Source organism: Flavobacterium mesophilum, assembly GCF_039581405.1.
In the GTDB taxonomy this organism is placed as follows: Bacteria; Bacteroidota; Bacteroidia; order Flavobacteriales; family Flavobacteriaceae; genus Flavobacterium.
Genome location: NZ_JBCPXZ010000003.1, coordinates 807,398 through 865,068, shown reverse-complemented (window position 1 = coordinate 865,068; position 57,671 = coordinate 807,398). Strand labels below are relative to the sequence as shown.

Sequence of the window (57,671 nt, the reverse complement as noted above, 5' to 3'; positions counted from 1 at the left end):
GGTCTTGGTTTAGCAGGTATACTTACCCCTTTTGTTGAACTTCCAATTTGGGCAAAAACCATTAATATGATTATCGACCTATTGATCATGGTGGCAATACTTTGCTGGGAAGCTGTGTACGAAAAGAAATATGACAAAATCAAAATTGTTCTGTTGTTAGGTTTACCTTCTACAGTATTCTTTATCATTAAAGCATATTCTGGTTTTTATGATTTTGTAGTTTCCAGTCCTTTTCCCTTGGCTCTAATTTCCATACTTAGCTACTTTCCTTCGTATGCATTATACGGTGCTTTTCGCGGAAAAATATTATATGGAAAAAAAATAAGCATCTTGGGATATTTGATTGGGCTGATCGCTCTTATAAACATTGATGCATTATATCAAAAACTGGTTTCAATTGTATTAATTGATGAGTTGGGCAGCTCTATTTATTCTTACGGAACTAGTATTATAATGGTTTTTATACCACTATCTTTTTTCTATTTCATATTTCTGTTAGATGCGGGATTTTCTTTCAAGAATTTTACAAAAATGCCGCCTGCTTCTTTTTTGACAAGAAATAAATTCACTTTACACTTCGTAATTTTATTTACTTTTTTGATTTCGCTCCATTTGAATTTCACAGAAAACTTTTCAGTGAGTTGGTTTACAAATATAGACGCTAGCATTTTAGATGTTTTGGGTGCTCTAAATAGTTTTATTCATGTCATTTTCCAAATTGTATTTGTCTATTTATTGTTTTCACAATTGCTGCTTTTACAATTGACCGCATTACGAAGAAGACCATTATGGATTTATCTCTTTAGTTTTGTTCCAGTAATTAATCTATTTACTTTGGTATTTTATTTCCGAAAAAGAACTCCTTTAACCAATAATGAGTTTTTAGAAATAGAATATACTGATGAACAAAACAGATCCTATCTTCAATTATTTATTTTGATATTAGTAAGCACATATGGCATTTACAAGTTTATCGGACTTGGTCTAGATCGTGAAAACTTGATTTATATAATTTCAGGATTTATAGTGTTATATATTCTAATATTATATTTCAGAATTGGCGTTTGGATTGCTTTAGCTTTATTAGGTTTAGCGACAATATTCTGTTTATATCGAGATTTGACTACTGGCCTCTATTATGCTTGTGTTTTTTCTTATGGCGCTATGGGCTTGTACAATCTTCACATTTCCATATTTTGGAAAGCCGAAGAATGGGACGAAATTCAAGAAACAATAATACCTGAAAATATTCAACAAGCCTAAAAAAGAAAAGAGTCGCAAATTGCGACTCTTTTCTTTTTTATAAATTATGATTTCTAAGTTTCCTTAACGGTAATAATTTTAACCGGACAAGCTTTTGCCGCCAATTCACAGCTTTCTACAATGGCATGATTTGGAGACTTTAAAGTAAAAAAGCCTTTTGCGTTCTGCGAATGAAGTAAAACCGATTTTCCGTCTTTTTTAGACATTTGAAAATGAACCGGATCCATTTCAACACAGTAATTACAGCCAATGCATTTGTCTCTTTGTAAAGTAATGATCACCATTATGCCTCAACAATTTTATATAGTTTGTCCGACATTCTGATTCTAAAAGGCAGTTTGAAAGTACAATCGTCTCCTTTGGTTGCTTTTTCTACCGTAAGATCGTTCACGAACATTTCGTCAATAATCATTTCTTGAGCTCCTGTACTTGGTCCAGTTACCAAAATTTTATCTCCGACTTTAATATCGTAAGCTTCTATTTTAAATTGACCAACTTCGGCTTTTGGAAAATAATGCGTTCCTTTTCCAACATAAACCTTCTTTTGAGTTGCAGCAGATCCAGGAATATCGCTCCACTCTCCTAATTCTTGCCCCAAATAATATCCTGACCAAAAACCACGATTGTAAACCGTATTTAAAGCTTCCATCCAAACTGCGGTTTTTTCTTTTGAAAAAGTTCCATCATAATAAGCATCAATTGCTTCACGGTAGGTTTTGATAACTGTTGCCACATATTCCGGCGCACGTCCGCGTCCTTCGATTTTTAAAACCTGAATTCCAGAATCAATTACCTGATCTAAAAAGTCGATTGTGCATAAATCTTTTGGCGACATCATGTACTCGTTATCCAATTCGATTTCGAAACCGGTTTCCTGATCGATAACGGTATATTTTTTTCGGCAATTTTGTTTGCAAGCACCACGATTTGCAGAGGAATTATGCGAATGCAGACTCAAATAACATTTTCCCGAAACCGCCATACACAAAGCTCCGTGGCCAAAAATTTCGATTTCTACTAAATTTCCGTTTGGACCTTTGATCTGTTCTTTTTCAATTTGCTCCGTGATTTTCTTTACTTGACGCAAACTCAACTCGCGACTTAAAACCATCGTATCGGCAAATAAACTGTAAAATTTAATGGTTTCGATATTAGTCACATTCAATTGAGTAGAAATATGAACTTCCATTCCGATTGATCTTGCCATAGCAATTACAGCTTGGTCTGATGCAATTACGGCGGTGACATTAGCTTCTTTCGCTTTATTCAACAATGCTTTTACGACCGATAGATCGTGATCGTAAATAATCGTGTTTAATGTCAAATAGCTTCGAACGTTTTTGGCTACACAGCGATTAGCGATTTCTTTTAAATCTTCGATTGTAAAATTCACTGTTGATCTTGCACGCATGTTGAGTTGTTCAACACCAAAATATACAGAATCACATCCATTATCTAAAGCTGCCTGAAGCGACTCAAAGTTCCCAGCGGGAGCCATTAGTTCTATTTTATTTGTAAGTGTCATTTTTGATTTATTATTCCGATGGCATGTTTTTCGAATTTAGCCATCTAACAATCGACAAAAATAATGTGGTATAGATTAGATTTCTATGATTTATATCATAGTCTATATTTTAAAAATTATTTGTAGTAGCATTAATAAAATAGCCCACGGTTGATACCGTGGGCTATGTACTATAAAAGAATGCGACATTGTAAATTAGCGTTTAAAAACCGCTAATTTAAAATTTTATACAATTTATCTGACAATCTAATTCTAAATGGAACTTCAAAAGTAACCTTATCACCAATTTTAGCAGATTGCGTTTCTGCGCCATCAACGATGAATTTATCTAAGACCATTTCCTGATCTCCTGTAGTTGGGCCAGAAATAAGGATTTTATCGCCAACGTTTAATTCTTGATTTTCAATGGTAAATTGTGCAACTTGCGCTTTTACGTAATAATGTTCCGCTTTACCAAGAAGTACTTTTTTTACTTTTATTTTCTGACGGATATCAGCTTGCTTTTGTGCAGTTGCCAAAGCCCTTTCTGGCAAATCTCCTGAATGTTTGAATTTTAGGTTTTCAGATTTTCCTTTTCTGAAGACTTTGTTTCCAACTTGTTTTCCAGTTCTCAAACGAACTTGGTCAACTAAAGGCATATGGATGATTTCTAAACATTCTGTAGAACAACAGTTTTCCATTGCTGCTTTACATTCATCACATTGAATGAATAATAAATGACAACCATCATTTTCACAGTTGGTGTGATTATCGCAAGGCTTTCCACATTGGTGACATTGCGAGATGATATCATCTGTGATTCTTTCGCCCAAACGATTATCGAATACGAAGTTTTTACCAATGAATTTGCTTTCTAAGCCTTCCTCTTTCAATTGTTTCGCATAGTTGATGATTCCACCTTCTAATTGATATACATTTTTGAAACCTTGGTGTTTGAAATAAGCACTCGCTTTTTCGCAACGAATTCCTCCAGTACAATACATTACTAGATTTTTATCGTCTTTATGATCTTTAAGTTGTTCGTTGATAATTGGCAAACTTTCTCTAAAAGTTTCAACGTCTGGAGTAATTGCTCCTTTAAAATGTCCTACTTCACTTTCGTAGTGATTTCTAAAATCAACCACAATTGTGTTTGGATCATCAAGGATTTCATTGAATTCTTTGGCCTTCAAGTGAACACCAATATTGGTAACATCAAAAGTTTCATCATTTAAACCGTCAGCAACGATTTTGTGACGTACTTTGATAGTCAATTTTAAAAAGGAATGATCGTCTTGTTCTACGGCAACATTCAATCGTATGCCTTTCATGAAATCGTAAGCTTCAAGAGTTTCTCTAAAAGCTTCAAAATTTTCGGCAGGAACACTCATTTGAGCATTTATTCCTTCATTGGCAACATAAATTCGGCCTAATGCATCAAGGGCATTCCAGGCTACGAATAAATCATTACGAAATTTTTGTGGATCTTGAATTTTGGCGTACGCATAGAAAGACAACGTTAGTCGTTGTTGTCCTGCATCATCGATCATGATAGCTCTTTCTTCTGCGCTCAAAGTGTTGTACAGTTGCATGCTATAAACAGTTTTAAGTGAGAAATTATATTTTATTAGATTTTCTTTAAAATCTGCGGCAAATTTAGAGTTTATTTTGAGATTAAAAATGATCGTAGCCTAATTATCTGATTTTTTTAACATCAAACTAATTATTTTCGATAGCACGAGTTACCAAATCATCCACAGAAACAGAGCGACTTATATGCCCCACGAAAGTTTCAAGATCTTCCGCACGAAGACTATCCCGAACGTCAGAACGAGCTTCGGCAACTTTCAAAACAATATTTCGCTCACGCAAATCCAAAAAGAGATTTTTCAAAAAACGAGCTCCCGAAATATCAATTCGAGGAGAAGAATTTAAATCTAGTATTACTGTTTTCAAGGAATTTGATTCGCTATAGATTTTTTCCCAAATCTGCTCTTTGATATATTCAACATTAAAATAAAATATTGAAGATTCTACTCTCACAATCAATACACCCTCAATCTTTTCATTATCAGGATGTCTCTTCAGATCTGTATAATGTCGAGTTCCCGGAACTCTTCCTAAAAAAGCTACATTAGGTTTTGATGCTGCTTTTAATAATAACAATAAAGTCACAAGAGTTGCCAACATAACTCCAGCAAGAATTCCCCAAATAAGAACTCCAGCAAGTGCAATCATAACAACGCCAAATTCTTGTTTGTTTATTTTGTAGAGATGTTTCATTTCTTTTAAATCAAACAAACCACGGATGGCAACCAGAACAATAGATGCTAAAATGACCGTTGGCAAATTTTGAAGATGCCCCGTTAAAAAGAGAAGACAGCAAGCAATTGTTGCAGAAGCAAACACAAGAGATAGTGGTGTTTTAGCGCCTGCAGCATCATTCACCGCAGATTGCGACAAACCTCCTGCAACAGGATAACCTTGCCCTAACGCAACTGCGGCATTAGCAACACCGAGGGCCAGAAGTTCCTGACGTGGATTTATAACGTATCCGTTTTTTTGTGCCAATGTTCGGCCCGCAGAAACGCTTTCGATATAAGACAATAAAAAACAAGCCATTGACAAAGGCAAAACGCCCTCCACATCCCTAATTCGAAGAGAGGGCAGATGAAACTCAGGAAGTCCAGTCGGGATAATTCCGACCGTTTTAAATCCAGCATCTTTTAATGATGTTGTTAAAATGAGAATGATCGACACCACAACAATCATAATGGCGAGGGGAAATTGTGGAGCCAATTTTTCACCAATAATTAGTATGACAATAGCGATAATTCCAAAAATAAAAACAGTGGTATTTAAATCTGGAATTTGATGAAAAAGCATGATAATTCTTTCGATGAAATTATCGCCACCTCCTTTTACGCCAAACAATTTAGGCAATTGAGTCAAACCAATTGTTATTGCCGCTCCCGCTTTAAATCCGACCAAAACAGTTTCACTAATAAAATTAATAATACCACTTAATCGAAGCAAATAGGCAATTATAGCCATTCCAGCAAAAACCAATGCGGTAAGCGAAGCTATTTCTGCCCACCGTTGTACATCACCGTTTGCCATGCTGGAAATCGTCGTGCCAATTAATAATGAAATTGCCGATGTCGGACCTATAGCCAATTGTCTGCTTGTTCCAAAAAAAGAATAAAAAATGCCACCAATTAAATAACCGTAAATTCCATATTGCGGAGGCAGCCCCGCAAGTGTTGCGTAAGCAAGAGACACAGGAATTCCATAAGCCGCAAGTGTAATTCCGGCAACAAAATCTTTTTTTAGATTTTTGCTTTTATAATTCCTAATCCAATCTACAGCAGGTAAAAGCTTAGTAGTCATAATGAAATGATTAAATCTTAGCTAAAACAACAAAGCGTCAGTCCTTCTCTGCCAATAATGCTTTTTTAACTTCGTTTAATTCTGCTATTTTTTCTGGACCAACTTTTGGATATTCTAAATCCATTTCATCCAAAGCATGAATAATTGCCGATGCTATCGCTATTCGAGCATAATATTTATTGTCAGCTGGAATCACATACCAAGGCGATTTTTTGGTTGAAGTATTTTTGATCAATTCCTCGTAAGCAAACATATAATCATCCCAATATCCTCTTTCTTTGGCATCAGCAGCACTGAATTTCCAGTTTTTATCAGGATTATCAACTCGTTCTATAAACCTTCTTTTTTGTTCTTCTTTAGAAACATTCAGAAAAAATTTGATTACGATGGTTCCGTTTCTGTTCAAGTATTTTTCAAAGTTTCGAATATCTTCAAAACGATTTTCCCAAATATTTTCGGTTATTAATTTTTCTGGGATTTTTTGGCCTCTTAAAATTTGTTCATGAACGCGAACCACTAATACTTCTTCGTAATATGAACGGTTAAAAATCCCTATTCGGCCTCTTTCTGGCAAATGCTTTTGACAACGCCATAAATAATCATGATCCAGCTCTTCAGAACTTGGTCCTTTAAAAGATGAAACTTGACAACCTTGCGGATTTATTCCAGACATAACATGTTTGATCGCCCCATCTTTTCCGGCAGCATCCATTGCCTGAAAAATAACAAGAACCGACCATTTATCTTGAGCATAAAGAATGTCTTGCATGGCAGCAAGCGCTTTTACGCCCATTTGGAGCGTTTCCTTTATCACCGATTTCGGTTCGTCACCAAAATAAGAAGTGGGTTTATCTTTTAATGTAAAATTTTTATCATCTCCCACGCAATATTGTTCTGAAAACTTCTTGGCGCGATGCAGCAATTCTTTTTTAGTAATTGCTTTCAAATTATTCGGATCTGAGTCCAAATTTTTCATTTTGCTTTTCTTCTTTTTTGACATAATTACAAAATTTTTGAAGTTTTCTATTTTGACTTTGATTTGTTTATTCTTACAAAAATGCAGATCATCGGATTTTTTCAGCTTTTTATCGGATTTTTTAACCACTGAAAACCAGCCTACTATAAAATTAGAAAAAATTATAAAATGAAAACAATATTTAATTTTTTAATTAAAAAAATGTTAACTTAGCTTAGGATTTATTTGGTTTTAAGTTATTTAAGTTATTAATAGAATTTAATAAAATTTTTAAAATGAACAAAATTTACTCCCCAGCAATTTTCTTACTTTTTTTATTGTGTTCCTGCAAAAAAGAAGCCCCACCTCAACCCAAGCCTTTAGAAATTTCAGTAACCACCGTTTTACAGCAGGATGTTAAAATTGAATCTGAATACACGGGACAAACTTTTGGTCAATCAGACATTCAAATTAATCCTCGAGTCGATGGCATTATTGAAAGTGTCAACTTTAAGGAAGGTAGCTTTGTTACAAAAGGACAACTATTATATACCATTGATCCTTTGCCGTATAAAGCTAAATTGAATCAAGCCGAAGGAAGTGCCGCCGAATCACAGGCGCTTTTATCAAAAACCAAATCAGATCTGGACATGATTACGCCATTGGCTAAAATGAACGCGGTCAGCCAAAGAGAATTAGTTTCTGCCAAATCAGCTTATACCGCTTCGATTGCTCAAATCAAAGCATCGGATGCGGCTGTACAAAATGCAAAAATTGAATTAGGATATTGCCGAATTGTCGCTCCAATTTCTGGATTAATAGGAATCTCGAAAGTAAGAGTTGGTGATTATGTTCGTCCAGGCGCTGTTTCAATTTTAAACACCATATCTGATTTAGGAGATGTGAGAGTTCGTTTTACCATGAGCGAGCAGGAATTTCTTCGTTTATACAGAGAATTCAACAAACCAAATTCTACTTTAAAAGGTTCTGGAGCATCAGTTTCTTTAAAACTATCAGATGGCTCAACTTATCCTCAAACAGGAAAAGTAAGCTTTACCGATAGACAAATAGATCCTGCAACTGGTGCAATAACATTTGAAGCCGCTTTTGCAAATCCAGACAAATTACTTCGTCCGGGACAGTACGCAAAAATTGCTTTGCTTACTGACATTCGTAAAGATGCTATTGTAATTCCGCAACGCGCTGTTATAGAAGTGCAAGGAATTTATCAAGTATATGTTTTGGGCAACGACAATAAAGTCCAAATGCAAATTGTGAAACCTGGTCCCGCCATTAAAAACGGATATATCATCGAAGAAGGTTTAAAACCTGGTGATAAGATAGCCATGGGAGGTACTTCATTATTGAAAAACGGAAGCGTTATTACACCAAAAATTGTTCAATGGCAATTAGGTGACACTGAATCTGCAGCTATTAAATAATAATCTACATACATAGTATTATGGGAGAATTTTTCGTCCGAAGACCGATCGTTGCTATTGTAATCAGTATTATTATAGTAATACTTGGATTACTGGCTTTACAAAAAACGCCTATTTCACAATATCCGGATATTAATCCTCCTGTTGTAAAAATCACAACATCTTTTACAGGAGCAAATGCCCTGAATGTTGAACAAGCAGTTGCAACTCCAATTGAACAAAAAGTGAATGGAGTTGAAAATATGCTTTACATGAAATCAATCAACACTTCTGATGGTGCATGTACTATTGAGGTAACTTTTGATGTTGGAACCAATTTGGATAATGCCAACATGCTTACGCAAAATAGACAAAACCAATCAGCGCCTTTTATGCCTTCAAGTGTAAAACAACAAGGTGTGGTTGTAAAAAAATCGCTGTCATTCCCGATGATGTTATTTACCGTGACATCTACAAATCCGAAATATGACGCCAAATTCTTGAACAACTATGCGAGTATTAACATTGTTGATCAATTGGCTCGTATTAAAGGAGTTGGTGAAGTTACCCTTTTTGGAGGTAGTGACTATTCCATGCGTATTTGGCTAAAAGCCGATATGATGAGCAAACTTGGCGTTACAGTTGATGATGTCAAAAATGCATTGAATGCGCAAAACATGATTAGTCCGGGAGGGAAATTTGGGGCAGAACCTGCACCAGCAAATACCGAATTCACTTATGGGGTAACTCTTCAAGATCGTTTAGTTACTGAAAAAGAATTTGGAGAAATTGTAGTTCGAAGCAAACAAGATGGAGCTCAAGTTTTATTGACTGATATTGCTAGAATTGAGCTTGGAACAGAAAACTACAGTTCAACCGCACGTCGAAACAGTTCGCCAAGTGCTGTTGTTGCTTTATATCAAATGCCAGGAAGTAATGCCCTTGATGTAGCTGAAACCGCAAAAAGCACAATGAAGCAATTGTCTGAAAAATTCCCAAATGACATTGTTTATCAAGAATCTTTAGATACAACTTTAGCCATTACTGCCGGAGTTGACGATATCGTTCATACTCTTTTTGAGGCAATTATTTTGGTTATTTTGGTGGTTTTCATTTTCCTTCAAAACTGGCGTGCTACCTTAATTCCTTTAATTACTGTTCCAGTTTCCCTTATAGGAACAATTGCCGTATTCCCGATGTTAGGATTCTCTATCAATACGCTTTCACTACTAGGATTAGTATTAGCAATTGGTATTGTAGTCGATGATGCGATTGTGGTTGTTGAGGCCGTTATTCATCATATTGAACATGGAAAAACTCCAAAAGAAGCCACCGTTCAAGCGATGCGTGAAGTATCTGGGCCTGTTATAGCAATTGCCTTGATTTTATGCGCGGTATTTATCCCTGTTGCGATGACGCCTGGAATCACTGGCCGTTTTTACCAACAGTTTGCCATAACCATTGCCGTCTCGGTCGCCTTCTCGGCTTTTAGTGCTTTATCTTTAAGTCCTGCACTCTGTGCTATGCTTTTGAAACCGACAAAACCTCTTGATGAGCAAACCGGCTGGTTGGCAAAATTCTTCTCAGGATTTAATAGAATCTTTGAAAAAGTGACTGGAAAATACATAAATGGAGCTACATTTTTTGCAAAAAAAGCTTTACGTATAGTTGTTTTGCTGGCAGTCATATTGGCCGCTACGGCATTCTTAGGAAAGAAAATTCCGTTAGGATTTATTCCTGAAGAAGATCAAGGATATGTTTTGGTCAATATTGCATTGCCACCGGCATCATCTTTACAACGTACCGATGAAATTTCTAAAAAAGTAGATAGCTTCTTGAAAGAAGAAAAATCCATTTTATCTTATACAACGATAAACGGATTCAGTATGCTTACGAATTCTTATCAACCAAACAATGCATTTATTTTCATCTCATTAAAACCTTGGGAAGATCGAGAAGAAACCGCGAAGCAATTTGTAGATCGATTCAACAAAAAACTTGCGACACAAATTACGACGGCCACAGCTTTTTCATTTGGACCACCTGCGATTCAAGGTTTGGGAGCGTCTGCTGGTTTCAGTTTGATGCTGCAAGATAGAGGTGGAAATACACCACAATATTTGGCCGAACAAACACAAGCTTTTATTGCCGCCGCTCAGCAGCGCCCAGAAATAAAACGAATTTATACGACTTTTAATGCTGGAACACCACAGATTAAATTAGAAATTGACAATGACAAAGCGATGAAATTGGGTATTCCAGTTTCTAAAGTTACTGAAGCATTGGGAGCTTTCCTCGGGGGAAGCTATGTAAATGACTTCAACCGTTTTGGCCGTCAATACAAAGTTTATCTGCAAGGTGAAGCCGCTGATCGTGTCAGACCAGAGGACTTAAATCTCATTTATGTAAAAAATAATGCGGGTGATATGCTTCCTGTTTCAACTCTGGTTACGGCAACAAAAGTTACAGGTCCCGACTTTACAAATCGTCTAAATTTATTTAGATCTGCCGAAATTGGTGGAAGCCCAAATGATGGTTATAGTAGTGCTCAGGCCTTGACTGCTCTAGAAGAAGTCGCAAAACAGACTTTGCCAGCAGATATGAGTTTTGATTACATCAACTTATCTTATCAAGAAAAACACTCTCCTGGCGGAAGTTCGGTTTTCATAATGGCGTTAGTCTTTGTTTTCTTGATTTTGGCCGCACAATACGAAAGCTGGAAACTGCCTTTTAGTGTATTGCTTGGAGCTCCTTTTGCCGTATTTGGTGCATTTTTAGGGCTTCTTTTGGCGAGATTTGGAAGTGACGCTTATGTCAACAACGTATTCGCGCAAATCGGACTCGTATTGTTAATTGGATTAGTGGCTAAAAATGCCATCCTTATTGTAGAGTTTGCCAAAGAAGAATACGAAAAAGGAAAACCACTATATGAATCGGCTATGGTTGCGGCGAGACTTCGTTTCCGACCGATTTTGATGACAGCATTCGCATTCATTCTTGGAGTTGTTCCGTTATTGACCGCAACTGGTGCAGGTTCGCAAGCTCGTATTGTAATGGGAATGGCCGTATTCAGCGGTATGTTAATTGCGACAATTCTTGGGGTTTTAATTGTACCAGGTCTATTTGTAATGATTGAAAACATCGGAAAAAAGAAAGATGAGACAATCGTATCTGAAGGAAATAATGTGGAATCAAATACTGCAGGACATGATTAAGAGACACAAAATAATCGTTGTTATATTTATCCTCATACTATTTCCTGTGGGTTGTATGGTAGGACCAAAATATAGCAGACCAGAACAGCAAAAGTCGGATTCTTATAAAAACGAAAGAAATCTTGACAGCTTGGCATCAGTGACCAATTTGAAATGGTTTGATTTATTTAATGATGATGTTTTAAAAGATCTTATCAAAAAAGGATTGGAAAACAATTACGACCTAAAAATCGCAGTTTCGAGAATCGATCAGCTTCGTGCGGAATTAGGTTATGCTAAAGCCGATTTATTTCCGACTTTTCAATATGGAGCAACCATAAACAGCAACGAGAAAAACTTTACTCCTTCAAATGCAGGAGCAAGCATGTCTTGGGAACTTGATTTTTGGGGAAAATACCGTCATGAGAATAATGCAGTTCAAAGCGAACTCTTGGCAACCGAAGAAGCTCGTAAAGTTGTACTTTCTGAAATTGTCACCAATATTGCTGTCGCTTATTTTCAAATGCGAAATCTTGACGATCAGCTGGAAATTACAAAATCTACACTTGCAACAAGAGAGAAATACTATGAAATCATAAATCAAAGATTCAAAAATGGATACATCTCTGAAGTGGACAAAGTTCAAATTGAACAACAAGTTGCAATTGCAGAAGCTGCTATTCCAAACATTCAGCGACAAATAACCTATCAAGAAAATGCGATTGCGTTGCTTACGGGGCAACTTCCTACTGAAATTCCAAGAGGAAAAAGCAATACAGAATTGCAGATCGTGAGCGAAATTCCACTTTCACTTCCATCAGCGTTGTTAGAAAACAGACCTGATGTAAAAGCAGCCGAATTAAGATACAAAGCCGCGAATGAAAGAATTGGTGTAGCTCAAGCAATGCGTTTTCCATCATTGAATTTAGCCGCAATAGCTGGATTCGCAAGCGCTGATTTAAGCAACTTGTTTCTAGGAAGTTCCTATTCTCAAAATGCATCGGCTGGAATTGCCGGACCAATTTTTGCTTTTGGAAAAAACAAAAGAAGAGTTGAAATCAACAGACAACAAGCAGAACAATTCAAATTCATTTATCAAAAAACATATATTGGTGCTGTTTCTGAAGTAGAACAATCCATTCAAAACATCAGAACGTATAAAGAAGAATACAAAGCTCGCGACAGACAAGTTAAGGCTGCCTTGATAAACTTTAACCTTTCTCGCGAAAGATACGACAGCGGTTATGTTTCTTACTTAGAAGTTTTAGATGTTGAAACCAACTTATTTAATGCTCAACTAAGCCTAGCACAATTATCTGAAAGACAACTAAGTTCAATGGTTGAATTGTATAAAGCACTTGGTGGAGGATGGAATCTTTAAAGATGCTAAGATTCTAAGCTGCTAAGGTTCTAAGTTTTCTGAAGCAGATTATAAACAAAAAAGAGGCTGTCCAAAAGACAGCCTCTTTTTTTTATCTTAGAGCCTTAGCATCTTAATAACTTAGAACCTTAAGAATTAACAAAATTCGTTAAACGCATCTTGCAAATTCTCAGCGATCATTTCAGCTGGACGTCCTTCAATGTGGTGACGCTCTAACATGTGAACCAATTCTCCGTTTTTGAACAAAGCCATAGATGGCGATGATGGAGGAAAAGGAAACATATGTTGTCTTGCAGCATCAACAGCTTCTTTGTCAACTCCTGCAAAAACAGTGATCAAGTGATCTGGTTTTTTAGCATTATCTAAACTCATTTTTGCTCCTGGACGTGCATTTCTTGCAGCGCACCCGCAAACAGAGTTTACAACAACTAAAGTGGTACCTTCAGCTTTGATAGCATTCTCAACAGCTTCAGCACTATGTAAATCTTGAAAACCTGCTGATGTTAATTCAGCTTCCATTGGTTTTACCATTTCTTGTGGATACATATTCTTGTCTTTTAAATTTTACTTTTAAGTTGCAAAGTTACAAAGTTTACTCGCAACTAGTTAATTTGAAGTATAAAGTTTTGTTATAGTTCGATATTAAATTTAAACTGAAAGCTCCGTGCGTTTTACTTTTTTATCAGGAAATTGATAATTGTATTGTTTCAAATGACTATTTCTGCTTTTAATTTTATATCTAGTTGCAAAAACCGTTGATTTACTTTGCTCAGCAATCTCAATAGTCGAAAGATAACTGCTCAAATATTTTTTTAGCAGTTTTATATTGTCGCTTTTAATCGAATAAATTGTTTTTTTTCCTTCACTTTTGACATTTACTAGATTTGCTTTTTTTAATTCCAATAAATGCTTTGAAATTGTGGATTGTGCCAGCGGAATCAATTCAACAATTTCACCACAAGTCCTATTGTCCCTTTTCCACAACAATGTCATAATTTGTATTCGTGTCGCATGCCCAAGTGCTTTGCAAATTTTCCCTATCGCTACTGTTTCTTCATCAAAATTTAAGCGTTTGCTCATTCCCATAATTTGACATTTAATTAAAGCACAAACTTAATTTCAAATTCAGCTAACTAACCGCCTCAAAAAGTTTCAATAATAGAATAATAAGCCAGATTTTTCAAGGAATGAACTATTTTTTGCGATTAAGGATTATTGCATTAAATAATGCTTTAAGAAAAGGCAATTTTGGGCATTTAATAATCACTTGAAGATCTTCGGCAAAATTTGTTTCTTCATCCAAAAATTTGAAGATTAATTTTGGATTTCCTTTTCTGAATAAAGATGAAAAAATAGAACTTCCCAATTCATTATGGCGATGCAGAATGTCTAAAAGCATTAAATCATAAAACCAAAATCTATTCTTTTTATGAAAAGATGTCATATTGAGCGAAGTCGAAGTATGAAGAAATTGCACCAAATCCGTTGATGTTTTATCTGAGTTTTTAAAAGTATAACCTGTGCTTGCTTTTGTCCAACCGCCGGCCGTACCAATATTCAAAACGCGTTTGGTGTTTTTCTCCCAGAAAGGATAGCACGTCATTGGGATACTTCCCTGCTCTTTTTCTAAAATTTGATATTGGCTTGCGCCGAATTTCTTCAGATAAACTTCAATTTCCTTTTCGTATTCCTCTTTCGGAAGCAGTTTTTCCGAAAACAGCGTATATTCAACCAAAGCTTCTGTTTTTGAAGTTGGCAAAACATACATAAATCGCGTATTGTTTTTTTGTTCTACCGAAAAATCCATGAAGGTCACTTCCTCGGGATTAAAAACTCCTTCTTCGGTTTTCACAAACCAGCCAACAAAATGTTGTTGTAAAACAGGATATTTGTTTTGCCCTTCGGCGAAAGCCTTTGTATAAATGCTATTGAAGAGATAATTGCACGAATATCGATTTTCCTCTGTTCCAACAAAAACATGCGTGTCAAGTTCGTTGATGTTTATTACTTTTTCATTTTGAAAAGTAATATTTGAATGTTTCGAAATTTCTTCAAAAACAAATTGATAAAAATCTAAACTCTTGATTTTATTGTATTGGTAAGGCTTCAACGCTATATTGCGTTTAAACTTTTCATTGGAAAAAATAGCCGAATCCCATTTTTTTAATATGACTGAATCCCATATCGATTCCTCTTTTTCCCAAAAACACCAAGTTCTATCATTGGCTTGTTTTGTGTTTTCGTCTAAAAGCAAAATGGATTTATCCGAGAATTTTCCAGATAAAATCATTTTATAAACAGTCATCAAAGATGCCAGTCCGGTTCCGGTAAAAATGTAATCGAAATGTTTGATTTGTGAAGAATTCATTCTCAAAAATAAGAAAATTTATTCTTTCAGTTTTTCTAAAAGAATTTTAAAGTCGGCTTGAGGAATATAGTTTGAATATTGAAAAATGATTTCATTCTTCTCATTCAAAACACACAAAACCGGATATAGAATCTGATTATTCATCGTTCCGAGTGCTAAAGCGAGTTCGTGAACACCAACATTATTGCCAGAAGGAAGATATTTGAATGTGTGATTGTTAAATGTAATATCTCGTTTTTCCTCGCCATTTAATGAAATAAAATAGAAATCCGAATTTAACTTCTCTATGATTTCCTGATTTTTAAATGTTGTTTCTTTCATCCGCTGGCAAAACTGACACCAATCAGCGTGAATAAAAACAATTGTTTTTCGTTTTTGAATTTTCTGCAAACTATCTATTTCCTCAAAAGTTCTGCTTTTTAATTGACAGAAAACCGTTGAAGTTATTCCGAAGAAAAAAATAAATAGAAATAGCTTTTTCATTTTGGCAAGTTTGTTTATCAGATGCAACCGATTAAAATTATCGTATATCTCTTCGTATGCTTAAACTGGACTGAAGTCCAGCTCTACAAAATAGTTTGTTCCGTTGGAACTTAAAGAGCGATAGCTCGATTCATATTGTAGAGCTGGACTTCAGTCCAGTTTAATTATAAATTGGCTTCATTTCAATTTATTTTGTCATTCAATGTGCGACCCGTAAATTACCTAAACACATATCGCAATCCAAAAAACCCCCGAATACTCTGATTTTGACCATAAACATAAGTCGTGTCAAAAGTCAAACCATACGGATTATCAGGTGTCACCAATACTTTTCCAGCCGAATCGTACTGCACATTTTTATCAAAAGGATCATTTGTTCTCGAAATCAAAAATGGATTATTTTGCATTGGCGTAAAATTCAACAAATTTTTAATTCCTCCATAAAGCTCAAAATTCTTCCAACCTGTGTAAGTAAACTGAATATTTTGAATACTGTACCAAGGCGATTTTGGGCTTCTCGGATCTGTTTCGCTCAGCAAAGGCAATTTCATTGGGCTGTAAACATTTCCGGTATAATCCAACATTAAATTTAAGGATTCTATTTTATATGAAACACTCCAAGTCGCAGTAAAATTTTCAGTTAAAAAAGGCCGTTCCGAAATTCCGTTTTGAACATTTTTATTGTCCAAAACCGTTGCGCCTACAATAAATTTCAAACCTGTCGGAAAATTCAAATCGATATTTGTACTGATTCCTTGGCTTAATGCATATCCGTCGATATTATCGTAAATTATCTTGTTTGGGTCACTTTCATAGTCAGAAATGATTTTGTTGCTAAAACGAGTGTAAAAAGCGGTTGTTTCGATGCCCATAAAGGTTCCGTTCCCAAAATTAATTTTCTGAATATAATTTAAATTTACATTTACAGACTTTTCCGGTTTTAAATCATTTGCAATTATCACATCTCTAGAACCCGTTAACGCCGCATGATCCTCGGTAAATAAATTCACTACTCGAAATCCAGTTCCGGCATTGAGTCTAAAAATTGTGTTTTCATTTGCTTTAAATCGATATGCAAATCTTGGCGTCAAAATAGAACCGTGAATTGAATTGTAGTCGTAACGCATTCCAAGCAAAACCTGACTTTTTGAAGAAAACGTAATTTCGTCCTGAACAAAAATTCCTGGCAACCAAGTATTTTCGGGTTCGTTTGTAGCTGGAGTGTTGTCGTCGTAATATGTATATCGGCTTGCAATTCCGGCCAACAAATCATTTCGTTTGATTTTTTTATCCCAAGTCAATTGCAAAAAACCAATTTTCTGATTGGCGATATACGAAGTTGTTCCATAACGACTGTCCTGATAATGCACATTTCCCGAAAACGAAAGCATCAGCTTTTCTTGAAAAGGCAATTGATAAGCTCCAATTAATTCGGCTCTTTTGGTATAAATGCTTTCGCCGTAAATTTCATCGCCTCCACGATATTTCTTTTCCCAACGCACATCTCCGCCCCAGCGATCTTCATACATGCCGCGCGCTGCGATCGTAAATAGGCGATTATTATTTCGAAGGAAACTCCATTTATTGAAAACAGAAATTCGGTCAGAAAGTGTTACATCAGTAAAATTATCTTTGTCTTTATCAATAACCTGATTGTAATTGAAGTAATTAACACCCAAAAGTGTAGTCGATTTTTTGGTCGGATTGAATTTCATTCCCAAATCAACATTGGTTTCTAAATAGGTTGTCGTGAAGACATCTGCAGAAAATACCGGCGCATTGGTTGGATTTTTTGTAATGATATTTATCAATCCACCAACTGCCTCGCTTCCATAAAGAGATGAAGCTGGACCTTTTACAATTTCGATTCTTTCCACCAAAGAATTCGGAATTCCCGACAAACCATAAACCGTCGAAAGACTGCTCACAATTGGCATTCCGTCAATCAAAACCAAAGTATACGGACCTTCCAATCCGTTTATATGAATATCGCCCGTATTACAGACACCACAATTTAACTGTGGACGAACACCATTTATATTTTGAAGTGCATCATAAATGCTTGGCGTTGGGTTTTTCTTGAAGAAAACTGGCGAATAAACCTCAACCGGAACCGCGCTTTCCAAACGTTTAACTGGTTTTAAAGTTCCGGAAACTACTACTTCATTCAATTCGTTCTGATCTTCTGTCAATTCAAAATCGAGAGTCAAATTCTGATTTTCTAAAAGTGATATTCGCTGGGTAATTGGTTTGAATCCCGTCGAGGTCACATTTATTTTATAAGTCCCAATTGGAATGTTTTCAAGTTTATAAAAACCAAGAGAATCTGTTTGAGTTTTAAAGTTTGTATTTAACAAACCAACATTAATTTCCTGACCAAGAGGAATTGATGCATTTACTTTTCCCGATATATTTTGAGCGAAAATGCTTTTAGTTGAAATTATTAATAATGTCAAAAATAAATATTTCATTCTTTTAAATTAATTTTTAGACAAATCTAAAAATTAAATTTGACAAACAATTATTATGAAACAAAAATTTTCAAACTGATTGAATTCAATATGTTAGATTTTTATTTTCATGAAGATAAAAATCAATAGCATCCAGCTTCAGCTGGATGAAAATATGATTGATAGAGAAAAAAGCTTTAGCCAAATACAAAAGTTTGGCTAAAGCCCTTTCCGTCCAAATCTTGTTCCCCTAGCTGAAGCTAGGGGCTATAGAATAAAGCTAAATTTTGAAAACTTTGATTATCTAAAGTCCTCGTCGATAAGTTCCTTGTTAATTACCGCTCCCGCAAAAGATCCTGTAGAAACCGCAAGCGCCACTGAGCGCATTTGAGTAGTCGCATCGCCACTTCCAAAAATTCCTGGAACGGTTGTTTTTTGCATAAAATCAACTTTTAAATAACCCTGTTCATTGATTTCGCAACCCAAATCTTGTGGCAATGAACAATGTTGTTCAAATGGAGGTTTTGTATAAATGGCTTTTACGTCGATTTTTTCTCCGTTTTTAAAAACGATCTCCGAAACATAACCATTATTATGCTCTAGAGAATCTATTTCTTGTTCTAAAATCGAAACGCCATGGTTTTTTAAAAGCTGTGTTTGTTCAGGAGTCAATTCTGATTTTCCGTTTGTACACAATCTCAAATCTTTTGTCCAATTCGAAATCAATTTTGAATATTCAAAACCCATTTCGCCATTAGCAATAATTGCTGTTTTTTCTTCTTTCACCTCATAACCATGACAATACGGGCAATGCAAAACCGAAATCCCCCAGCAATCATCAAAGCCCTTAATTTTCGGCAACAAATCACGAATGCCAGTCGCAAACAAAACTTTTCGACAGGTAAATAAATCTCCAGATTCTGTACTTATTTCAAAACCTTTTTCCGTTTTCAAAGCTTTTACAGCAAGTCCATTGTAAAACTGAACGGTTTTATAAAGCTCAACTTGCAATTTGGCTTTCGCCGAAATCACAGCAGGCTTTTCTCCGTCTTGTGTAATAAAATTATGCGAATGCGGTGTTTGTCTGTTGCAAGGCAAACCACTGTCAATGACCAAAACCTGACGCAAAGAACGTCCCAAACTCATTGCGGCTGATAAACCGCTATAACTTCCGCCAATGATAATCACTTCAAAATTCTTCTGTTCCATAATCCTATTTTTAATGATTTTGTTTTCTGTGCAAATTGTAATTGATCAAATGTCCGACTATCATTCCGAATCCTCCAAAATAAATCAGATCAAGATGAATTTCAAAAAGGATTTCACTCAAAACACTAATCCATATCAAACTCATAGAAATGATTAAAATCGAAGATACCAAAAGAGAGGATTTTTTTATAATTTTGATAATCGCAAATAAACCAAAAGAAGCAAAAATCAAATCGATAATTGGGTTATGAATTAGCCCTAAAGGGAGAATGGTTAGTATTGGAAAAATCAAACAATGAACCAAGCAAAATGCCGCGCTTGAAATTCCTAAAATATCGTAAAAAGATGTCGTTATTTTCTTCATTTTATTTAAATTTGATTAATGCAATTTTGTTGCAAATATACACGATTTTATAAAATCGCAACATTGTTGCGATAATTTTTTTTTCAAATTAAAAATGAAAGCTACACGTAACACCACAGCAAAGACGGCCGTTTTAGAGGTTTTTGAAAAATCCAACACCGCGCTGTCCCATACCGAAATTCAGAAACAATTAAACGATATATGCGATCGCGTCACCATTTATAGAATTCTTGATAGACTATTGAACGATGACATCATTCATAAAATTTCGAACCTTGACGGAACCGTAAAATATGCAAAATGCAATCACTCGAATCAACGTGTGCACATTCATAATCATGCTCATTTTAGTTGCGAAAACTGTCATGAGATCACGTGCTTGGAAACGGTAAAACCAAGCTATATTATGCCGCATAATTACAAAGTAAAAGAGATCAATTTTACCTTGTCTGGCTTATGTCCAAAATGTTTAAATTCTAACATTTAAGTTTTAGGCTTGTCTAAAAATATTGTTTAGCGAATGTAATTTTTACATATATTTGTGAAAACAATACTTTTACAATGACCAAATCTTTAGAAGAAGTAAACCAATCCGTTGCTACGGAGCATAAAAAAACAGGATTTAGGAAAATACTAGCATTTTTGGGCCCAGCGTATTTAGTGAGCGTTGGTTATATGGATCCTGGAAACTGGGCAACAGATATTGCTGGTGGAAGTCAATTTGGCTATACACTTGTCTGGGTTTTACTAATGAGCAACTTAATGGCTTTGCTTCTACAAAGTTTGAGTGCTAGACTCGGAATCGTAACACAGCGCGATCTAGCACAAGCATCGAGAGAAACCTACTCAAAATACATCAACTATATTTTATATTTTCTGGCCGAAATTGCAATTGCTGCATGTGATTTGGCCGAAGTCCTCGGAATGGCAATCGGAATTAATCTTTTATTTGGGATTCCGCTTCTTGAAGGTGTATTAATTACCGTTCTGGACACTTTTCTTCTTTTATTTCTGATAAATAAAGGAATCCGCAAAATGGAAGCTTTTATAATTGCTTTGGTCGCGATTATCGGTTTTTCCTTCATTTTTGAAATGATTTTCGCTGAGCCGGAAATCCACAAAATCATTGGCGGACTTGTTCCTTCAATTCCAAACTCCGCTGCTTTGTACATTGCAATCGGAATTATTGGGGCTACGGTAATGCCACACAATTTGTATTTGCATTCTTCTTTGGTGCAAACCAGAAAATTTGACCGGACTCCAGCTGGAATCAAACAAGCTTTGAAATACAACCTCATCGATTCGACAATTGCACTCAATTTGGCTTTTTTTGTTAACGCCGCAATCCTAATTCTTGCAGCCGCAACATTTCATAAAAACGGAATGTTTGAAGTTGCCGAAATTCAAGACGCACATCAATTCCTAGAACCTTTATTGGGAACGAAATGGGCACCCATTTTATTTGCTGTGGCTTTAATTGCCGCTGGACAAAGTTCAACGGTAACAGGAACTCTTGCCGGACAGATTGTAATGGAAGGCTACTTGCATTTTAGAATTCAGCCTTGGGTCCGCAGAATCATTACACGTTTAATTGCCATTATTCCAGCTTTGGTCGTAATTTATATTTATGGCGAAAGCGTTACAGGAAAATTGTTGATTCTTAGTCAAGTAATTTTGAGTTTGCAATTGGGATTTGCGATTATCCCTCTGATTCACTTTGTAAGTGATAAATCGAAAATGAATGGTTTTCATATTTCAAGAACGACTCAGGTTGTGTCGTGGATTATTGCTTCAATCATTGTTTCACTAAATGCAAAATTAGTTTACGATGAAATCACCTCATGGCTCGAAACTTCTAATAATCCAACATTATTATGGCTTACAGTTGTTCCATTGGCTTTCGGTTTTTCGGCATTATTATTATATATCATTTTCAAACCGTTTATTGCCAAATTCAAAGCCAAAACCGTCAATCATTCGCCACACAACTTGAAACTTCATTTTTCTCAAAAGAAAACTCAGGAAGTTAAAAACATTGCAGTTTCTGTAGATTTTTCAAATGCCGATGAAGCCGCATTGAATCACGCATTCGAATTAGGCGGAATGACCGCAAAATATACACTCATCCACATTGTAGAAACCGTTGGCGCTCTGATGTACGGAATTCATATTCACGATCATGAAACCACGATTGATGAAAAATTATTATTAGAATACAAAGAAATGCTTTCGGAGAAAGGTTTCAATATTGAAACAGAACTTGGTTTTGGAAAACCGAACAAAATAATTCCAGAAATCATTAACGGTGGAAATTTCGACATTCTAGTTATGGGAACCCACGGCCACACTGGTTTAAAAGATATTCTTTTTGGCACAACGGTCGATAAATTGAGACATAAAATTTCAATACCTTTGTTGATTGTTAAATGAAGGTGCTAAGGCCCCGAGTTGCTAAGGTTCTAAGGTTTCTCTTAAAAACTTTAAAACAAAACCTTAGAACCTCAGTCCCTTAGAACCTTAGAACCTCAAAATAAATGACTTTTTCAGAAGAAAACTACTTAAAATCAATCTATCACTTGACTGCTGCTTTGGAAACCGAAGTCAGCACAAATGCTATTGCAGAAATTATGGAAACGAAAGCTTCCTCTGTAACTGATATGCTGAAAAAGCTAGCAGAGAAAGATTTGGTTAATTATAAAAAATACCAAGGGGTTTCATTGACTGAAAACGGGAAACTAGCGGCCAAAATGATTGTTAGAAAACACCGTCTTTGGGAAGTGTTTTTGGTTGAAAAGCTAAATTTTAGTTGGGATGAGGTTCATGAAATTGCAGAACAATTGGAACATATCAAATCGGAGCAATTGATCAACCGTCTAGATGATTTTCTTGGAAATCCGACTGAAGATCCGCACGGAGACCCAATTCCAGATGCTAATGGCCGAATCATTAAAATCGAGAAACAGCTTTTATCTGAATTGGAAGAAAATCAAACCGGAGTTTGTGTCGGCGTAAAAGACACTTCTTCAGAATTTTTAAAATATCTGGACAAACAAGAAATTGCTTTAGGTTCTAAAATCGAATTTTTATCGAAAGAATCTTTTGATTTATCGGTACGAATCAAAGTAAACGGAAGAGAATTGTCTATTTCTAATAAAATTGCATCCAATCTGTTTGTAAAGTTGGTTTAGAGAATTTCTTCTGCCATTATAAAATCTAAATTCACAAATCGTTTTTCTAAATATTGAAGCAATTTGTCACCTCTATTTAAACTTAGCAGATTTATGGTTATTCGTTTTTTATCTTTTGAATTTGCTTCGATGTAAAGCACAAAATGATTAACAGCGAAGCCCTTTATTTCATCAAATGCAATCTCACGTGTTGAAAATGCATTTTTTGAAACTATAGTATTCTTTTTTAATATGATTTTTTTGCTAAAGACTGCTATGATTAAAATGGCTCCTGAAATAATAAACGCCAATATAATTAAAGGCATCAGATAGAACAGGTAATTTGTAGAACAACAACTGTTATACATTTTTGAAGCAAAAGAATCTTTAGGCAATGAAATAAAAGGAATGACAAATAAGCCAATTAAGGCTATTATCAATGAAATTGTAAAAAAGGTAATAAAGGCCTTCAATCTGTCCGAAACACCAAAAACATTCCCTCGCATTATATTCTGTTTTTAAACACAATACAAATTTAAGGTGTTTTTCCTACAAAAAATAAAAATGACGAATTTTAACTATTTTACAGCAATCCTTTCTCGATTATCTCAAGCATTACAGGTGAAGCATTTTTAAATGTTGGAGGTTGTTCAATAATACTTCCGGCATTTTTCTTATTTACTTTGAAAGTCAAATCATTATCTGTTGTAAACAAAAGTGCAGTAAGAAAAGGTTTCTTGATATAAGATCCGAGAATTAATAGAGCTTCATCTAAAGAATGAAAACTTTCTACTTCCTCCGTTTTATAGCGCGTTGTCAATGAGATTGACATCGTATCATCTTCATTCAAAACCAATCTAAAATAGATGTTTTTGATTTCGGTGTCGCCCATTGTTTTGGCCAAAGTCAATTTTGCGAAAGTGCCACTTTGGATGCTTTCCTTAACTCGTTCACAAAAAAGGGCAAATATTGGTTCGTACATTTTTTTAAGGTGCTAAGGTTCTAAGCTACTAAGAGGCTAAGATTTTATCCTCTTTGTGTTTAATTTAACCGTAAAGATCTAAGATTTACGCAATCCCGATAGCTATCGGGAGCAAAGTTTTTTAATTTTCCTTGCGTGCTTTGCGTAATCCCTTACGAGCTTTGAGGTTAAGAAAATTATTTTCCTGTAAATTCTGCTTTTCGTTTTTCTAAAAATGCAGTTGTTCCTTCTTTAAAATCAGCAGTTCCAAAACATTCTCCAAATGATTTGATTTCAGTTTCGAAACCATTTTTGCCGTCCTTGTAATTAGCATTAACCGATTTTATTGCTTTTCCAATTGCAAATGGCGCATTTTTAATGATTTTTTGAGCAATTACTGTCGTGAAAGACAATAATTCAGCTTGAGGAACTACATGATTTACCAACCCATATTGTTTTGCTTCTTCTGCAGAAATCATCGTTGCAGTCATAATCATTTCCATCGCACGTCCTTTACCAACTAATTGTGGCAAACGCTGTGTTCCTCCGTAACCCGGAATTAATCCTAAAGTAACTTCTGGAAGTCCCATTTTAGCATTATCTGATGCAATTCTGAAATGACAAGCCATTGCCAATTCTAATCCGCCACCAAGAGCAAAACCATTTACGGCCGCAATAACAGGTTTTCTAAGATTTTCGATAAAATCGAATAATGCTTCCTGCCCTTCCGATGCTAATTGAGCTCCTTCAACTACATTATAATTCGCAAATTCTGAAATATCAGCACCGGCAACAAAAGCTTTTTCCCCTGTTCCAGTTATAATTATTGCACGAACAGTATCATCTTTGCCTAAATCAGCAACAGCTTTGCTTAAATCGCTAATTGTAGCTTTGTTCAAAGCATTTAATTTAGCAGGTCTATTTATAGTGATTGTTGCTATTTTTTCTTCAATAGAAATTAAAATATTTTCGTAATTCATGATGTTAGCTTTAAGAGTTCGTGATTGGCAATGAAACTGTAAATGTTGTTCCTTTTCCGTAAGTTGACTCAAAGGTAATTGTTCCTTTGTAATTTTCGATAATGTTTTTTATAATTCCGAGTCCAAGTCCCATACCGCTGGTCTTAGTCGTAAATTTAGGCTCGAAAATTCGACCGATATCTTGTTTTTGAATTCCGATTCCGTTGTCTTTTACATCAATTTCAACATGATCGTTTCGTCTTTTTACCGACACGACAATAGATTTCTGAAACTGACTTTCTGAAATGGCCTGAGTCGCATTTTTAACCAAATTGGTAATGACACGAATCAATTGTGTACGATCCATTTTGGAAATAATTTCTTCCTCTTCTTTTTCAAAAGAAATATAATCTTCGTTGAAGATATCCAAAGCCAATTCAACAACCTCAACGACATTCAACGTTTCGTTTTGCTGGGCCGGCATCGATGCAAAGTTCGAAAACGCCGAAGCAACAGCGGTCATCGTATCAATTTGCTGAATTAAAGTTTCCGAGTAATCATTCATTTTCTGCTTTACATCAGGATCATTCGGGTCAAATTTTCTTTGAAAACTCTGAACTGTCAAACGCATCGGCGTAAGCGGATTTTTGATTTCGTGTGCCACTTGTTTTGCCATTTCGCGCCAAGCTTCTTCACGCTCACTTTGCGCGAGTTTGACCGCACTGGTTTCCAATTTGTCCACCATTCCGTTATAAGCTCTGATCAAGAAATTGACTTCTTTGCTGTTGGCTTCTAAAACAATTTTTTCATTTTTCTGATCCAAATTGGTTTCTTCTAAACGATCAGAAATAGTTTTTAATGATTTTGTGATATAAGTCGAAAGGAAATACGCCAATCCAAAAGCCACAATCAACATGAAAGAATATACTTGACTCAAACGAATCAAGAACGTATTCAACTCATTGTCATAATATCCGTCATCTTCTAAATAGGGAAGATTTAGGATTCCGAGTGGTTTGAATTTTTCGTCTTTAATTAAACTGTATGAAGATCGGTTTTTGACTCCGTCGATCGTTTTAATATCTACAAAACGCTTTTCGATAGAAGAACGAACCAATTTTAGAATATATTCCGGAATTGGCGGCGGCGCTTTATCAACGGCAAAAGACTCTTTGGAAGATTTAAGTAGTTTTCCGTCAAGACTATAAATATTGATTTCGATTTTATGAATCTGAGCCAGTTCGTGAATTTTATCCTTAAAAATCAAATCCAGATTCTGGGTTTTCAACGGATAAGTCGTTGTAGAAAGCACATAATTGATGTGTTCCTTTACCGCATTTTCTTTTCGTTCTAAACGTTCCTGATGGTATTCTTTGGCCTCAGTTTTAAACTGAATAATCGAAATCGAAGCCAATAAAAAAGATGCTACCACAATCAATACAATCATCGACAGGAAAATCCTGGTACGAAGTGAAAGCATTGTCATTTTGAAGTTGTTAAACATCTGTCTTTTGTTTTATTTGTTTCAGGTTTCACGTTTCAGGTTAGGTTGCGATGGCAACTTGAAACTTGAAACCTGAAACTAAAAAAACTATTTTTTTTCTCGAATTCGTTTGTAAAATCGGAATCCCAGCATAATTAAAACCGAGAATAAAATAATTCCGATTACGCCGAAAATCCAGTTGATGGCACTTTTTAAAACTACTAAAAAAACAACGGCAAACAAAATAATCGTTGCGCCTTCATTCCATAAACGCATGAAATTATTCGAATATTTTACCTCATCGTTTTGCAGTTGCTTAAAAATCTGATGGCATTTTCCGTGGTATAAATACAAAAGGAAAACGAAGCATAATTTTACATGCATCCAAGGCATTTTGATCCAAATATGACCTGCATCTGTAAAAAACAGCATCCAAAAAGCAAAAATACTCGCCAAAACCGCTGACGGCCATGTTATAATGTACCACAAACGGTAAGCCATAATTTTGTATTGCGCCTGCAAAATTTCTTTTTCTGGAGAAGGTTTTTCACTGGCTTCTATTTGATACACAAACAAACGCACAATATAAAACAAACCTGCAAACCAAGTTATGACAAAAATAAGATGCAGTGATTTTAAGTAATTATAATACTCCATTATAAAGTCTTTTTCTTTACTCTTTCTTCTTTTCTCTATTTAGCCCAATCGTTAATCCAATTAGAAACCGTTTGACACCATTCGTCTTCGTCATTTAAACACGGAATTGCTAAGAATTCTTCTCCTCCATTTGCTTCGAAATCCTCTTTGGCACGCATTGCGATTTCTTCTAAAGTTTCTAAGCAATCGGTAACAAAAGCTGGAGTTACAACAGCAATTTTCTTAATTCCTTTTGATGGCATATTATCAATTTCAACATCGGTATAAGGCTCAAGCCATTTGTCACCTGCTAATCTTGATTGGAAAGTCACACAATATTTGTCTTTTGGAATTCCTAATTGTTCAACAACTAAACGAGTGGTTTCGTAACAATGTGTTCTATAACAGAATTCCGCTTCTGGAGTTCCCACTTCGCAACACATTTCGTTGGTTACGAATTTTTTATGCGATTTTGTTTTGTCTGTTTTACGAACATGACGCTCTGGAATTCCGTGATATGAAAACACCAGTTGATCATAATCAAAATCACGTAAGTGTTTTTTGATTGAATCGGCTACGTTTGTGATGTAATCAGGTTTGTTGTAAAACGCTGGAACATCACTGAATTTCATGTGAGGGAATTTCTTCTTGCGGATTTCTTCTGCCAAAACTAAAATCGTCAAAGTAGAAGCCATTGCGTATTGCGGATATAGCGGGAAAAGTAAAACCTCAGTTACACCTTGGTCGTTCAATTCTTGTAAACCTTTTTCAATTGTCATTGATCCGTAACGCATTGCCAGCGCAACAGGAATTTTAGATAAAGGCTGTACTTTTTTGTGCATTCTTTCAGAAAGAACAATTAGCGGAGAACCTTCTTCCCACCAGATTTTCGCGTAAGCATGTGCTGATTCCTCTGGTCTTTTTCTTAGAATAATTCCGCGAACTAATAATGCTCTCAATAAATACGGAACATCGATCACGTATTTATCCATTAAAAATTCATCTAAATAAGGTTTTACATCTTTTGGAGTTGGACTATCCGGAGATCCTAAGTTTATTAATAGTGCGCCTTTCATTATGTTTTTTTTCTTTAGGCTTTAAGCTCTAGGCTTTAAGCTTTTTATTTGTTTTTAAAAATTTCTGCAAAAGTAAATGCTGTACTTTATTAGAAATATGATAATTATTACTTTTTGATTATAATCTAATTTGTAAAATCGATATAATCTCCCTGTTTGTCTTTACTTTTCTTTTTCTCTTCTTTCAAACATTCAATTTCTCCATTTTCAACATTAACGTAAGCATTACTGTTTTTTCCAAAAGAAACTTTTAATTTTCCACTTCTTGTAAAAACAGAATTAATTTCGTCTTTTCTTATCCCGCAGGTTTTAATCACGTCTGCTTTCCATTTAATGGTATCATTTTGAATTGCTATTAAAATTTGATCCTTTTTTTCAATATAAAAAGTAATCCCTCCAACATATTCCAGTCCTTCTAATTTCAATAAACCATCATAGTTAATTTTAGAATTACTTTGAGCAGTTAATTTTAAAATAGAAGAAAACAGAACCAAGAAGAAAATTAATTTTTTCATCCCATTAAACATTCGCATTAATCGACATCAAATATTTTTTAGGTGTTGTTCCGAATTTCTTTTTGAAGGCAGCGATAAAATGACTTCCCGTACTGTAACCAATTTTCAGTCCCACTTCGTTTACATTATATGAACCGCTGTCTAAAAGTTTTCTGGCGAAATCCATTTTGTAATCAAACAAGAAACCATAAACCGTATCGCCGTAAATTTGTTTGAAGCCCATTTTCAGCTTTTTCAAATTCAAACCAATTTCATCTGCCAATTCTTGCAATCCTGGCGGTTCGGCCATATTCGCGATTACTATTTCTTTGGCTTTTCTGATTTTCAAAACATTATCTTCGTCAATCAAAAACGGACATTGTTCTGCATTTGGATCTTCGGTTCTATTGAAATATAAACTCAACAATTCATATCCTTTTCCTTTATAATAAAGGTTTTTGATAGAAGGATGAAGATTATAATGAAACAGCTGACTCAACACAATCGCCATTGACGGACTGATATTTCCTTCGTTATAATATTTCTTATCCTTATTGTCAGGACTTAAAAAAGTGATATAATTGGCTTCGGCAGAAAACAACGCGTGAAATTTCTTGATCGAAACAATTACTGAAATCACCCACGAGTTTGGAGCAAGTTCTAAATTCAGCGGCAATTCTTTCTGTGGATTGTATAAAAGCAATGATTTTTCTTCTTTCAGCTCCAAAGCATAAGTGCCTTGATTAAATAAGAATTTTGCATTCCCTTTTATTCCGAAGTGAAACTGTATCAGACCAGTACCGACAATTTCGTGCTGTGCAAAAAATGGCTCGGTGCCGTCATTTTGAAAACGGATCAGCGTAAAGTCGTCTTCAATTTTTATAATTTCTTGAGAACCCATAGCGATATTTTTTTGAAACGAAAATCAAAACAAAGTTCAAATGTTATTTAGAACGACTCTAAACTAATCACTTCAAACGAGCTGATTTTGCTACAAAAGTAGTCCTTTTTACTCAAAAACACCTATTTAGGTTCAAAAAAACATACAGCGACATAAAAAGTACTTTTAGCGTTATTTTTATCCGCGCTATAGTAATAATTTTGTTGCACTCTATGTAAGTGAATTTATGGAAAACAATACTGTACCGAAACACCTTTATTTTTACTCAGTTGGTTTGAGTTATAAAAAAGCTGATGCTGAGGTGAGAGGTCAATTTAGTTTGGATGCTGTTGCAAAGACTCGTCTATTGGAACAAGCTAAAAACGAAGGAATAGAAAGTCTACTGGTTACTTCAACCTGCAACAGAACCGAGATTTATGGTTTTGCAGAACACCCATTTCAATTAATAAAATTAATTTGCGACAACAGCAATGGTTCTGTTGATGCTTTTCAACGAGTTGGTTTCGTTTACAAAAATCAAGAAGCAATCAATCATTTATTTCGCGTAGGAACTGGTTTAGATAGCCAGATCTTAGGTGATTTTGAAATTATATCTCAAATCAAAACCAGTTTCATTCATTCTAAATCTTTAGGTTTAGCGAATGCATTTATGGAAAGACTGGTAAATGCAGTTATTCAGGCAAGCAAAAGAATTAAAAACGAAACTGAGATTAGTTCTGGAGCTACTTCGGTTTCTTTTGCATCAGTACAATACATTCTTAAAAATGTAGAAGATATCAGCAATAAAAACATTTTGCTCTTCGGAACTGGAAAAATCGGAAGAAACACGTGTGAGAATTTAGTAAAACATACTAAAAACGAACACATCACTTTAATAAATCGTACTAAAGATAAAGCAGAGAAATTAGCAGGAAAATTAAATTTGATTGTTAAAGATTACTCTGAATTGCATTTAGAACTTCAAAAAGCTGATGTTGTGGTTGTAGCAACGGGCGCTCAAAATCCAACAGTTGACAAAGCGATTTTAAATCTGAAAAAGCCTTTATTGATTTTGGATTTATCTATTCCAAAAAACGTTCACGAAAATGTTGAGGAATTAGAAGGCGTAACGTTAATCCACATGGATTATTTGTCTCAATTGACAGATGAAACTTTGGAAAACAGAAAATTACACATTCCGGCAGCTGAAGCCATCATCGAAGAAATCAAAGAAGAATTTGTGACTTGGATGAAAGGAAGAAAATTTGCTCCGACAATCAATGCTTTAAAAGAAAAATTAAACGCGATTAAAGCTTCTGAACTGGATTTTCAAAGTAAAAAAATTGCCGATTTTAATGAAGAACAAGCTGAAATCATCAGTAATCGCATCATTCAAAAAATCACTACACATTTCGCAAATCATTTAAAAGACGACGATACCATGGTCGATGAAAGCATCGAATGGATCGAAAAAGTCTTCAAAATAAAAGCATCTTAGTTTAAACCATATAAGTCATATAAGTTCATTTAAAAACTGTGTTTTACCCAAACCTCTTAAATTACTTATATGACTTATATGGTTCAAAAATAAAAAACAAGTTATGTTAGTTTGATATACAAGTATGTTTTACCCCAAACTACTTAAATTTACTTATATAACTTATATGGTTTAAAAAACAAAACATGGCTGAAAAAACAATCAGAATAGGAACGCGTGACAGCGAATTAGCACTTTGGCAGGCACACACTGTTGAGAAAAAACTAAACGATTTAGGTTATAAAACCTCAATTGTTGCGGTAAAATCCCAAGGTGATATTATTCTGGACAAACCTCTTTATGAACTTGGCATTACGGGAATCTTCACCAAAACTTTAGACATTGCCATGATCAATGGCGATATTGATATTGCGGTGCATTCTATGAAAGATGTTCCAACGGCTTTGCCAAAAGGTATCGTTCAAGGTGCTGTTTTACCAAGAGCCAATGTTTTAGATATTTTAGTCCATAAAGGAAATCCTGATTTTACAAATCCAAGCACTATCGCAACCGGAAGTCTGCGTCGCCAGGCACAATGGTTCAATAAATATCCGAATCATACTGTAGTTGATTTACGCGGAAACGTAAATACGCGTATGCAAAAATTGCAAGACAACAACTGGGACGGGGCTGTTTTTGCCGCTGCTGGTTTGGAGCGAATTAATCTGAAACCTGAAAATTTCATCAACTTAGATTGGATGATTCCTGCGCCAGCACAAGGAGCAATGTTGGTTGTGGGAATGGAAAATGACAATTATACTTTGGATGCGCTTTCTCAGTTAAATGATATTGAAACTGAAATTTGCACCTATATCGAACGTCAGTTTTTAAGAACGCTTGAAGGCGGATGTACTGCGCCAATTGGAGCTTTGGTTACTTATAATGAAAATGAAGACACTTTGCATTTTCAAGGTGTTTTACTTTCTATTGATGGAAAACAAAAACTGGAAATCAATAAAACAGTTGATATTTCTGAATGGAAAAAATTAGGTTTCAACGCTGCTCAAGAGATTTTGAATAATGGAGGAACGGAATTAATGCAGAAAATTAAAGAATCCCTGAAAAAATAATGGCGAATCCAGTTCAGATATTATCTACTAAAGTATTAGAATCTCTTCATAAACAAGAGCTGATGAAGTACGGCGTTGAATTAATCGAAGCCGATTTCATTAAAACCGAAAACAAACCTTTCGAATTAAAAGACCTCAACGAAAGTCTGATTTTTACAAGTCAGAATGCGGTTCATAGTGTTTTATCACATCCTGATTCAGAGCAATTAAAGAAGAAAAATGTGTATTGCGTTGGATCAAAAACCAAAACGCTTTTAAGCGATAATGGCTTTAATGTTATAGCTTATACGGGTTACGCAGCGGATTTAGCAGAAATTATCACTTTGATTTATGGAAATGAGAGTTATACGTTTTTCAGCGGAAACTTAAGAAGAGATACTTTGCCGGAAGCTTTGAAAGAAAACGGAATCAAATTCAATGAAATTCAGGTTTACGAAACTACTTTGCAACCTCAGAAAATAAAAGCAAATCCAGAAGCGATTTTGTTTTTTAGTCCGTCTGGTGTTAAAAGTTACTTGAAACACAATACAATAAACAAACAAATCTGTTTCTGCATTGGCGAAACCACTGCAGAAGCTTTATCAAAAATTACAAAAAACATCATCATCGCCGATCAACCAACAATTGAAGACGTGATCGAAGATGTAATTCACGAATACAAGTAAGCAATACGCTTCAGGCTTTAAGCCGTAAGCAAAAAATTATAGTTAAAAACAAGCTTAAAGCCTAAAGCTTAAAGCCTAAAGCAAAGAAAAAATGTTAAAAAACGACCTATTTTTAAAAGCATTAAAAGGAGAAACAGTTCAGCGTCCGCCGGTATGGATGATGCGTCAAGCGGGAAGATATTTGCCAGAATTTAGAGAACTTCGTGATAAATATGATTTTTTTACACGTTGCGAAACTCCAGAATTAGCTGCTGAAATCACCGTTCAGCCAATTCGCCGAATTGCTCCAGATGCTGCAATTTTATTCTCAGATATTTTAGTTGTGCCACGCGCAATGGGAATTCACGTAGAATTGAAAGACAATTTAGGTCCGATTATTCCTGATCCAATTCGTACCATGGAACAAGTAAACCAAGTTTATGTTCCAGATGTAAATGAAACTTTAGGCTACGTTTTTGACGCAGTGAAATTGACTAAAGAAATGTTGAACGATGAAGTTCCGTTAATTGGTTTCGCAGGTTCGCCTTGGACAATTTTCTGTTATGCTGTTGAAGGAAAAGGTTCTAAAAGTTTTGATACTGCAAAAGGATTTTGCTTTTCAAACCCAGTTGCGGCGCACACTTTATTGCAAAAAATCACAGACACGACTATTTTATACTTAAAAGAAAAAGTAAAATCGGGAGTAAATGCCGTTCAGATTTTTGATTCTTGGGGAGGAATGCTTTCTCCTGTTGATTATCAAGAATTTTCATGGAAATACATCAATCAGATTGTTGATGCTTTAGCTGAAATTACACCAGTTATTGTTTTCGGAAAAGGGTGCTGGTTTGCTCTTAACGATATGGGTAAAAGTAAAGCTTCTGCATTAGGAGTTGACTGGACATGTTCGGCAAGAAATGCACGTTACTTGTCTGGCGGAAACATTACTTTACAAGGAAACTTTGATCCATCAAGATTGCTTTCTCCAATTCCGACTATCAAGAAAATGGTTCACGAAATGATCGACGAATTCGGAAAAGACAAATATATTGTAAATTTAGGTCACGGAATTTTACCAAATATCCCTGTAGATCACGCAAAAGCGTTTATTGACGCGGTGAAGGAATACGGGCAATAATAGTTGATTGTTTATGGTTGATAGTTGTTGGATTATAACTATCAACCATAAACCAGCAACCAACAATTAAAACCATGCTTAACAAAGGCCTAAGAGACGAAGAAAAAATCAGAATCGATAATGTTCTCAAAACGTTACGAACTCTTGTTTATGTACCTTATCCTTTAAATGACCTACAAAAATCAGATCTTGATAACCAGCTCAAAGAATTCGGATTAAACATTGAAAGTTTAATTGATTATTCTAATGAAGATTTGACAACATTATTAATGCGTCTTCATTTTGATTGGGAACAATTGGAACAGTTTGCAGATATTTTGATAGAACTTTCAAAAGACGAAAACTACAATTTTGAAGATAAAGCTTTGGCTGTCTATCAATATATTCAAGCCGAGAGCAAAGTTTTTTCTTTCGGAATAAATACCAAAATTTCTTCACTAAAAAACAAATAGAAATGAGTTTTACAGATTGGAAAATAGAACGAATTGAAAATGTTCTTCCCGAAGAGTTTTTCAAACTGATTGAAAAAAATAAATCGCACATTGAAAAAACTTTCCCTGTAACACTGGCAAATTCTGACTCTTTAGAAAAATCGAAAAACTTCATTTCATTCAACCTTGAAAAAGAGAAAAATAAAGAAGCTTTTCATTTTTACGCCCGCGATATTCAAACCAATAAATTAATTGCTTATTTGAATGTAAAAACGATTGATTATCGCATTTCTAAATGTGAATTGGGATATTTTGTGGACGAAAATTACCAAGGAAAAGGAATTACATCGAAAATGGTTTCTAATGCGCTTGATTTTTGTTTCAACGAATTAATGCTCAACAAGGTTTTCATTTGCACTTCAGAAATCAACATCGCAAGTCATAAAATTGCATTGAAACACCATTTTAAACAAGAAGGAATTTTAAGAGACGAATTTAGAAATGGAGATGGCACTTTGCAAAATTCTGTTTATTTCGGACTTCTTAAATCAGAATATATAAAATCATGAAAGACCAATTTTACGCATACATACAAAATTTACAAGACCAAATCGTTGCAGGATTAGAAGCCGTTGACGGAACGGCGAAATTCCGCGAAGACTTATGGAAACGTCCAGAAGGCGGTGGCGGAAGAACACGCGTAATTGAAAACGGAAATGTTTTCGAAAAAGGCGGTGTAAACATTTCGGCAGTTCATGGAAAACTTCCGGAAACGATGCAGAAAATGTTCAATGTTGGTGAAGCTGATTTTTTTGCCTGCGGATTAAGTTTAGTGATTCACCCGAAAAACCCAATGGTTCCGACGGTTCATGCGAATTGGCGTTATTTCGAAATGTATGACGAAAAAGGAAATGTGATCGAACAATGGTTTGGTGGAGGACAAGATTTGACGCCTTATTATTTGTTTGAAGAAGATGCAATTCATTTTCATCAAACTTGTAAAACAGCATGCGACAAACACAATCCAGAATTTTATCCAAAATATAAAAAACAATGCGATTCTTATTTTTGGAATGCGCATCGTCATGAAGCTCGCGGACTTGGTGGATTGTTCTTTGATTATTGCAAAGCAAATGAACAAATGTCAATGGAAAACTGGTACAATTTCGTAACCGAAGTTGGAAATAGTTTTCTTCAAGCTTATGTACCAATTGTTGAAAGAAGAAAAAACCTTTCATATTCTCCTGAACAAAGAACTTGGCAGGAAATCCGTCGTGGCCGTTATGTGGAGTTTAATTTGGTTCACGATAAAGGCACATTATTTGGTTTAAAAACAAATGGAAGAATCGAGAGTATTTTGATGAGTTTACCTCCACATGTACAATGGGTTTACGATCATCATCCAGAAGTTGGAAGTGAAGAAGAAAAATTGATAAATGTATTAGAAAATCCGCGTGAATGGATTTAAAACTGATTTACATATCGTTTTTTGCAGGTCTTTTTGGGTGTTTTGCCCAAAATGACACTTTGCAGAATCTGTATTTTAAATCATATTCAGACAAAGTCACAGCGAGTATTTATTATTTGGACACATCCAATAGTTTTCAAATTACTTCAGACACTCAGGATCCTAAAATATATTTAAATCTTATTCCTAATCGCAAGGAGCAAATTGGATTTAGTTTAAGTTATAAAATAATTGATATTACTATTGGTTTCGCTCCTAAATTCCTTGGCGGGAACACGGGCGACTCGCATTCTAAGAATTTCAATTTCAACACTCGTTTTTATTATAAGAAATGGATGCAGTCGTTCACTTTCATCAATCAAAAAGGATTTTATGTCAGTGATGATAATATTAAAGCACAACTTCCCGATATGCGTACCACAAAAATCGGTGGATCGACGGCTTATATTTTCAACGATAAATTCTCTTTTAAAACCTTAGTTAGTCAAAACGAATGGCAAACTAAAAGTTCGGGAAGTTTCATTCCTACTTTCTCGTTTTATTACACTAACTTAGACTTGAACACGCCTGATTCATCTCCTGGAGATCTTTATGTTTTTACATTAGCTCCTTCCTATTTTTATAACTTTGTTATAAGTGATCGGGTTTTAATTGGAACAGGAATTGCTTTAGGAGCCGGAATTAATACTATTGACGGGGATACTTCTGCTTTGTATCAAGCAGATCTGAATCTAAAATTGGCTTACAATAAAGATCGTTTTTTCGGATTTGCCACATTAAATTCAGTAAGTTTTCTTCAAGATGACAAAGTTGATCCAAGATTAAATGATAACATCGCAACTGTAAAACTTTCAATAGGCTATCGATTTGATCCACCTAAAAAAGTTAAAGAAGTTTATGACAACGTAAATAAAAAAATAGGACTTTAAAACCATTTTCAAAATAAACCAGCCCCAATAAAAAGACTCAAACTAACGGAATATTTATAAATAATAAATTCAATTATTATGGAAAATAGAAATGAAGCACAATTGAAGAAAATGCATTCGGGAAAAGGATTTATTGCCGCTTTGGATCAAAGCGGTGGCAGTACACCAAAAGCTTTGGCACAATACGGTGTAACTGAAAACAGTTATTCGAACGAAGAAGAAATGTACACACTTGTGCACGAAATGCGAACAAGAATCATCAAGAGTCCAGCATTTGATAGCGAATATATCCTGGGCGCTATTTTGTTTGAAAATACAATGGACCGAAAAATAGACGGACAATGGACTGCCGATTATTTGTGGGAAAAGAAAAATATCGTTCCGTTTTTGAAAGTCGACAAAGGACTTGCAGATCTTTCAAACGGAGTTCAATTGATGAAACCGATATCAAATTTAGACGATCTGCTTGATCGCGCTGTTGCGCGAAATATTTTTGGAACAAAAATGCGTTCTGTGATTAAAGAAGCAAATGCTGAAGGGATTCGAGCAGTTGTTGAACAACAATTTGAAGTAGGTTTGCAAATCTTTAAAAAAGGTTTAGTGCCAATTATTGAGCCGGAAGTTGATATTTATAGTGCAGATAAAGCGAAATCAGAAGAAATTCTGAAAGAAGAAATCAAAAAACAGCTGAACTTATTAGACAAAGATGTAAAAGTGATGCTGAAACTTTCGATTCCAACTGTGAATGATTTTTATAACGAATTAATGTCAGACCCACATGTTGTGCGCGTTGTAGCCTTATCAGGCGGTTATTCTCGAGAAGATGCAAATGATAAATTGGCACAAAATCACGGATTGATTGCGAGTTTCTCAAGAGCATTATCAGAAGGACTTTCAGCAGGACAATCAGATGCAGATTTTAATTCTGAGTTAAGCAACACAATTAAAGAGATTTACAAAGCCTCAATTACATAAAAGGTTTAGAAAATAAAACACAAAAAATGAATATTTTCAGGATAAAACCTGAAACTTTAAACTTTAAACAAATTAAAATGTTCCCATTACAAAGAAACCGTCGTTTAAGAACCAATGAATCAATTCGTTCTTTAGTTCGTGAAACAAACTTAAGTCCTCAGGATTTTATGCTTCCAATGTTTGTTGCCGAAGGAAAAGACATAAAATCAGCAATACCTTCAATGCCTGGAATTTACCGTCATTCATTAGATAACACCATCAAAGAAGTTAAAGAAGCTTGGGATTTAGGCATTAAAGCGGTAAATATTTACGTAAAAGTAAGCGATAATCTAAAAGACAATAAAGGTACTGAAGCCTGGAATAAAGATGGTTTGATGCAACAAACAATCCGCGCGATTAAAGATGCAGTTCCAGAAATGATTGTAATGCCGGATGTTGCTTTAGATCCGTATTCAATTTATGGTCATGACGGAATTATAGAAAATGGTCAATTAATCAACGACGCAACTGTTGACGCTTTAACCCGAATGAGTTTGAGCCACGCTGAAGCTGGTGCCGATTTTGTTGCGCCAAGCGATATGATGGATGGAAGAGTTTTGGCAATCAGAAAAGCATTGGAACAAAATGGTCACCATAACGTGGGGATAATGAGTTACAGTGCAAAATATGCTTCAGCTTTTTACGGACCATTTCGTGATGCATTGGATTCTGCTCCGGTTGATTCGCAAAATATCCCAAAAGACAAAAAGACATATCAAATGGATTATGCCAACAGAATTGAAGGAATTCGAGAAGCATTATTAGACGTTGAAGAAGGTGCAGACATCGTAATGGTAAAACCAGGAATGGCCTATTTAGACATCGTTCGTGAAGTAAAAAATGCCGTTCATGTGCCAGTTGCAGTTTATCAAGTATCTGGTGAGTACGCGATGGTAAAGGCCGCAGCAGAAAAAGGGTGGCTCGATCACGACAAAATCATGATAGAGCAACTTTATTGCATTAAGCGTGCAGGGGCTAGTATTATCTCTACTTATTTCGCAAAAGAAGCAGCCGTAATTTTAAATAAATAAGATGAAAAAAATACTATTTTTAGCCGCTGTTTTAGCTTTTGCTTCATGCAAAAAAGAGAGTCAAGAGCCTTTTGGAAAAGCAACAGAAAGCACAACCGAATCAGTTTCTGAAGGAGAATCGGCGACAGCCAAAACACCAGAGGATCTAGGAAAACAAATTTTTGAAGGAAAAGGAAATTGCACTTCTTGCCATCAGGTGGGGGAAAAAGTAATTGGACCAAGTATTCAGGAAATCGCAAAAATCTACAAAGACAAAAAAGGCGACATTCCTACTTTCTTAAAAGGAAATGCTGAACCGATTGTTGATCCAAGCCAATTTGCTGTAATGAAAACAAACTTTGCGGTAACACAGACCATGTCTGACGAAGAATTAAAGGCAATTGAAGCTTATATTTACAGTAATCTGAAATAAAACAAATGTTATACAAACAAAAAAACGGCGCTGAAATCAGCGCCGTTTTTATATTAAGTAAATTGAATATTACCAGATTTTAACTCTCTTCTCTGGTTCAACATACATCGCATCACCTTTTTTGATTCCAAAAGCTTCATAGAAAGAATCTAAATTTTGGATTGGCACAACTGCTCTGTACATTCCTGGAGAGTGTGGGTCTGTTTTAACTTGGCTTTTAATAGCCTCATCTCTAGCTTTTGTTCTCCAAACTGTTGCCCAAGAAATAAAGAAACGTTGCTCTGGAGTAAATCCGTCGATTAATCCAGGATTTCCATGAGATTTCAAGTATAACTGTAAACCATCATAAGCAGCATTTGTTCCTCCTAAGTCACCAATGTTTTCACCTAAAGTAAATTTACCATCAACGTGAATTCCTGGCAATGGCTCTAAAGCACTATATTGTGCCGCCAATTTCCCTCCAAGTTCTGTAAATTGTTTTAAGTCTTCAGGAGTCCACCAGTCAACTAAGTTTCCGTCAGCATTGTAACGAGCACCAGAATCATCAAATCCGTGAGAGATTTCGTGACCGATAACCGCTCCGATTCCACCATAATTTACAGCTTCGTCAGCTTGGTAATTGTAGAAAGGTGGTTGTAAAATCGCTGCTGGGAAAACAATCTCGTTGTAAGATGGATTGAAATAAGCATTAACCGTTTGTGGAGACATTCCCCACTCTGATTTATCAACTGGTTTTCCAAGTTTAGAAAGGTTGTCAGCGTAAGCCCATTTTGAAATATTTTTCATATTGTCAAAATAAGTTCCACCTTCATTAACGTTTTTAATCACTAAAGCTGAATAATCTTTCCATTTGTCAGGATATCCAATTTTAACCGTTAATTTTCTTAATTTTTCAATTGCTTTTGCTTTAGTTTCTTTTGACATCCAAGGCAAAGCATTGATTCTATTTTCATAAGCAAGCATTACATTAGAAATCATGTCTTTTGCTTTTGCTTTTGCTTCAGCTGGGAATAATTTCTCTACGTAAAGTTTTCCTAAAGCTTCTCCTGTTGCTCCGTTGATAACTTGCAAAGCAACTTCTTCACGTGGACGTTGTTTTAAAGCTCCAGTTAATGTTTTTCCGTAAAAATCAAAGTTTGCATTTTCGATCTCTGTAGTCAAACTTGAAGCGGCTCTGTTTAAAAGAGACCATTTCAAATACTCTTTCCAAGCTTCTACTTTTTTCTCCGTAAAAGTTTTTTCAAGAGCGATCATGTAACGAGGCTGCGCTACGTTTACAGTATCTAATTTTGTCATTCCAATTCCTGAGAAATATTTTTCCCATTGAATTGATGGCGTATTCTTTTTCAAATCAGCAACAGCTGTTGGATTGTATTGTTTTCTTCTGTCTCTTCTTTCAACACGATCCAATCTTGGTGAAGACATTTCTACTTCTAAAGCTAGAATTTGTTTTGCACTTTCTTTTGCTTTAGCAGGAGATTCTCCAATGTATTGCATCATACGAGCAACGTGAAGTTCATATTTTTCACGTTTTTCTTTCGAATCTTTATCATCTGAATTGTAGTAATCTTTATCAGACAATCCAAGAGTTCCTGGGCTTAATGTTACAGAGTTTTTGTTACTGTTTTTAGCATCTGCTCCAACATACACTCCAAAAAAACCTGAACCTCCTACAAGTTGCATTTCAGTCATGTAAGCTTGAAGATCAGCAACATTTTTAATGGCATCGATTTTCTTCAAATAAGGCTGAAGTTGTGTAACTCCTCTTTTATTTCTTCCAACCGTATCCATGATCGTGTTGAATAAAGCAATTGCTTTACCTTGATCTGTATTTGATTTATACTTCGGATCTTTCGAAGCTTCTTTTAAGATCGCAAGAGAATTCTCGTCTGTTTTTTGACGTAATTCATTAAAACTTCCCCAAGCGTTTCTATCGCTAGGAATTTCAGTCTTGTCTAACCAAGCTCCGTTTACATAACGAAAAAAGTCCTGACCTGGACTTACTTTTGTATCCATATTAGCAACATTGATACCTGGTTCTTTTGGTTTTGCACTTTGAGCTTGAACTGCAGTTAATGAAAACATTGCAGAAACTACACAAAACATTGGTTTAGTAAGCTTTTTAATCATTATAATTTATTGTTTTAGTATATATACAAACATATTGTTATTATTTTGAAAGTTATGTTAAAATTCATCAATAATTAACAGATTCTTTTTGAAGATATTCTTTTATAACAGCTTCAGTTAAACATTTGTCTACACAAGTATCATTTTGTTACAAAAAAAATTCAATAAAAAATTCTAACCGAAAAACAAGATTGGAATTTGAGTTTTCAATTTGTTAAAAAGCCGTTATAATTAAGACTTTAAAATGCTCTTTTCGTATTTTTGCGCCAAATTATTTTTATGAAATCGCTTCTTTACAAATACCGCAAATTCTTTATTGTATTAATTGTATTTTCGGTTGTTACTATATCCTTGTTTTATTCGGCTTTAAAACCACAGAAAACACTTCCTATATATAATCCTTCTGATGTCAATCCAGAATTAGTAGACAGTACGATTCAGTATAAAAGCAAATACCATACAATTGCCGATTTTTCGTTTGTAAACCAAAATGGAGATACCATAACGCAAAAAAATTACGAGGGAAAAATTTACGTTGCCGATTTCTTCTTCACAACGTGTGGCTCTATCTGTCCGAAAATGTCAACCAATCTTGTTGAGGTTCAAAAAGCTGTTTTGAACAACCCGAAAGTCATGTTGCTTTCCCATACTGTTTTTCCAGAGGTCGACAGTGTATCGGTTTTAAAAGCTTATGCTATAAAATATGGTGTTGTTGACGGCAAATGGAATTTAGTAACTGGTGATAAAAAAGAAATCTACACGATGGCTAGAAAATCGTATCTAGCGGTGAAATTAGGTCGTCCAGATCAGTTGTATGATATGGTTCATACAGAGAATTTTGTTTTGGTAGATCAAAAACGACGTGTTCGCGGTTTTTATGACGGAACAAACAAAGAGGAAATCAAACGTCTTTTAGAAGACATTGATTTCTTGTCGAAAGAGTAAAATCCCTTATTTTTAGAAAGATTTAGCATAATCAAGAGTGTTAAATGCCTTGAAATAAAGAATAATTGCCTACTTTTGCAATCTAAATTCAATCTAAATAAGCTTGCAAAATACAATTCACACTCTGAAAAAAGGCGAAAAAGCCATTATCAAAGATTTTGATATCGATCTTGTTCCTCTAAAATTATTAGAAATGGGTTGTTTGCCGGGCAGCTTGGTCGAATTAATTCAAATTGCTCCTTTTGGAGATCCACTTTATTTAGACATAAACGGTTCGCATGTAGCGATTCGTATTGAAACTGCTCGTGAAATTGAAGTTGAACTTATCGAAAACAATTTGTAATGAGTGTTCAAAATATTAATGTTGCCCTTATCGGGAATCCAAATACAGGAAAGACTTCCGTTTTTAATCAGCTTACAGGTTTAAATCAACAAGTTGGAAATTATCCAGGAATTACGGTGGAGAAAAAAATGGGGTTTTGCAAACTTCCCCATAACATCAAAGCCAATATTCTGGATTTGCCTGGAACGTATAGTTTGAACGCTAGTTCAATGGACGAAAGTGTAGTAATCGAACTTTTGCTGAACAAAAACGACAAATTATATCCAGATGTTGCAGTTGTTGTGACTGATGTTGAAAATCTGAAAAGAAATTTACTGATTTACACGCAAATAAAAGATCTTCAAATTCCGACGATTTTAGTCATCAACATGTCTGATCGAATGGAACGCAAAGGAATTTCCCTTGATATTCCGCTTTTAGAAGAAAAACTAAGAACCAAAATTGCTTTAGTCAGTTCTAGAAAAGGTTTAGGAATTGAAGAATTAAAGGAATTGATTGTTTCCTATAAAACAATTCCGCACGAACCTTGCTTAAACGCTTCAGTAATTGACGAAGAATATTTTAAAAAATTACAACACGCTTTTCCAAATCAATTGCTGTATAAATTATGGCTTGTCATTACGCAAGATGTCAATTTTTCGAATTTGGATCGAAATGAAATCAGAAGCACTTTCACAAAATCGCATTCTGAATTAAAACGTCTACAGCAAAAAGAAACCATCAAACGTTATCAATTTATAAATGATGTTTTAAAAGAAGGTTTAAAAGTAGACGCCTCAATGGCAAAAGACATTCGTGCAAAACTAGACCGCATATTAACGCATAAAGTTTGGGGTTACGTTATTTTCTTCGCTATTTTATTTTTGATTTTCCAATCGATTTTCAGTTGGTCAACCATTCCGATGGATTTTATTGACAGCACATTTGCTTCATTAAGTGCTTGGACAGCTCAAGAATTGCCAAGCGGTATCTTGACCGATTTGCTTTCGCAGGGAATCATTCCGGGAATTGGCGGTGTTATTATTTTCATTCCACAAATTGCCTTTTTATTCCTCTTCATATCCATCTTGGAAGAAAGCGGTTATATGAGCCGAGTTGTTTTTCTGATGGATAAAATCATGCGCAAATTTGGACTTTCGGGAAAAAGCGTTGTGCCTTTAATTTCGGGAACGGCTTGTGCTATTCCTGCAATTATGGCAACTCGAAATATTGAAAATTGGAAAGAACGCCTTATTACGATCTTGGTAACACCATTAACGACTTGTTCGGCGAGATTGCCTGTTTACGCAATCATCATTTCATTAGTCATTCCGAGCACGCGCGTTTTTGGAATATTAAATCTACAAGGATTGACGTTGATGTGTCTTTATGTTTTAGGATTTGGAACGGCTATTTTATCGGCTTATATTTTAAATAAGGTTTTAAAATTAGAGTCAAAAACGTATTTTGTAGTTGAAATGCCGAGTTATAAAATGCCTCTTTTCAAAAATGTTGGAATCAATGTAGTTGAAAAAACTAAAGCCTTTATTGTTGGAGCTGGTAAAATTATCTTAGCAATATCGGTTATTTTATGGTTTTTGGCTTCTTACGGTCCAGGAAAAGATTTCAACGAAGCCGATACGATTGTTAAAGAAAAATTTGCCGACAAAGCCTTGACAGAGATTCAATTTGAAAATGAAGTTGCCTCCCAAAAATTAGAAAACTCGTATATCGGATTAATGGGAAGAGCAATCGAGCCGGCAATTGAGCCATTAGGTTACGACTGGAAAATCGGAATCGCATTAATCAGCTCATTTGCAGCACGTGAAGTTTTTGTGGGAACACTTGCTACCATTTACAGCGTTGGCGATACAGATAATGAATCGACTATTAAAAGTAAAATGCAAGCAGAAATCCGACCTGAAACTGGACAAAAAGTATTCAACTTTGCGACCGGAGTTTCCTTGTTGCTCTTTTATGCCTTTGCAATGCAGTGCGCCAGTACATTAGCCATTACCAAAAAAGAAACTAATTCTTGGAAATGGCCAGCAATGCAACTTGTATTCATGAGTTCGCTTGCTTATTTATCAGCATTAATTGCCTATCAATTCTTAAAATAAAGAAATCATGATTCAAGAAATAATTGCTTTTACGATACTAGGATTTGCCGTTGCCTTTTTGATCAAAAAATTCTTTTTTAAACCTAAAAAGAAAAAAGACTGCGGTGACGGAAACTGCGGTTGTAGTTAATTCACATAAATTCACTACAACAAATACAAAGCTTCACGGAGATTTTTCAATTTCTTTGTGAAGCTTTGCTTTTTATATCTAAACAAAACGTCTTTTATTGATACTTAAAAAACTTTTAGTAGTCTATCTACCAGCCGAATGAGTATTATTTTTGAATAAATTTAAAATTATAAAAAAATGACAAAAGAAGATCGATTTGAAATAGTTCGAGATAATAGAGTTGCCCGTTTATTATGGTTTTCACTTGGGTTTTTATGTGCTTTTTTAATTACTTATTTTGTAATGAAAAACAATCATTAGTTTTTTCTCTGCTGTTTTAGTTATACATTTATGTTTTTAAACAGCACAAATGAAGTCAAAAATCCCTTTTCTGCTCTTGCTTCTCTTTTTTCTACAAAGCGGCATTAGTCAACCAAAAACTGATTTACAGCAAAAAACTAATACCATTTTTAAAACCTCAGATGGAGTTTCGTTGTTTTTGAAAGTTTCAGGAAAAGGCGAAACCTGCATCTTTGTACACGGTGGTCCTGGCGCTTGGAGCAAATCTTTTGAAGAATTTGGCGGAAATGCATTAGAAGACAAACTAAAAATGTGTTATTACGACCAAAGAGGTTGTGGTCGATCTGGATCTTCAGCCGACAATAATTACAGCATGGACAGGATGATTGATGATATCGAAGAGATTCGCGCGCATCTCAAAACCCAAAAAGTATTTATAATTGGACATTCATTTGGAGGAATTCTAGCCACTAAATATGCCGAAAAATATCCTCAACATGTAAAGGGCTTGATTTTACTCAATGCCACACTTGATATTAATGATTCGCTTCTCAATCAAATTGCTTTCATGGGCAAAACGTTAGGGGAAGATTTTTCAGTAAAAAACAAGGATTCCATATTGAGTTCCTTTTTTGAAGCCAAAACAAAGATCAAAAAAGCAGATTTGGATTATAAGATACTCTCAGACAATAGAACTACAGTTGAAAAACTAGACAGCATTGATAACAGCGAAAAAAGAAATTCTTCATTTGCGCAATTTGCATTAAGCGGACCGTTATATTTCAGTGATTTCACAAAAGAAACAGCTTCAATCAAAGTTCCAACACTAATAATCTCTGGAACAAAAGACAACAACATTGGACCAAATCATTATCGTTTATTTAAATTCCCAAACCAAGAAGTCAAAATCATTGAGGGCGGACACATTTTGTATTACGAACAAAACAAGGAATTTAAAAACACGATTCAGAAATTCGTTCAAAAAGTTAAATGAGAAATGGAAAGATGAAAAGAAGCAAGACTATCTTTAGATTTTACCGAGACTAAAACTACTTAACTCCCTCCCATTCAGCATAAAACTGAGCAAGAAATAATTCCATGAAGCGATGTCTTTCGGCCGCTATTTGTTTTCCTTTTTCGGTATTCATTTTATCTTTCAAAAGCAAAAGCTTCTCATAAAAGTGATTTATGGTTGGAGCATTATTCTTTTTATACTCCTCTTTCGTCATATTAGTTAACGGCGCAATTTCGGGATCATACAATGCTCGGTTTTTAAATCCTCCATAATTAAACGCTCTGGCAACACCAATTGCACCAATCGCATCCAAACGATCTGCATCTTGAACAATATCCAATTCGACTGATGAGAACTTCTTTTCGAAATTTCCGCCTTTATAAGAGATATTTTCAATGATATCGACTACATGCTGGATGATGTCCTCAGAAACATTTTCAGTTTCTAAAAAAGCTCTTGCTGTTCTTGGACCAATACTTTCATCTCCATTATGAAATTTGCTGTCGGCAATATCATGAAGCAAAGCTCCCAATTGCACAATTTCAAGATTACATTCGGTGTCTTTTGCTATCAAAAGAGCATTTTTATAAACTCGTTCAATATGAAACCAATCATGACCTCCTTCAGCGTCATTCAATTTTTCTTTTACAAAAGTGATTGTTTTATGGATCAATTCAGAGGTATTCATAGTTGTATTTTTTACAATAAATAAGCAAATCCTTTAACGCACAGATTTTGCTGATTTGACAAATTTGACAGATAAATAGTTGCGTTTTATAAAAAATGTTGATTGTCAAAAAGCTGGTAAAGCTATGACAATCAACAAATATATTTTAATTTTCAATTAAAGCAACATAGTTGCCTTAGCTGAATTTCCAGATTCCAAATTCCAAAAAATCTGAAATCTACTAAAATCTTTAAAGTCTTGCTGGTTCAACCCATTTAAAAATATGAGACTCCGCAGGAATTACTAATCTTTCAGAAATTCTAGCCATACGAGCTGGCAATTTCATTAAATAATCACGAGCTTTTTCAGCCTCGTCAGTTAAATTCGAAATTTTGTCGATTTCCCATTTGTTCATCAATTTCTGCATGATATCAACATAATCATTAGCTGTATAAACTCCGATACGTTGTGCTGAATCTGAGAATTGCTCAAAAGCAGAACTGATTTTTTGGCCTGATTCTCTTAAAAAGTGAGCCGGCATAACGATTTTTTGCTTCATCATATATTGAAAAGCCAACATCATCTCGCTTGGATCAACTTGGAAAATTCTTGTTACGAATTCGCTGTATGCATGGTGGTGACGCATTTCGTCACCTGCAATCATTTTACACATTTTAGACAACTTGTTATCACCAAATTTCTTTGCAATTTGCGAAACTCTATTGTGCGAAACATAAGTTGCTAATTCCTGAAAACTAGTATATACAAAGTTTTTGTATGGGTCAGTTCCAGTTCCAATATCAAAACCGTCGTTGATCAAGTGCTGTGTTGTCATTTCGATTTCACGCATATTCACACGACCAGACAAATACAAGTATTTATTTAATAGATCTCCGTGGCGGTTTTCTTCTCCAGTCCATTGTCTGATCCATTTTGACCATCCATTTCCACCGTTCTCTACTTGATCTACACCTTCTACATCCATTAACCAAGATTCATATGTAGGCAAAGCTTCCTCAGTGATCGTGTCACCAACAAGCGTAACCCAGAAATCATATGGAAGTTCTTTAGCAATTTCGCGTAACTCTTTTACCTCTTCAAAGAAGTTTTCTCCTTCTGAATTAGGCAAAAAGTCTGACGGCTGCCAAATTTTTTCCACTGGAATTAAATACTGTTCAACGAAGCTATCCACGTTTTTTTCCAAAAACTGCATTACTTCTAATCTAATATTTTTTATAGACATTACTTATTTTTGATTTGGGATTTAAGTTTCAGCATTTTCGCTGAAAACGAAAATCTATTTATACTCGTTTACTCCTTCTACTACAGCCTTTTCTGTTAAAGCCATTAATTCTGCAAAATCATAATCTTTTACAGCCATTGCTTTATGTGCGGTAAAAGTCAAATGATTTCCTAAACCAACAGGAAACATTCCGTAACGGACCATTTTCCAAGAATTGTTTATGCTAACCGGAACAACATATGCTGATGGTGCATATTTGCATAAAATTTTTAAACCGCTTTGCGCAAATTCTTTTGGTTTTCCTGTTTTACTGCGCGTTCCTTCTGGAAAGATCACCGCAGATCTGGTATTTTTTTCAATATATTCAGACAAGCCTTTAATTACTGGAATTGCTTGTTTAGGGTCTTTTCGGTCAATAAGTACTGATCCGCCGTATTTCAAATTGAAAGAAACACTTGGGATTCCGCTTCCTAACTCTTTCTTACTTACAAATTTACAATGAAAACGTCTAAAGTACCAAATCATTGTAACGATATCGTACATACTTTGGTGATTGGCAACAAAAATGATTGGCACTCCCTTCGGAATATCCTCTACTCCCGTCACCTTATACGTTGTTCCAACAAGATTTGTACATCTTAAAAGGCAAAAATTCAAATAATCGACACTTTTTTTATGTGCTTGATATCCAAAAACATTTAAGCAAATCCATTGTATTGGGTGAAAAACCACCAAACACAAACCAAAACATAAGTAGTAAATAACAGAGATTGGGTACGAAATTATCTTTTGCATGCCTGAAAAATTAATTGCCAAAAGTAGTAAATATATTTTTAGCCTTATAAAAATTGAAAACAATAACTGTTTTTCTCGTTTAATTGTACCTTTGCCGTAAAATTTGCAAATTTTTTCTGAACTAAATGAGCTTTACTTACCCTAAAAATGAACGCTTAAAAAGCAAAACGACGATTGGATTACTGTTTTCTGAAGGAAAATCGGTGTCAAAATATCCGCTTCGTTTGGTTTACTGTCAAGCGGAAGAAAATTCAGAAGAAAAAATCAAACTTGGCGTTTCGGTTTCTAAAAAATACTTCAAAAAAGCCGTTGACAGAAATTATTTCAAAAGAGTCTTGAGAGAAACGTATCGACTGAACAAACATTTGCTTTTAGAAAACTTGAATGAGCCTTACTCTATCATGTTTTTTTATCAGACAAAAGACAAATTATCGTACCAAGAAATCAATACTAAAACCGTTCAGCTTTTTGAGAAATTTGTACAGCAAATCAACAAAACTCCTGATTCTGAAAGCAAAATAGAATCTTAGATTTCAAAACGTAAGATTATTAATCAACTTAGACAAAAAAATCGTAGTTTTAGCTCTAAATTGAAATTTTATGCGAAATATTTTCTTTTTGTTTGCTTTTGTTTTGATCTTTTCCGGATGCAATAAATCATACGAATCAGAAGATCTTGTAATGTCTGTCGCAACGGCAAAATTACCTCCAAAAGCAAAGGATGGTTCTTACGACAAAAATCTAGATTCGGCTGAACCTAAAATCGAACAAAAAATCATTAAAGAAGCAACTTTAAGATTTGAAACAGATAATTTAGAAAATACGTACGATCAAATTCAAAAAGCAACAACTGTTTCTAAAGCAAGAATCATTAACGATTCTGAAGGAAAAGATTATTCAACCGTTTTTAGAAACCTTACCATAAAAGTACCAAGTCAAAATTTTGATCGTTTTATAAGTGAAATATCTAAAGGCGTTTCTTATTTTGAAGTCAAAAATATTTCTGCTGAAGATGTTACAGAAGAGTTTATTGATTTAACTTCAAGATTAAACACAAAGAAAAAACTCGAAGAACGATATCTTCAAATTTTACAGAAAGCCACTAAAGTAAGTGAGATATTAGAAATTGAAAAACAGATTTCAGCGATTCGAGAAGAAATCGAAGCCAAAGAAGGCCAACTAAAATATTTAGAAAGTCGCGTTTCTGAAAGTACCGTTACTATTGAATTTTACAAAACAGTAGCTGAAAAAGAAGGCATTAAAATATCTTATGGTTCCAAAATCTGGAACGCTATCAAATCAGGATTTTTTAGCCTCTCAGATTTTTTAATTTCAATTATCAGTGTTTGGCCATTTATAATACTATTTTGCGTATTTGCCTATTTTATTAGAAAAAGATTAAAAAGAAGAAAAAAAGAATAAATCATGTATCCATATTTCAAAAAGAAATTTATCATACCGGCCGTTGCGTCTGGATTATTGTTTGTTGGTGCCAGTTTCAAAGAAGACTTTTTTGAAATTGCCAAACAAATCGAAATCTTCACGACATTATTCAAAGCCGTTAATACCAATTACGTAGACGAAACCAATCCTGGTGATTTGATGGACAAAGCCATTAAAAGCATGCTTGGAAGTTTGGATCCTTACACGGTTTACTTCAACGAGCAGGATGTTGTCAATTTTAAAATCAACAATACGGGTGAATACACGGGAATTGGCGCTCTGATTGCCAGAAAAAAAGATCGCTTGATTGTTCGTGAACCATACAAAGGTTATCCAGCAGATAAAGCCGGACTTAAAGCGGGTGACGAAATCATTCAGATTGGCGATGTTTTGATTGCCGATTATAAAGATGACGCTTCGCAATTAATGAAGGGAACAAAAAACACCAAAATTCAGATCAAGTATATTCGACAAGGAAAAACTAATACTACAGAATTAGTTTTGGACGAAGTGGACATCAAATCGGTTCCGTTTTACGGAAAAATTGATGACAAGACCGGATACATTGTTCTTTCGCACTTTAGCAGAAAAGCTGCAGCTGAAGTTAAAGATGCTTTAGAAAAATTAAAAGCAGACGGAGCAACTCAAATCGTATTGGATTTAAGAGGAAATCCAGGTGGGCTTTTAAATGAAGCCATTGACATCTGTAATTTGTTTGTCCCTAAAAATGAAGTGATTGTAACAACAAAATCGAGAATCGAAAAACACAATAACACCTACAAAACAACAAAAGAACCAGTTGATACTGAAATTCCGCTTGCCATATTGGTAAATGGACGAAGTGCCTCTGCATCTGAAATTGTTTCTGGTGCTTTGCAAGATCTTGATCGTGCGGTAATTCTAGGAAGCAGAAGTTTTGGAAAAGGTTTAGTGCAACGCTCAGTTGATTTGACCTACGGAACACAGTTAAAAGTTACCATTTCGCGCTATTACACACCATCTGGACGTTGTATTCAAGCGCTTGATTATGCGCACAAAGACAAAAACGGTGTTGCTCAAAAAACAGATGCTAAAAACTACAATGCTTTTAAAACTCGAAAAGGAAGAACCGTTTATGATGGCGGCGGTGTTTTGCCAGACATTGAATTGGATGAAACCAAAATGAGCCCAATTACAACTGCTTTGCTAAAGAATGACGGTATTTTTGATTATGCGACAACATATTACTACAAAAATCCAAGCCTTGGAGATAAAATCCCTGTTTTGACAGACGCTGATTACGCCTCATTCAAACAATATTTGAAAACCAACAAAATCAGCTTTGATACTGAAACTGAAGTTGCGCTGAAAAACACTTTGGCTGCAGCCAAAAATGAAAAAATAGAGGAAACAATTGCGCCAGAATATCAGCAGTTATTAGCCGCTTTAGAAAAAAGCGAAAGCACTCTACTTGACAAAAATCAAAAAGAAATCAGAGGTTTGATTCAAGAAGAACTAATCAAAAGATACCAATATCAAGAAGGTTTATATCAATTTTATTTAAAGAACAATTCAGAAATTAAAAAAGCGGTGAGCGTTTTAAATAATCAAACTGAGTACAAAACGATTTTAAAAATGTAAAAATGAAATGAAACTTTGTTTAGCCCTATTTCTGTTTATTATTTACAATTTATCGGCACAGCAAAAACCTATCGAAACCATTTATTTTGAGTTTGACAAATATGATCTAACTCCTCTACAAACCGAAGTTGTGACCAATTTCATTAGAAGTATTGATACGGCTAAAATCGAATCAATACAAATCTACGGATACTGCGATGATCGCGGTAACGACGAATACAATTATAGATTATCCAGCAATCGTGCCAATACGATTCAGAATCTCTTGACATCTGCCGGATTCAATCAGAGCAAAATTGTTATTTTAGAAGGCAAAGGCCGAATTATTCTCCGGCCTGACACAGTCGAGAACCTGCACGAAACTCGTTCGCGGAATCGGCGGGTTGATTTAATCGTGGTAAAACGGAATAGTTTTGGAAAAGGAGTTTATACTTCTTTCAAAGACAACCTAAAAGTAGGCGACAAAATATTTTTAGAAAGCATTTTATTTGATATTGGAAGTTCAAAATTAACCTCATCTTCTCAAAAAGAACTCGACAAAATCGCCGAAAAACTTCAAAAACAAAGAAACATCCAATTTGAAATAAGAGGCCATGTTTGCTGTACTCCCGAAATATACAGCGACGGAATTGACAAAGCCACCAATGAAAGAAGACTTTCTTGGAACCGCGCCAAAACAGTTTTCAATTATCTAAGCTCCAAAAAAGTTTCTAAAAACAGAATGACTTATCAAGGTTGTGGCAATAAATATCCTTTAGGAAAAGGAGATAAATACGACCGCAGGGTTGAATTTTTGATTACTAAAATTTAGATTCTCTTTCTACAATAAGCTATAATCCGTACTAAAGTAAAGCTCTAAATAAAACTACTATTAATTTGTATTTAAGCTACTTTTAAAATTATAAACAAAAAAACTATTGCAACAAAGTTGCCTTAGAGAAAAATTTAACTGCGAATCATTTCGATATGTTCAATATCATCTTCAAGATACATTTCACTGGTTTGAACAAAACCATGACTTTCGTAGAATTTCTTTAAGTATAATTGTGCTCCAATTGTAATTTCATCTTTTCCAAAATTTGCTTTTATTGCAGCTATCGATTCACGCATTAAATCATGACCCCATTTTCGATCACGATAATTTGCATCGACAACAACTCTCCCGATCGAAGCATTATCAAAACTGATTCCGGCATCAAACAAACGTGTATAGGCTACAATTTTGCCTTCAAATTCACCCATTAAGTGCAAGGCTTTCTTATCTTTTCCGTCAAGATCCAAATAAACGCAGTTTTGCTCCACTACAAAGATCTCACTTCTTAATTTAAGCAAATCATACAGCTCGTTAACCGTTAATGCCTCAAAAGGCTTTATTTTCCATTTTAATTCCATTTCTACTTGGGTTTCGCCATAAAGGCACAAAGACGCAAAGTTAACTTTTTATTTTTTGGCTAAAAAAATACGTTCGCGAATAAAAAACCCGATTACATCTTGTAATCGGGCTTTTTTGAAATCTCTCTATTCAAGATGACAAAACGAATAAAACCTTTGTCACTTTGTCTCTCTATATCTTTGAACCTTAAAAAAAATCACTTTTTCTTCATGATAATTTCCATGCTTTTATACTCAGAACCATTTTTTGTATCGTACATTTCCATTTTCCGAGTGGTAGCATCAACAATTGTATACACTTCACGATAAGGTGCCTTTTTGCCTGTTACCGGATTTACCACTTCGCCTTTCATATTCATACTTTTCGAACCTTCATCATAAGTTCCCATCGAAACCATCATTCCGGTTCCCATGTTATCAATAAAAGTATTGGTGTATTCTTTACTAGCGTTATTATAGGATACCGTTCCTTTTCCTTCAAAAGGCGCTCCCATAATTGTTCCTTTATAATCTGTTTCTTGATAACGGCCTCCAAGAACCATTTTTACAATTGCTGTAGAAGTTGCTTTCTCTGGCTTTCCGTTTGGTTCATACCAAAAAGTCATGTCACAGGTCCATGTTCCCACTTCATCAGCAAGTCTTTTATGTTCTTCTCCGGGAGTTGCATAAGCTTGCCAGGCTTTCATTTGTGTGGCAGAATCAACTGGAGCTTCTGCGATTGGCTCTTCAGTCTTTACAGTATCTGGGACTTTTGTTGTTTCGGTTTCGGTTTTCACTTCCTTTTTACAAGAAATAAAACACAATACTAATAGTGCTAAAATTGTGGTTGCATTTTTCATAAGTATTTGTTTTTATGTTTGTTACAAACAAATTTAAGAAAAATGTTTTTATGATTATGTTTCAGGCTTGAAGTTTGTTAGAGCGATTTAACCGCAAAGGGCGCAAAGACTTTTAATTTAGAGTGTACATAAAACGCAAAGTTCACAAAGTTATATCGGTATAAACTTTGCGAACTCTTGCGTAAATCTTTGTGTGCTTTGTGGTTAAAATTATGTTCCTTTAAATGAAACAAAAATTATTTCTTATCAATCTTGACAGATTTAATAATCGCTTCAAGATCCAACATTAAATCGCGCTCTTGATTGGAAGGAGAATAGCAAAAACCTTCAATTACTAAAATTCGCTGATACTTTTCGTCGAGAATGGCGTAATTAATAAAAGGTCCAGCCATAAAATCATTTCGCATTTCCCAAGTTCCTTTTGTTTCATACGCTTTTTTGCCATCTAATTGCATTGCCGTAAAATATGGTGCATAGGCTTCTCCCGTAATCATTCGGGTTTTAGGTTCTCTGCCTTTAATATATTCGCCAACAGAATCTCTCATTTTTATGATATCAGCCACAACGTTTGATTTCTTAAAGGAATGAAGCGGAATCTGATATATAAGCAAACTTGTATTGCCACTGATAATGTTCTTTTTCAGCCAAATAAAATTCTTTTTATGAAGCATATATTCATATCCAACAGGAATTTCGAGCGTTGCGTGGAATTTGTTTTTGATAACAGCCTGATTCATTAATGATTTGCTATTATCCTCTTGAATCTTTTGAATTTCTGCTTCATGAATAATTTTGATCATTTGAGGCGAATTGAGCTCGATACTACAAATGATATCATCAACGGATTTTCCGTAAATCCGAAAAGTATTGTGAGGAAGTTTTTTGCTGCGGATAATTTCAAACTTGTCCGTTGCCGCTTTTTTTACTACAATAATGCTTCTGCTGTCTGTAACGAAGCCTTCAAGCAAACGAGCTGGGTATTGATTAATCGTAAAAAGGGGTTCTTCTTGAGTTAATCCCCAAACTGGCGAAGCAAATTTATTTCTGATGGTATCACCAACTTCTCCATACCACAACTGATCGTCGATGATAACAGAAATCGTGTTGGCTTTACCTGAAACAGGCTGAGTCTGTTTGTCTGTTTTTAGGCATGAAACCACTAAAAACGGAACAATTAGAAATAAAAAAAGGGTTTTATTCATTTTTTTAATTTATGAAATAAAACCCAAATTTAGATGATTTTTTTATTATCCGTTTATTTTGAGTTTCATTCCGGGTTTAATATCTCCATCTTTAATACCATTCCATTTTTTAATATCTGAAATCGTAACTCCAGGATATTTTTTAGAAATGCTATAAAGAGAATCTCCTTTTTTCACGTAATAATCTTCGCTAACTTTTTTAGATACAGCGCTTTTTTTGAATGAATCAACTGATGCATTCGAAGCGATTGCTGTATTTACGTTAGCTGTTTCTTCAATTACTGGAACTTCTTTAGAAATCACTAAAGTTTTTCCTATACCAATATTATTTGAAGTAAGACCATTAAGTTCTTTTAACTCCGCAATAGTCATACCGAATTTTTTTGCAACGTTCCCTAAATTATCTCCAGCCACAACAACATACTCTTGAGGAAGTGCAGTTTTCTCTTTATCATCAGCTGAGGCAATTGCTTCTTCTGATTTTTTCTCTACAGCAGGAATTGCTTTTGGATCTTTAGAAATTTTAGACGGATCAACATCAGACTTGATTTTTAATGTTCTTCCTAATGCAACATTATTTGATTTTAAGTTATTCCACTTCTTTAAATCCGTGATGTTTACATCGTATTTCTCAGCAATTGCACCAAGATTATCACCCTTTTGAACTTCATACATTTGGAAATTCGAATTGATTTTCTCTGGTTGCAATCTCACTTTAGGCGCAACTTTTACAGCTAATTTTGTTGGTAATGTTCGAATTGTTGCCATATGATCAACATAGGCATAAATTTGTTTTTCGTTTGAAACAAAAGTGGCAATTTTATCTTTTGGCAAACGCAGGCAATGCTCTTCACCTTGGTAGTAAGGCACAACATTTAATTTATAAGAAGGATTTAAAAGCTGAATTTGTGATTGTGGCATATCAAGCAAATCGGCGATTTGTTTGAATGTCATTTCTTTTTTAATATTCAGAGTATCTGTTTCAAAGTTTTTGACAACAGCTCTTTCTGGATTGATTCCGTGTTCTTTATGATATTCAAAAAGATACATTGTCGCTAAGAAAGCAGGAACATATCCTTGAGTTTCTTTTGGAAGATAACTGCGAATGTCCCAGTATTTTGTTTTACCTCCTGAACGGCGAATTGCTTTAGTAACATTTCCAGGACCAGAATTATAAGATGCCAAAACAAGTTCCCAATCGCCAAAAACTTCATACATTTTGGTCATATAATCGCTTGCTGCAGCAGTAGCTTTCATTGGGTCGCTGCGCTCATCAATATAAGAATCGATTTTTAAAGCGTACTGTTTTCCAGTACCGTACATAAACTGCCAAAGTCCTGTAGCGCCCATTTTAGAAACTGCTTTAGGATTTAAAGCAGATTCTACAACGGCTAAATATTTGATTTCTAAAGGAACATTATTTTTTGCAAATGATTCCTCGAAAATTGGGAAGTAATATTCAGATAAAGCCATTAATCGAGAAAACGATTTTTTACGATTCTTGAGAAATGACTTTATTATGTTTTCTAAACCTTGATTGTATTCGATATGAAACGGCGACTTTTCATTCATTGCCTGCAATCGCTGTTTCAGCAAATCTGTAGGCAACTCTTCATCAACAGTAACATCTGAATTAATAGTTTGAATATCTTTTGTCAAATCATCATAAATATCAAGACTTGTTAATTCTTTCATCCAAAGACTGTCTGCTTTTGCAGCCATATCATTTTGCTTGAATGTACTTTTAACCGAATCTAAGTATGATAACTTTACTTCAGGCTTGATTTCAACTTCTGATGATGCGCTTTGCTGTGCAAACATCGTCATTGAAAAGAGAGCTGTCGCTACTATTGATATTTTCCTTACAATCATATAACATTTTTTTAAAATCTTATAAATCAAATATTTATAAGACATGTATTTTTGCAAAACTAAAAAGTTTAGTGTTTAAAAATACGTAAAAAAATGTTAATTGTGATATTTTAGTCTAAAATTGCAGCAATTCCAGGTAAAACTTTACCCTCAAGCATCTCTAGCATAGCTCCTCCTCCAGTTGAAACGTAGCTCATTTTGTCTTCAAGACCAAATTGTTTTACAGCAGCAACTGAATCTCCACCTCCAACTAATGAAAATGCACCATTTTTAGTTGACTCAGCAATAAAATCACCTAAAGCAATAGTTCCTTTTGAGAAAGTTTCCATTTCAAAAACTCCCAAT

General features: G+C 34.8%; 56 protein-coding genes (2 of these 56 running past the window's edge). 27 read left to right on the top strand and 29 right to left on the bottom strand.

All coding sequences use genetic code 11. The annotated features are described in order from the left end of the window. On the top strand, positions 1 to 1,263 hold the 3' portion of the coding sequence (locus AAYQ19_RS12650) for a hypothetical protein (protein ID WP_343536715.1). The gene continues 165 nt to the left of window position 1, outside the view; 1,263 of the gene's 1,428 nt are visible here — the last part of the coding sequence; its start codon lies off the left edge, out of view; the stop codon is at positions 1,261 to 1,263. 53 nt (positions 1,264 to 1,316) lie between these two features. Here AAYQ19_RS12650 and AAYQ19_RS12645 read toward each other — a convergent pair whose 3' ends face one another. The 5 genes from AAYQ19_RS12645 to AAYQ19_RS12625 all read right to left on the bottom strand — a co-directional run bounded on the left by AAYQ19_RS12645 (position 1,317) and on the right by AAYQ19_RS12625 (position 7,133). Then, on the bottom strand, positions 1,317 to 1,547 hold the full coding sequence (locus tag AAYQ19_RS12645; protein WP_039118414.1) for a ferredoxin: 231 nt from the start codon (positions 1,545 to 1,547) through the stop codon (positions 1,317 to 1,319). Then, on the bottom strand, positions 1,547 to 2,788 hold the full coding sequence (locus AAYQ19_RS12640) for a peptidase U32 family protein (protein WP_343536713.1): 1,242 nt from the start codon (positions 2,786 to 2,788) through the stop codon (positions 1,547 to 1,549). Before AAYQ19_RS12640 ends, AAYQ19_RS12645 begins: the two co-directional genes overlap by 1 nt. A 212-nt stretch (positions 2,789 to 3,000) precedes the next feature. Beyond that, on the bottom strand, positions 3,001 to 4,359 hold the full coding sequence (gene trhO, locus AAYQ19_RS12635) for an oxygen-dependent tRNA uridine(34) hydroxylase TrhO (protein ID WP_343536711.1): 1,359 nt from the start codon (positions 4,357 to 4,359) through the stop codon (positions 3,001 to 3,003). Between the two features lie 127 nt (positions 4,360 to 4,486). Then, a complete protein-coding gene (locus AAYQ19_RS12630) occupies positions 4,487 to 6,157 on the bottom strand; it encodes a SulP family inorganic anion transporter (protein WP_343536709.1) in 1,671 nt (556 codons plus the stop codon). A gap of 37 nt (positions 6,158 to 6,194) precedes the next feature. Beyond that, a complete protein-coding gene (locus AAYQ19_RS12625; protein ID WP_343536708.1) occupies positions 6,195 to 7,133 on the bottom strand; it encodes a polyphosphate kinase 2 family protein in 939 nt (312 codons plus the stop codon). Positions 7,134 to 7,408: 275 nt separating this feature from the next. On the opposite strand from AAYQ19_RS12625, the gene AAYQ19_RS12620 reads away from it, so the two are divergent. The 3 genes from AAYQ19_RS12620 to AAYQ19_RS12610 are packed head-to-tail and all read left to right on the top strand — an operon-like array spanning position 7,409 to position 13,108. After that, positions 7,409 to 8,554: an efflux RND transporter periplasmic adaptor subunit gene (locus AAYQ19_RS12620; protein WP_343536707.1), complete on the top strand. Its 1,146-nt coding sequence runs from the start codon at positions 7,409 to 7,411 to the stop codon at positions 8,552 to 8,554. Positions 8,555 to 8,574: 20 nt separating this feature from the next. Then, positions 8,575 to 11,748, top strand: coding sequence for an efflux RND transporter permease subunit (locus tag AAYQ19_RS12615; RefSeq protein ID WP_343536705.1), 3,174 nt, complete (start codon positions 8,575 to 8,577; stop codon positions 11,746 to 11,748). After that, a complete protein-coding gene (locus AAYQ19_RS12610) occupies positions 11,741 to 13,108 on the top strand; it encodes an efflux transporter outer membrane subunit (protein ID WP_343536703.1) in 1,368 nt (455 codons plus the stop codon). The genes AAYQ19_RS12615 and AAYQ19_RS12610 overlap by 8 nt, the downstream gene beginning before the upstream one ends. A 135-nt stretch (positions 13,109 to 13,243) precedes the next feature. On the opposite strand, the gene AAYQ19_RS12605 is transcribed toward AAYQ19_RS12610, so the two are convergent. The 7 genes from AAYQ19_RS12605 to AAYQ19_RS12575 all read right to left on the bottom strand — a co-directional run bounded on the left by AAYQ19_RS12605 (position 13,244) and on the right by AAYQ19_RS12575 (position 19,982). Continuing rightward, entirely contained in the window at positions 13,244 to 13,654 is a 411-nt protein-coding gene (locus AAYQ19_RS12605; protein ID WP_026727407.1) for a BrxA/BrxB family bacilliredoxin, read from the bottom strand. Positions 13,655 to 13,756: 102 nt separating this feature from the next. Further along, positions 13,757 to 14,188, bottom strand: a complete 432-nt coding sequence (locus AAYQ19_RS12600) for an ArsR/SmtB family transcription factor (RefSeq protein WP_343536701.1) — start codon at positions 14,186 to 14,188, stop codon at positions 13,757 to 13,759. A gap of 112 nt (positions 14,189 to 14,300) precedes the next feature. Further along, a complete protein-coding gene (locus tag AAYQ19_RS12595; protein WP_343536699.1) occupies positions 14,301 to 15,476 on the bottom strand; it encodes a lycopene cyclase family protein in 1,176 nt (391 codons plus the stop codon). An 18-nt stretch (positions 15,477 to 15,494) separates the two neighbouring features. Beyond that, the gene (locus tag AAYQ19_RS12590; RefSeq protein ID WP_343536698.1) at positions 15,495 to 15,959 is read right to left on the bottom strand and encodes a thioredoxin family protein; all 465 of its coding nucleotides are present in this window, start codon (positions 15,957 to 15,959) and stop codon (positions 15,495 to 15,497) included. 218 nt (positions 15,960 to 16,177) lie between these two features. Then, positions 16,178 to 18,430 carry a TonB-dependent receptor gene (locus tag AAYQ19_RS12585; RefSeq protein ID WP_343536696.1) on the bottom strand — a complete coding sequence of 751 codons (2,253 nt, stop codon included), beginning with the start codon at positions 18,428 to 18,430 and terminating at the stop codon, positions 16,178 to 16,180. Positions 18,431 to 18,709: 279 nt separating this feature from the next. Then, positions 18,710 to 19,618 (bottom strand): NAD(P)/FAD-dependent oxidoreductase, encoded by a 909-nt coding sequence (locus tag AAYQ19_RS12580; protein WP_343536695.1) that lies wholly within the window; start codon positions 19,616 to 19,618, stop codon positions 18,710 to 18,712. Positions 19,619 to 19,628: 10 nt separating this feature from the next. Beyond that, the gene (locus AAYQ19_RS12575) at positions 19,629 to 19,982 is read right to left on the bottom strand and encodes a MerC domain-containing protein (RefSeq protein ID WP_343536693.1); all 354 of its coding nucleotides are present in this window, start codon (positions 19,980 to 19,982) and stop codon (positions 19,629 to 19,631) included. Between the two features lie 94 nt (positions 19,983 to 20,076). On the opposite strand from AAYQ19_RS12575, the gene AAYQ19_RS12570 reads away from it, so the two are divergent. The 3 genes from AAYQ19_RS12570 (at position 20,077) to AAYQ19_RS12560 (ending at position 23,170) form a co-directional block, all read left to right on the top strand. Next, entirely contained in the window at positions 20,077 to 20,469 is a 393-nt protein-coding gene (locus tag AAYQ19_RS12570) for a Fur family transcriptional regulator (RefSeq protein ID WP_343536691.1), read from the top strand. Between the two features lie 74 nt (positions 20,470 to 20,543). Then, complete coding sequence (locus AAYQ19_RS12565; protein WP_343536690.1) at positions 20,544 to 22,412, top strand: Nramp family divalent metal transporter; 1,869 nt, start codon at positions 20,544 to 20,546, stop codon at positions 22,410 to 22,412. A 104-nt stretch (positions 22,413 to 22,516) separates the two neighbouring features. Beyond that, positions 22,517 to 23,170 (top strand): metal-dependent transcriptional regulator, encoded by a 654-nt coding sequence (locus AAYQ19_RS12560; protein WP_343536688.1) that lies wholly within the window; start codon positions 22,517 to 22,519, stop codon positions 23,168 to 23,170. On the opposite strand, the gene AAYQ19_RS12555 is transcribed toward AAYQ19_RS12560, so the two are convergent. The 8 genes from AAYQ19_RS12555 to AAYQ19_RS12520 all read right to left on the bottom strand — a co-directional run bounded on the left by AAYQ19_RS12555 (position 23,167) and on the right by AAYQ19_RS12520 (position 29,659). Further along, complete coding sequence (locus tag AAYQ19_RS12555) at positions 23,167 to 23,589, bottom strand: hypothetical protein (protein ID WP_343536686.1); 423 nt, start codon at positions 23,587 to 23,589, stop codon at positions 23,167 to 23,169. The genes AAYQ19_RS12560 and AAYQ19_RS12555 overlap by 4 nt on opposite strands. A gap of 143 nt (positions 23,590 to 23,732) precedes the next feature. Beyond that, positions 23,733 to 24,131 (bottom strand): hypothetical protein, encoded by a 399-nt coding sequence (locus tag AAYQ19_RS12550; protein ID WP_343536684.1) that lies wholly within the window; start codon positions 24,129 to 24,131, stop codon positions 23,733 to 23,735. A 176-nt stretch (positions 24,132 to 24,307) separates the two neighbouring features. Next, positions 24,308 to 25,090, bottom strand: a complete 783-nt coding sequence (locus AAYQ19_RS12545; RefSeq protein WP_343536682.1) for an enoyl-CoA hydratase/isomerase family protein — start codon at positions 25,088 to 25,090, stop codon at positions 24,308 to 24,310. A 10-nt stretch (positions 25,091 to 25,100) separates the two neighbouring features. Beyond that, a complete protein-coding gene (locus AAYQ19_RS12540) occupies positions 25,101 to 26,516 on the bottom strand; it encodes an ATP-binding protein (protein ID WP_343536821.1) in 1,416 nt (471 codons plus the stop codon). A gap of 144 nt (positions 26,517 to 26,660) precedes the next feature. Beyond that, positions 26,661 to 27,209 carry a CopD family protein gene (locus AAYQ19_RS12535; RefSeq protein WP_144216557.1) on the bottom strand — a complete coding sequence of 183 codons (549 nt, stop codon included), beginning with the start codon at positions 27,207 to 27,209 and terminating at the stop codon, positions 26,661 to 26,663. Between the two features lie 35 nt (positions 27,210 to 27,244). After that, complete coding sequence (hemH, locus tag AAYQ19_RS12530; RefSeq protein ID WP_343536678.1) at positions 27,245 to 28,264, bottom strand: ferrochelatase; 1,020 nt, start codon at positions 28,262 to 28,264, stop codon at positions 27,245 to 27,247. Between the two features lie 125 nt (positions 28,265 to 28,389). Continuing rightward, the gene (locus AAYQ19_RS12525) at positions 28,390 to 28,779 is read right to left on the bottom strand and encodes a hypothetical protein (protein ID WP_343536676.1); all 390 of its coding nucleotides are present in this window, start codon (positions 28,777 to 28,779) and stop codon (positions 28,390 to 28,392) included. 4 nt (positions 28,780 to 28,783) lie between these two features. Next, on the bottom strand, positions 28,784 to 29,659 hold the full coding sequence (locus tag AAYQ19_RS12520; protein ID WP_026727391.1) for an AraC family transcriptional regulator: 876 nt from the start codon (positions 29,657 to 29,659) through the stop codon (positions 28,784 to 28,786). Positions 29,660 to 29,885: 226 nt separating this feature from the next. Between AAYQ19_RS12520 and hemA the strand changes: the two genes are divergently transcribed. From hemA to AAYQ19_RS12465, 11 genes are all read left to right on the top strand, one after another. Then, positions 29,886 to 31,136: a glutamyl-tRNA reductase gene (hemA, locus tag AAYQ19_RS12515; protein ID WP_343536672.1), complete on the top strand. Its 1,251-nt coding sequence runs from the start codon at positions 29,886 to 29,888 to the stop codon at positions 31,134 to 31,136. A 185-nt stretch (positions 31,137 to 31,321) separates the two neighbouring features. Next, positions 31,322 to 32,245 carry a hydroxymethylbilane synthase gene (gene hemC, locus AAYQ19_RS12510; protein ID WP_343536671.1) on the top strand — a complete coding sequence of 308 codons (924 nt, stop codon included), beginning with the start codon at positions 31,322 to 31,324 and terminating at the stop codon, positions 32,243 to 32,245. After that, positions 32,245 to 32,910 carry a uroporphyrinogen-III synthase gene (locus tag AAYQ19_RS12505; RefSeq protein WP_343536670.1) on the top strand — a complete coding sequence of 222 codons (666 nt, stop codon included), beginning with the start codon at positions 32,245 to 32,247 and terminating at the stop codon, positions 32,908 to 32,910. Before hemC ends, AAYQ19_RS12505 begins: the two co-directional genes overlap by 1 nt. Before the next feature lie 91 nt (positions 32,911 to 33,001). Further along, positions 33,002 to 34,027, top strand: a complete 1,026-nt coding sequence (hemE, locus tag AAYQ19_RS12500) for a uroporphyrinogen decarboxylase (RefSeq protein ID WP_343536668.1) — start codon at positions 33,002 to 33,004, stop codon at positions 34,025 to 34,027. Positions 34,028 to 34,101: 74 nt separating this feature from the next. Beyond that, positions 34,102 to 34,479, top strand: coding sequence for a hypothetical protein (locus AAYQ19_RS12495; protein ID WP_343536666.1), 378 nt, complete (start codon positions 34,102 to 34,104; stop codon positions 34,477 to 34,479). Between the two features lie 2 nt (positions 34,480 to 34,481). After that, positions 34,482 to 35,027, top strand: a complete 546-nt coding sequence (locus tag AAYQ19_RS12490; RefSeq protein ID WP_343536665.1) for a GNAT family N-acetyltransferase — start codon at positions 34,482 to 34,484, stop codon at positions 35,025 to 35,027. After that, positions 35,024 to 35,926, top strand: coding sequence for an oxygen-dependent coproporphyrinogen oxidase (hemF, locus tag AAYQ19_RS12485; protein WP_343536663.1), 903 nt, complete (start codon positions 35,024 to 35,026; stop codon positions 35,924 to 35,926). The genes AAYQ19_RS12490 and hemF overlap by 4 nt, the downstream gene beginning before the upstream one ends. After that, positions 35,917 to 36,855: a DUF4421 family protein gene (locus tag AAYQ19_RS12480; RefSeq protein WP_343536661.1), complete on the top strand. Its 939-nt coding sequence runs from the start codon at positions 35,917 to 35,919 to the stop codon at positions 36,853 to 36,855. Before hemF ends, AAYQ19_RS12480 begins: the two co-directional genes overlap by 10 nt. Before the next feature lie 78 nt (positions 36,856 to 36,933). Next, the gene (locus AAYQ19_RS12475) at positions 36,934 to 37,830 is read left to right on the top strand and encodes a fructose bisphosphate aldolase (protein ID WP_343536660.1); all 897 of its coding nucleotides are present in this window, start codon (positions 36,934 to 36,936) and stop codon (positions 37,828 to 37,830) included. A 77-nt stretch (positions 37,831 to 37,907) separates the two neighbouring features. Next, positions 37,908 to 38,900 carry a porphobilinogen synthase gene (gene hemB / locus AAYQ19_RS12470; protein WP_343536659.1) on the top strand — a complete coding sequence of 331 codons (993 nt, stop codon included), beginning with the start codon at positions 37,908 to 37,910 and terminating at the stop codon, positions 38,898 to 38,900. A 1-nt stretch (position 38,901) separates the two neighbouring features. Then, positions 38,902 to 39,312 carry a c-type cytochrome gene (locus AAYQ19_RS12465; RefSeq protein ID WP_343536658.1) on the top strand — a complete coding sequence of 137 codons (411 nt, stop codon included), beginning with the start codon at positions 38,902 to 38,904 and terminating at the stop codon, positions 39,310 to 39,312. A 69-nt stretch (positions 39,313 to 39,381) separates the two neighbouring features. Here AAYQ19_RS12465 and AAYQ19_RS12460 read toward each other — a convergent pair whose 3' ends face one another. Beyond that, the gene (locus AAYQ19_RS12460) at positions 39,382 to 41,442 is read right to left on the bottom strand and encodes a M13 family metallopeptidase (protein WP_343536656.1); all 2,061 of its coding nucleotides are present in this window, start codon (positions 41,440 to 41,442) and stop codon (positions 39,382 to 39,384) included. A gap of 279 nt (positions 41,443 to 41,721) precedes the next feature. Here AAYQ19_RS12460 and AAYQ19_RS12455 point away from each other — a divergent pair, with 279 nt between their 5' ends. From AAYQ19_RS12455 to AAYQ19_RS12435, 5 genes are all read left to right on the top strand, one after another. After that, positions 41,722 to 42,387: an SCO family protein gene (locus AAYQ19_RS12455; protein WP_343536654.1), complete on the top strand. Its 666-nt coding sequence runs from the start codon at positions 41,722 to 41,724 to the stop codon at positions 42,385 to 42,387. Positions 42,388 to 42,490: 103 nt separating this feature from the next. Next, the gene (locus AAYQ19_RS12450) at positions 42,491 to 42,730 is read left to right on the top strand and encodes a FeoA family protein (protein WP_343536653.1); all 240 of its coding nucleotides are present in this window, start codon (positions 42,491 to 42,493) and stop codon (positions 42,728 to 42,730) included. After that, a complete protein-coding gene (feoB, locus tag AAYQ19_RS12445; protein ID WP_343536651.1) occupies positions 42,730 to 44,829 on the top strand; it encodes a ferrous iron transport protein B in 2,100 nt (699 codons plus the stop codon). The genes AAYQ19_RS12450 and feoB overlap by 1 nt, the downstream gene beginning before the upstream one ends. A gap of 7 nt (positions 44,830 to 44,836) precedes the next feature. Further along, on the top strand, positions 44,837 to 44,959 hold the full coding sequence (locus tag AAYQ19_RS12440) for a FeoB-associated Cys-rich membrane protein (RefSeq protein WP_343536649.1): 123 nt from the start codon (positions 44,837 to 44,839) through the stop codon (positions 44,957 to 44,959). Between the two features lie 349 nt (positions 44,960 to 45,308). Beyond that, positions 45,309 to 46,232 (top strand): alpha/beta fold hydrolase, encoded by a 924-nt coding sequence (locus AAYQ19_RS12435; protein ID WP_343536647.1) that lies wholly within the window; start codon positions 45,309 to 45,311, stop codon positions 46,230 to 46,232. 55 nt (positions 46,233 to 46,287) lie between these two features. On the opposite strand, the gene AAYQ19_RS12430 is transcribed toward AAYQ19_RS12435, so the two are convergent. The 3 genes from AAYQ19_RS12430 to AAYQ19_RS12420 all read right to left on the bottom strand — a co-directional run bounded on the left by AAYQ19_RS12430 (position 46,288) and on the right by AAYQ19_RS12420 (position 48,958). After that, on the bottom strand, positions 46,288 to 46,941 hold the full coding sequence (locus AAYQ19_RS12430; protein ID WP_343536645.1) for an HD domain-containing protein: 654 nt from the start codon (positions 46,939 to 46,941) through the stop codon (positions 46,288 to 46,290). Between the two features lie 229 nt (positions 46,942 to 47,170). Then, complete coding sequence (locus AAYQ19_RS12425; RefSeq protein WP_132987725.1) at positions 47,171 to 48,163, bottom strand: acyl-ACP desaturase; 993 nt, start codon at positions 48,161 to 48,163, stop codon at positions 47,171 to 47,173. Between the two features lie 54 nt (positions 48,164 to 48,217). Next, the gene (locus tag AAYQ19_RS12420; RefSeq protein ID WP_343536641.1) at positions 48,218 to 48,958 is read right to left on the bottom strand and encodes a lysophospholipid acyltransferase family protein; all 741 of its coding nucleotides are present in this window, start codon (positions 48,956 to 48,958) and stop codon (positions 48,218 to 48,220) included. A 125-nt stretch (positions 48,959 to 49,083) separates the two neighbouring features. Here AAYQ19_RS12420 and rnpA point away from each other — a divergent pair, with 125 nt between their 5' ends. From rnpA to AAYQ19_RS12400, 4 genes are all read left to right on the top strand, one after another. Next, positions 49,084 to 49,488 (top strand): ribonuclease P protein component, encoded by a 405-nt coding sequence (gene rnpA / locus AAYQ19_RS12415; protein ID WP_343536639.1) that lies wholly within the window; start codon positions 49,084 to 49,086, stop codon positions 49,486 to 49,488. Between the two features lie 70 nt (positions 49,489 to 49,558). After that, positions 49,559 to 50,380, top strand: a complete 822-nt coding sequence (locus AAYQ19_RS12410) for a DUF4349 domain-containing protein (protein ID WP_343536638.1) — start codon at positions 49,559 to 49,561, stop codon at positions 50,378 to 50,380. 3 nt (positions 50,381 to 50,383) lie between these two features. Then, positions 50,384 to 52,021: a S41 family peptidase gene (locus AAYQ19_RS12405; RefSeq protein WP_343536637.1), complete on the top strand. Its 1,638-nt coding sequence runs from the start codon at positions 50,384 to 50,386 to the stop codon at positions 52,019 to 52,021. A 7-nt stretch (positions 52,022 to 52,028) separates the two neighbouring features. After that, complete coding sequence (locus AAYQ19_RS12400; protein WP_343536635.1) at positions 52,029 to 52,832, top strand: OmpA family protein; 804 nt, start codon at positions 52,029 to 52,031, stop codon at positions 52,830 to 52,832. Between the two features lie 134 nt (positions 52,833 to 52,966). Here AAYQ19_RS12400 and AAYQ19_RS12395 read toward each other — a convergent pair whose 3' ends face one another. The 5 genes from AAYQ19_RS12395 to AAYQ19_RS12375 all read right to left on the bottom strand — a co-directional run. Next, positions 52,967 to 53,413 carry a GNAT family N-acetyltransferase gene (locus AAYQ19_RS12395; protein WP_343536634.1) on the bottom strand — a complete coding sequence of 149 codons (447 nt, stop codon included), beginning with the start codon at positions 53,411 to 53,413 and terminating at the stop codon, positions 52,967 to 52,969. Between the two features lie 197 nt (positions 53,414 to 53,610). Continuing rightward, positions 53,611 to 54,252, bottom strand: a complete 642-nt coding sequence (locus tag AAYQ19_RS12390) for a DUF1579 domain-containing protein (protein WP_343536633.1) — start codon at positions 54,250 to 54,252, stop codon at positions 53,611 to 53,613. Positions 54,253 to 54,488: 236 nt separating this feature from the next. Continuing rightward, positions 54,489 to 55,454 (bottom strand): DUF4837 family protein, encoded by a 966-nt coding sequence (locus AAYQ19_RS12385; protein ID WP_343536632.1) that lies wholly within the window; start codon positions 55,452 to 55,454, stop codon positions 54,489 to 54,491. Positions 55,455 to 55,499: 45 nt separating this feature from the next. After that, positions 55,500 to 57,326: a LysM peptidoglycan-binding domain-containing protein gene (locus tag AAYQ19_RS12380; RefSeq protein ID WP_343536631.1), complete on the bottom strand. Its 1,827-nt coding sequence runs from the start codon at positions 57,324 to 57,326 to the stop codon at positions 55,500 to 55,502. Between the two features lie 110 nt (positions 57,327 to 57,436). Beyond that, on the bottom strand, positions 57,437 to 57,671 hold the 3' end of the coding sequence (locus AAYQ19_RS12375) for a phosphoglycerate kinase (RefSeq protein ID WP_343536630.1). It continues 953 nt past the right edge of the window; only the last 235 of its 1,188 coding nucleotides appear in the window; its start codon lies beyond the right edge, outside the window — the gene reads right to left on this strand; its stop codon occupies positions 57,437 to 57,439.

Excerpts from the sequence above, each read along its gene's own strand:
- AAYQ19_RS12645 (WP_039118414.1), bottom strand. The coding sequence starts at position 1,547 with ATGGTGATCATTACTTTACAAAGAGACAAATGCATTGGCTGTAATTAC.
- AAYQ19_RS12640 (WP_343536713.1), bottom strand. The coding sequence starts at position 2,788 with ATGACACTTACAAATAAAATAGAACTAATGGCTCCCGCTGGGAACTTT.
- trhO (WP_343536711.1), bottom strand. The coding sequence starts at position 4,359 with ATGCAACTGTACAACACTTTGAGCGCAGAAGAAAGAGCTATCATGATC.
- AAYQ19_RS12630 (WP_343536709.1), bottom strand. The coding sequence starts at position 6,157 with ATGACTACTAAGCTTTTACCTGCTGTAGATTGGATTAGGAATTATAAA.
- AAYQ19_RS12625 (WP_343536708.1), bottom strand. The coding sequence starts at position 7,133 with ATGAAAAATTTGGACTCAGATCCGAATAATTTGAAAGCAATTACTAAA.
- AAYQ19_RS12620 (WP_343536707.1), top strand. The coding sequence starts at position 7,409 with ATGAACAAAATTTACTCCCCAGCAATTTTCTTACTTTTTTTATTGTGT.
- AAYQ19_RS12615 (WP_343536705.1), top strand. The coding sequence starts at position 8,575 with ATGGGAGAATTTTTCGTCCGAAGACCGATCGTTGCTATTGTAATCAGT.
- AAYQ19_RS12610 (WP_343536703.1), top strand. The coding sequence starts at position 11,741 with ATGATTAAGAGACACAAAATAATCGTTGTTATATTTATCCTCATACTA.
- AAYQ19_RS12605 (WP_026727407.1), bottom strand. The coding sequence starts at position 13,654 with ATGTATCCACAAGAAATGGTAAAACCAATGGAAGCTGAATTAACATCA.
- AAYQ19_RS12600 (WP_343536701.1), bottom strand. The coding sequence starts at position 14,188 with ATGAGCAAACGCTTAAATTTTGATGAAGAAACAGTAGCGATAGGGAAA.
- AAYQ19_RS12595 (WP_343536699.1), bottom strand. The coding sequence starts at position 15,476 with ATGAATTCTTCACAAATCAAACATTTCGATTACATTTTTACCGGAACC.
- AAYQ19_RS12590 (WP_343536698.1), bottom strand. The coding sequence starts at position 15,959 with ATGAAAAAGCTATTTCTATTTATTTTTTTCTTCGGAATAACTTCAACG.
- AAYQ19_RS12585 (WP_343536696.1), bottom strand. The coding sequence starts at position 18,430 with ATGAAATATTTATTTTTGACATTATTAATAATTTCAACTAAAAGCATT.
- AAYQ19_RS12580 (WP_343536695.1), bottom strand. The coding sequence starts at position 19,618 with ATGGAACAGAAGAATTTTGAAGTGATTATCATTGGCGGAAGTTATAGC.
- AAYQ19_RS12575 (WP_343536693.1), bottom strand. The coding sequence starts at position 19,982 with ATGAAGAAAATAACGACATCTTTTTACGATATTTTAGGAATTTCAAGC.
- AAYQ19_RS12570 (WP_343536691.1), top strand. The coding sequence starts at position 20,077 with ATGAAAGCTACACGTAACACCACAGCAAAGACGGCCGTTTTAGAGGTT.
- AAYQ19_RS12565 (WP_343536690.1), top strand. The coding sequence starts at position 20,544 with ATGACCAAATCTTTAGAAGAAGTAAACCAATCCGTTGCTACGGAGCAT.
- AAYQ19_RS12560 (WP_343536688.1), top strand. The coding sequence starts at position 22,517 with ATGACTTTTTCAGAAGAAAACTACTTAAAATCAATCTATCACTTGACT.
- AAYQ19_RS12550 (WP_343536684.1), bottom strand. The coding sequence starts at position 24,131 with ATGTACGAACCAATATTTGCCCTTTTTTGTGAACGAGTTAAGGAAAGC.
- AAYQ19_RS12545 (WP_343536682.1), bottom strand. The coding sequence starts at position 25,090 with ATGAATTACGAAAATATTTTAATTTCTATTGAAGAAAAAATAGCAACA.
- AAYQ19_RS12540 (WP_343536821.1), bottom strand. The coding sequence starts at position 26,516 with ATGATTGTATTGATTGTGGTAGCATCTTTTTTATTGGCTTCGATTTCG.
- AAYQ19_RS12535 (WP_144216557.1), bottom strand. The coding sequence starts at position 27,209 with ATGGAGTATTATAATTACTTAAAATCACTGCATCTTATTTTTGTCATA.
- hemH (WP_343536678.1), bottom strand. The coding sequence starts at position 28,264 with ATGAAAGGCGCACTATTAATAAACTTAGGATCTCCGGATAGTCCAACT.
- AAYQ19_RS12525 (WP_343536676.1), bottom strand. The coding sequence starts at position 28,779 with ATGAAAAAATTAATTTTCTTCTTGGTTCTGTTTTCTTCTATTTTAAAA.
- AAYQ19_RS12520 (WP_026727391.1), bottom strand. The coding sequence starts at position 29,659 with ATGGGTTCTCAAGAAATTATAAAAATTGAAGACGACTTTACGCTGATC.
- hemA (WP_343536672.1), top strand. The coding sequence starts at position 29,886 with ATGGAAAACAATACTGTACCGAAACACCTTTATTTTTACTCAGTTGGT.
- hemC (WP_343536671.1), top strand. The coding sequence starts at position 31,322 with ATGGCTGAAAAAACAATCAGAATAGGAACGCGTGACAGCGAATTAGCA.
- AAYQ19_RS12505 (WP_343536670.1), top strand. The coding sequence starts at position 32,245 with ATGGCGAATCCAGTTCAGATATTATCTACTAAAGTATTAGAATCTCTT.
- hemE (WP_343536668.1), top strand. The coding sequence starts at position 33,002 with ATGTTAAAAAACGACCTATTTTTAAAAGCATTAAAAGGAGAAACAGTT.
- AAYQ19_RS12495 (WP_343536666.1), top strand. The coding sequence starts at position 34,102 with ATGCTTAACAAAGGCCTAAGAGACGAAGAAAAAATCAGAATCGATAAT.
- AAYQ19_RS12490 (WP_343536665.1), top strand. The coding sequence starts at position 34,482 with ATGAGTTTTACAGATTGGAAAATAGAACGAATTGAAAATGTTCTTCCC.
- hemF (WP_343536663.1), top strand. The coding sequence starts at position 35,024 with ATGAAAGACCAATTTTACGCATACATACAAAATTTACAAGACCAAATC.
- AAYQ19_RS12480 (WP_343536661.1), top strand. The coding sequence starts at position 35,917 with ATGGATTTAAAACTGATTTACATATCGTTTTTTGCAGGTCTTTTTGGG.
- AAYQ19_RS12475 (WP_343536660.1), top strand. The coding sequence starts at position 36,934 with ATGGAAAATAGAAATGAAGCACAATTGAAGAAAATGCATTCGGGAAAA.
- hemB (WP_343536659.1), top strand. The coding sequence starts at position 37,908 with ATGTTCCCATTACAAAGAAACCGTCGTTTAAGAACCAATGAATCAATT.
- AAYQ19_RS12465 (WP_343536658.1), top strand. The coding sequence starts at position 38,902 with ATGAAAAAAATACTATTTTTAGCCGCTGTTTTAGCTTTTGCTTCATGC.
- AAYQ19_RS12460 (WP_343536656.1), bottom strand. The coding sequence starts at position 41,442 with ATGATTAAAAAGCTTACTAAACCAATGTTTTGTGTAGTTTCTGCAATG.
- AAYQ19_RS12455 (WP_343536654.1), top strand. The coding sequence starts at position 41,722 with ATGAAATCGCTTCTTTACAAATACCGCAAATTCTTTATTGTATTAATT.
- feoB (WP_343536651.1), top strand. The coding sequence starts at position 42,730 with ATGAGTGTTCAAAATATTAATGTTGCCCTTATCGGGAATCCAAATACA.
- AAYQ19_RS12440 (WP_343536649.1), top strand. The coding sequence starts at position 44,837 with ATGATTCAAGAAATAATTGCTTTTACGATACTAGGATTTGCCGTTGCC.
- AAYQ19_RS12435 (WP_343536647.1), top strand. The coding sequence starts at position 45,309 with ATGAAGTCAAAAATCCCTTTTCTGCTCTTGCTTCTCTTTTTTCTACAA.
- AAYQ19_RS12430 (WP_343536645.1), bottom strand. The coding sequence starts at position 46,941 with ATGAATACCTCTGAATTGATCCATAAAACAATCACTTTTGTAAAAGAA.
- AAYQ19_RS12425 (WP_132987725.1), bottom strand. The coding sequence starts at position 48,163 with ATGTCTATAAAAAATATTAGATTAGAAGTAATGCAGTTTTTGGAAAAA.
- AAYQ19_RS12420 (WP_343536641.1), bottom strand. The coding sequence starts at position 48,958 with ATGCAAAAGATAATTTCGTACCCAATCTCTGTTATTTACTACTTATGT.
- rnpA (WP_343536639.1), top strand. The coding sequence starts at position 49,084 with ATGAGCTTTACTTACCCTAAAAATGAACGCTTAAAAAGCAAAACGACG.
- AAYQ19_RS12410 (WP_343536638.1), top strand. The coding sequence starts at position 49,559 with ATGCGAAATATTTTCTTTTTGTTTGCTTTTGTTTTGATCTTTTCCGGA.
- AAYQ19_RS12405 (WP_343536637.1), top strand. The coding sequence starts at position 50,384 with ATGTATCCATATTTCAAAAAGAAATTTATCATACCGGCCGTTGCGTCT.
- AAYQ19_RS12400 (WP_343536635.1), top strand. The coding sequence starts at position 52,029 with ATGAAACTTTGTTTAGCCCTATTTCTGTTTATTATTTACAATTTATCG.
- AAYQ19_RS12395 (WP_343536634.1), bottom strand. The coding sequence starts at position 53,413 with ATGGAATTAAAATGGAAAATAAAGCCTTTTGAGGCATTAACGGTTAAC.
- AAYQ19_RS12390 (WP_343536633.1), bottom strand. The coding sequence starts at position 54,252 with ATGAAAAATGCAACCACAATTTTAGCACTATTAGTATTGTGTTTTATT.
- AAYQ19_RS12385 (WP_343536632.1), bottom strand. The coding sequence starts at position 55,454 with ATGAATAAAACCCTTTTTTTATTTCTAATTGTTCCGTTTTTAGTGGTT.
- AAYQ19_RS12380 (WP_343536631.1), bottom strand. The coding sequence starts at position 57,326 with ATGATTGTAAGGAAAATATCAATAGTAGCGACAGCTCTCTTTTCAATG.